This is a genomic window from Pseudomonas sp. C5pp, assembly GCF_000814065.1.
Classification (GTDB): Bacteria; Pseudomonadota; Gammaproteobacteria; order Pseudomonadales; family Pseudomonadaceae; genus Aquipseudomonas; species Aquipseudomonas asiatica.
In genome coordinates, this window is sequence record NZ_JWLN01000035.1 from 1 (window position 1) to 55,795 (window position 55,795).

54 protein-coding genes and 1 pseudogene (1 of these 55 cut by a window edge) are annotated in these 55,795 nt (G+C 63.2%); 24 read left to right on the top strand and 31 right to left on the bottom strand.

Annotated features, from left to right (window positions below; translation table 11 throughout):
- Positions 1-98: 98 nt before the first annotated feature.
- Positions 99-341, bottom strand: a complete 243-nt coding sequence (locus RR51_RS23285; RefSeq protein ID WP_039614809.1) for a hypothetical protein — start codon at positions 339-341, stop codon at positions 99-101.
- A gap of 541 nt (positions 342-882) precedes the next feature.
- Here RR51_RS23285 and RR51_RS23290 point away from each other — a divergent pair.
- From RR51_RS23290 to RR51_RS23300, 3 genes are all read left to right on the top strand, one after another.
- A complete protein-coding gene (locus RR51_RS23290) occupies positions 883-1,554 on the top strand; it encodes an HD domain-containing protein (protein WP_039614810.1) in 672 nt (223 codons plus the stop codon).
- 466 nt (positions 1,555-2,020) lie between these two features.
- On the top strand, positions 2,021-2,503 hold the full coding sequence (locus RR51_RS23295; RefSeq protein WP_039614811.1) for an Hcp family type VI secretion system effector: 483 nt from the start codon (positions 2,021-2,023) through the stop codon (positions 2,501-2,503).
- The gene (locus RR51_RS23300) at positions 2,500-3,213 is read left to right on the top strand and encodes a DUF4225 domain-containing protein (protein WP_052261093.1); all 714 of its coding nucleotides are present in this window, start codon (positions 2,500-2,502) and stop codon (positions 3,211-3,213) included. The genes RR51_RS23295 and RR51_RS23300 overlap by 4 nt, the downstream gene beginning before the upstream one ends.
- 393 nt (positions 3,214-3,606) lie before the next feature.
- Here RR51_RS23300 and RR51_RS23310 read toward each other — a convergent pair whose 3' ends face one another.
- A complete protein-coding gene (locus tag RR51_RS23310) occupies positions 3,607-4,644 on the bottom strand; it encodes a GGDEF domain-containing protein (protein WP_039614812.1) in 1,038 nt (345 codons plus the stop codon).
- 200 nt (positions 4,645-4,844) lie between these two features.
- On the opposite strand from RR51_RS23310, the gene glsB reads away from it, so the two are divergent.
- Entirely contained in the window at positions 4,845-5,753 is a 909-nt protein-coding gene (gene glsB, locus RR51_RS23315; RefSeq protein ID WP_013972011.1) for a glutaminase B, read from the top strand.
- 39 nt (positions 5,754-5,792) lie between these two features.
- On the opposite strand, the gene RR51_RS23320 is transcribed toward glsB, so the two are convergent.
- Together RR51_RS23320 and RR51_RS23325 are read right to left on the bottom strand one after the other, a co-directional pair.
- Positions 5,793-6,515, bottom strand: a complete 723-nt coding sequence (locus tag RR51_RS23320; RefSeq protein ID WP_024086746.1) for a FadR/GntR family transcriptional regulator — start codon at positions 6,513-6,515, stop codon at positions 5,793-5,795.
- Between the two features lie 604 nt (positions 6,516-7,119).
- Positions 7,120-8,853: an IlvD/Edd family dehydratase gene (locus RR51_RS23325; RefSeq protein ID WP_039614813.1), complete on the bottom strand. Its 1,734-nt coding sequence runs from the start codon at positions 8,851-8,853 to the stop codon at positions 7,120-7,122.
- 184 nt (positions 8,854-9,037) lie between these two features.
- Here RR51_RS23325 and RR51_RS23330 point away from each other — a divergent pair, with 184 nt between their 5' ends.
- The 3 genes from RR51_RS23330 to RR51_RS23340 all read left to right on the top strand — a co-directional run bounded on the left by RR51_RS23330 (position 9,038) and on the right by RR51_RS23340 (position 13,147).
- The gene (locus RR51_RS23330; RefSeq protein WP_024086748.1) at positions 9,038-10,345 is read left to right on the top strand and encodes an MFS transporter; all 1,308 of its coding nucleotides are present in this window, start codon (positions 9,038-9,040) and stop codon (positions 10,343-10,345) included.
- A gap of 28 nt (positions 10,346-10,373) precedes the next feature.
- On the top strand, positions 10,374-11,363 hold the full coding sequence (gene araD1, locus RR51_RS23335; RefSeq protein ID WP_039614814.1) for an AraD1 family protein: 990 nt from the start codon (positions 10,374-10,376) through the stop codon (positions 11,361-11,363).
- 209 nt (positions 11,364-11,572) lie between these two features.
- A complete protein-coding gene (locus RR51_RS23340) occupies positions 11,573-13,147 on the top strand; it encodes an aldehyde dehydrogenase (NADP(+)) (RefSeq protein WP_039614815.1) in 1,575 nt (524 codons plus the stop codon).
- A 58-nt stretch (positions 13,148-13,205) separates the two neighbouring features.
- Here the strand turns inward: RR51_RS23340 and RR51_RS23345 are convergent, their stop codons facing one another.
- The 5 genes from RR51_RS23345 to RR51_RS23365 form a co-directional block, all read right to left on the bottom strand.
- Positions 13,206-13,970 (bottom strand): DUF2182 domain-containing protein, encoded by a 765-nt coding sequence (locus tag RR51_RS23345; protein WP_039614816.1) that lies wholly within the window; start codon positions 13,968-13,970, stop codon positions 13,206-13,208.
- Complete coding sequence (locus tag RR51_RS23350) at positions 13,951-14,586, bottom strand: DUF1326 domain-containing protein (RefSeq protein ID WP_013972018.1); 636 nt, start codon at positions 14,584-14,586, stop codon at positions 13,951-13,953. The genes RR51_RS23345 and RR51_RS23350 overlap by 20 nt, the downstream gene beginning before the upstream one ends.
- A gap of 122 nt (positions 14,587-14,708) precedes the next feature.
- Positions 14,709-15,509, bottom strand: coding sequence for a DUF6708 domain-containing protein (locus tag RR51_RS31630; protein WP_236693298.1), 801 nt, complete (start codon positions 15,507-15,509; stop codon positions 14,709-14,711).
- A gap of 164 nt (positions 15,510-15,673) precedes the next feature.
- A complete protein-coding gene (locus RR51_RS31635) occupies positions 15,674-16,465 on the bottom strand; it encodes a DUF6708 domain-containing protein (protein ID WP_236693299.1) in 792 nt (263 codons plus the stop codon).
- Positions 16,462-19,680 (bottom strand): T6SS effector BTH_I2691 family protein, encoded by a 3,219-nt coding sequence (locus tag RR51_RS23365; protein WP_039614818.1) that lies wholly within the window; start codon positions 19,678-19,680, stop codon positions 16,462-16,464. Before RR51_RS23365 ends, RR51_RS31635 begins: the two co-directional genes overlap by 4 nt.
- A gap of 246 nt (positions 19,681-19,926) precedes the next feature.
- Here RR51_RS23365 and RR51_RS31330 point away from each other — a divergent pair, with 246 nt between their 5' ends.
- Positions 19,927-20,094, top strand: a complete 168-nt coding sequence (locus tag RR51_RS31330; RefSeq protein ID WP_023660823.1) for a hypothetical protein — start codon at positions 19,927-19,929, stop codon at positions 20,092-20,094.
- A gap of 96 nt (positions 20,095-20,190) precedes the next feature.
- The gene (locus RR51_RS23370; RefSeq protein ID WP_169775263.1) at positions 20,191-20,370 is read left to right on the top strand and encodes a hypothetical protein; all 180 of its coding nucleotides are present in this window, start codon (positions 20,191-20,193) and stop codon (positions 20,368-20,370) included.
- A 439-nt stretch (positions 20,371-20,809) separates the two neighbouring features.
- On the opposite strand, the gene RR51_RS23375 is transcribed toward RR51_RS23370, so the two are convergent.
- From RR51_RS23375 to RR51_RS23385, 3 genes and pseudogenes are all read right to left on the bottom strand, one after another.
- Positions 20,810-21,574: a hypothetical protein gene (locus RR51_RS23375; RefSeq protein ID WP_039614819.1), complete on the bottom strand. Its 765-nt coding sequence runs from the start codon at positions 21,572-21,574 to the stop codon at positions 20,810-20,812.
- 64 nt (positions 21,575-21,638) lie between these two features.
- Positions 21,639-22,745, bottom strand: a pseudogene (locus RR51_RS23380) (bifunctional O-acetylhomoserine aminocarboxypropyltransferase/cysteine synthase); the annotation flags it as partial.
- Positions 22,746-22,868: 123 nt separating this feature from the next.
- Entirely contained in the window at positions 22,869-24,626 is a 1,758-nt protein-coding gene (locus RR51_RS23385; protein WP_039614820.1) for an OPT family oligopeptide transporter, read from the bottom strand.
- Between the two features lie 242 nt (positions 24,627-24,868).
- On the opposite strand from RR51_RS23385, the gene RR51_RS23390 reads away from it, so the two are divergent.
- On the top strand, positions 24,869-26,062 hold the full coding sequence (locus RR51_RS23390) for an ATP-binding protein (RefSeq protein ID WP_039614821.1): 1,194 nt from the start codon (positions 24,869-24,871) through the stop codon (positions 26,060-26,062).
- 98 nt (positions 26,063-26,160) lie between these two features.
- On the opposite strand, the gene RR51_RS23395 is transcribed toward RR51_RS23390, so the two are convergent.
- A complete protein-coding gene (locus tag RR51_RS23395) occupies positions 26,161-27,132 on the bottom strand; it encodes a GlxA family transcriptional regulator (protein WP_039614822.1) in 972 nt (323 codons plus the stop codon).
- Between the two features lie 130 nt (positions 27,133-27,262).
- Between RR51_RS23395 and RR51_RS23400 the strand changes: the two genes are divergently transcribed.
- Positions 27,263-27,904, top strand: coding sequence for an HD domain-containing protein (locus tag RR51_RS23400; protein WP_039614823.1), 642 nt, complete (start codon positions 27,263-27,265; stop codon positions 27,902-27,904).
- Positions 27,905-28,020: 116 nt separating this feature from the next.
- Here RR51_RS23400 and RR51_RS23405 read toward each other — a convergent pair whose 3' ends face one another.
- The 3 genes from RR51_RS23405 to RR51_RS23415 all read right to left on the bottom strand — a co-directional run bounded on the left by RR51_RS23405 (position 28,021) and on the right by RR51_RS23415 (position 30,689).
- On the bottom strand, positions 28,021-29,007 hold the full coding sequence (locus tag RR51_RS23405; protein ID WP_013972027.1) for a 5'-nucleotidase: 987 nt from the start codon (positions 29,005-29,007) through the stop codon (positions 28,021-28,023).
- A gap of 62 nt (positions 29,008-29,069) precedes the next feature.
- The gene (locus RR51_RS23410; protein WP_039614824.1) at positions 29,070-29,561 is read right to left on the bottom strand and encodes a DUF1543 domain-containing protein; all 492 of its coding nucleotides are present in this window, start codon (positions 29,559-29,561) and stop codon (positions 29,070-29,072) included.
- 213 nt (positions 29,562-29,774) lie between these two features.
- Positions 29,775-30,689, bottom strand: a complete 915-nt coding sequence (locus RR51_RS23415) for a LysR substrate-binding domain-containing protein (protein WP_039614825.1) — start codon at positions 30,687-30,689, stop codon at positions 29,775-29,777.
- 94 nt (positions 30,690-30,783) lie between these two features.
- On the opposite strand from RR51_RS23415, the gene RR51_RS23420 reads away from it, so the two are divergent.
- Positions 30,784-31,959 (top strand): MFS transporter, encoded by a 1,176-nt coding sequence (locus RR51_RS23420; protein WP_039614826.1) that lies wholly within the window; start codon positions 30,784-30,786, stop codon positions 31,957-31,959.
- A gap of 130 nt (positions 31,960-32,089) precedes the next feature.
- Here RR51_RS23420 and RR51_RS23425 read toward each other — a convergent pair whose 3' ends face one another.
- A complete protein-coding gene (locus RR51_RS23425) occupies positions 32,090-32,713 on the bottom strand; it encodes a glutathione S-transferase family protein (protein ID WP_039614827.1) in 624 nt (207 codons plus the stop codon).
- Between the two features lie 197 nt (positions 32,714-32,910).
- Between RR51_RS23425 and RR51_RS23430 the strand changes: the two genes are divergently transcribed.
- Both RR51_RS23430 and RR51_RS23435 read left to right on the top strand, forming a co-directional pair.
- Positions 32,911-33,213, top strand: a complete 303-nt coding sequence (locus RR51_RS23430) for a DUF3077 domain-containing protein (RefSeq protein ID WP_015269932.1) — start codon at positions 32,911-32,913, stop codon at positions 33,211-33,213.
- Positions 33,214-33,291: 78 nt separating this feature from the next.
- The gene (locus tag RR51_RS23435) at positions 33,292-34,014 is read left to right on the top strand and encodes a hypothetical protein (protein WP_039614828.1); all 723 of its coding nucleotides are present in this window, start codon (positions 33,292-33,294) and stop codon (positions 34,012-34,014) included.
- 164 nt (positions 34,015-34,178) lie between these two features.
- Here RR51_RS23435 and RR51_RS23440 read toward each other — a convergent pair whose 3' ends face one another.
- Together RR51_RS23440 and RR51_RS23445 are read right to left on the bottom strand one after the other, a co-directional pair.
- The gene (locus tag RR51_RS23440; RefSeq protein ID WP_039614829.1) at positions 34,179-34,721 is read right to left on the bottom strand and encodes a WYL domain-containing protein; all 543 of its coding nucleotides are present in this window, start codon (positions 34,719-34,721) and stop codon (positions 34,179-34,181) included.
- 107 nt (positions 34,722-34,828) lie between these two features.
- Positions 34,829-35,815: a zinc-binding dehydrogenase gene (locus RR51_RS23445; protein ID WP_039614830.1), complete on the bottom strand. Its 987-nt coding sequence runs from the start codon at positions 35,813-35,815 to the stop codon at positions 34,829-34,831.
- Between the two features lie 399 nt (positions 35,816-36,214).
- Here RR51_RS23445 and RR51_RS23450 point away from each other — a divergent pair, with 399 nt between their 5' ends.
- The 4 genes from RR51_RS23450 to RR51_RS23465 all read left to right on the top strand — a co-directional run bounded on the left by RR51_RS23450 (position 36,215) and on the right by RR51_RS23465 (position 39,305).
- Positions 36,215-37,408, top strand: a complete 1,194-nt coding sequence (locus RR51_RS23450; RefSeq protein WP_039614831.1) for an MFS transporter — start codon at positions 36,215-36,217, stop codon at positions 37,406-37,408.
- Positions 37,409-37,438: 30 nt separating this feature from the next.
- Entirely contained in the window at positions 37,439-38,545 is a 1,107-nt protein-coding gene (locus tag RR51_RS23455) for an alkene reductase (protein ID WP_039614832.1), read from the top strand.
- Between the two features lie 243 nt (positions 38,546-38,788).
- Positions 38,789-39,034, top strand: a complete 246-nt coding sequence (locus RR51_RS23460) for a type II toxin-antitoxin system Phd/YefM family antitoxin (protein WP_013972043.1) — start codon at positions 38,789-38,791, stop codon at positions 39,032-39,034.
- A complete protein-coding gene (locus RR51_RS23465; RefSeq protein WP_039614833.1) occupies positions 39,024-39,305 on the top strand; it encodes a type II toxin-antitoxin system RelE family toxin in 282 nt (93 codons plus the stop codon). Before RR51_RS23460 ends, RR51_RS23465 begins: the two co-directional genes overlap by 11 nt.
- A 15-nt stretch (positions 39,306-39,320) precedes the next feature.
- Here the strand turns inward: RR51_RS23465 and RR51_RS23470 are convergent, their stop codons facing one another.
- The 5 genes from RR51_RS23470 to RR51_RS23490 form a co-directional block, all read right to left on the bottom strand.
- Entirely contained in the window at positions 39,321-39,953 is a 633-nt protein-coding gene (locus RR51_RS23470; protein WP_039614834.1) for a BRCT domain-containing protein, read from the bottom strand.
- A 16-nt stretch (positions 39,954-39,969) separates the two neighbouring features.
- Positions 39,970-40,365 (bottom strand): hypothetical protein, encoded by a 396-nt coding sequence (locus RR51_RS23475; protein WP_023662326.1) that lies wholly within the window; start codon positions 40,363-40,365, stop codon positions 39,970-39,972.
- 88 nt (positions 40,366-40,453) lie between these two features.
- The gene (locus RR51_RS23480) at positions 40,454-41,362 is read right to left on the bottom strand and encodes a LysR family transcriptional regulator (RefSeq protein WP_013972045.1); all 909 of its coding nucleotides are present in this window, start codon (positions 41,360-41,362) and stop codon (positions 40,454-40,456) included.
- A gap of 215 nt (positions 41,363-41,577) precedes the next feature.
- Complete coding sequence (locus RR51_RS23485) at positions 41,578-42,300, bottom strand: pirin family protein (protein ID WP_039614835.1); 723 nt, start codon at positions 42,298-42,300, stop codon at positions 41,578-41,580.
- A 54-nt stretch (positions 42,301-42,354) separates the two neighbouring features.
- Positions 42,355-43,374 (bottom strand): alpha/beta hydrolase, encoded by a 1,020-nt coding sequence (locus tag RR51_RS23490; protein ID WP_024087356.1) that lies wholly within the window; start codon positions 43,372-43,374, stop codon positions 42,355-42,357.
- Between the two features lie 145 nt (positions 43,375-43,519).
- Between RR51_RS23490 and RR51_RS23495 the strand changes: the two genes are divergently transcribed.
- Positions 43,520-44,404 carry a LysR family transcriptional regulator gene (locus tag RR51_RS23495; protein WP_039614836.1) on the top strand — a complete coding sequence of 295 codons (885 nt, stop codon included), beginning with the start codon at positions 43,520-43,522 and terminating at the stop codon, positions 44,402-44,404.
- A 236-nt stretch (positions 44,405-44,640) separates the two neighbouring features.
- On the opposite strand, the gene RR51_RS23500 is transcribed toward RR51_RS23495, so the two are convergent.
- Genes RR51_RS23500 through purU form a run of 6 tightly spaced genes read right to left on the bottom strand, consistent with a single transcriptional unit; the run spans position 44,641 to position 51,465 of the window.
- The gene (locus RR51_RS23500) at positions 44,641-45,246 is read right to left on the bottom strand and encodes a sarcosine oxidase subunit gamma (RefSeq protein WP_039614837.1); all 606 of its coding nucleotides are present in this window, start codon (positions 45,244-45,246) and stop codon (positions 44,641-44,643) included.
- 3 nt (positions 45,247-45,249) lie between these two features.
- On the bottom strand, positions 45,250-48,153 hold the full coding sequence (locus RR51_RS23505; RefSeq protein WP_039614838.1) for a 2Fe-2S iron-sulfur cluster-binding protein: 2,904 nt from the start codon (positions 48,151-48,153) through the stop codon (positions 45,250-45,252).
- Entirely contained in the window at positions 48,150-48,455 is a 306-nt protein-coding gene (locus RR51_RS23510; RefSeq protein ID WP_013973145.1) for a sarcosine oxidase subunit delta, read from the bottom strand. The genes RR51_RS23505 and RR51_RS23510 overlap by 4 nt, the downstream gene beginning before the upstream one ends.
- A gap of 12 nt (positions 48,456-48,467) precedes the next feature.
- The gene (locus tag RR51_RS23515) at positions 48,468-49,709 is read right to left on the bottom strand and encodes an FAD-dependent oxidoreductase (protein WP_039614839.1); all 1,242 of its coding nucleotides are present in this window, start codon (positions 49,707-49,709) and stop codon (positions 48,468-48,470) included.
- Positions 49,691-50,602: a bifunctional methylenetetrahydrofolate dehydrogenase/methenyltetrahydrofolate cyclohydrolase FolD gene (gene folD, locus RR51_RS23520; RefSeq protein WP_039614840.1), complete on the bottom strand. Its 912-nt coding sequence runs from the start codon at positions 50,600-50,602 to the stop codon at positions 49,691-49,693. Before folD ends, RR51_RS23515 begins: the two co-directional genes overlap by 19 nt.
- Positions 50,599-51,465 (bottom strand): formyltetrahydrofolate deformylase, encoded by an 867-nt coding sequence (gene purU / locus RR51_RS23525; protein ID WP_013973142.1) that lies wholly within the window; start codon positions 51,463-51,465, stop codon positions 50,599-50,601. The genes folD and purU overlap by 4 nt, the downstream gene beginning before the upstream one ends.
- 240 nt (positions 51,466-51,705) lie before the next feature.
- Here purU and RR51_RS23530 point away from each other — a divergent pair, with 240 nt between their 5' ends.
- The 5 genes from RR51_RS23530 to RR51_RS23550 all read left to right on the top strand — a co-directional run bounded on the left by RR51_RS23530 (position 51,706) and on the right by RR51_RS23550 (position 54,836).
- Positions 51,706-52,107 carry a hypothetical protein gene (locus RR51_RS23530; protein WP_015270832.1) on the top strand — a complete coding sequence of 134 codons (402 nt, stop codon included), beginning with the start codon at positions 51,706-51,708 and terminating at the stop codon, positions 52,105-52,107.
- Between the two features lie 103 nt (positions 52,108-52,210).
- Positions 52,211-52,432 (top strand): MbtH family protein, encoded by a 222-nt coding sequence (locus tag RR51_RS23535; RefSeq protein WP_003256222.1) that lies wholly within the window; start codon positions 52,211-52,213, stop codon positions 52,430-52,432.
- The gene (locus RR51_RS23540) at positions 52,429-53,148 is read left to right on the top strand and encodes a thioesterase II family protein (protein ID WP_039614841.1); all 720 of its coding nucleotides are present in this window, start codon (positions 52,429-52,431) and stop codon (positions 53,146-53,148) included. The genes RR51_RS23535 and RR51_RS23540 overlap by 4 nt, the downstream gene beginning before the upstream one ends.
- Before the next feature lie 57 nt (positions 53,149-53,205).
- Positions 53,206-53,757 carry a hydrolase gene (locus tag RR51_RS23545; protein ID WP_015270830.1) on the top strand — a complete coding sequence of 184 codons (552 nt, stop codon included), beginning with the start codon at positions 53,206-53,208 and terminating at the stop codon, positions 53,755-53,757.
- A 26-nt stretch (positions 53,758-53,783) separates the two neighbouring features.
- Positions 53,784-54,836: a DUF1615 domain-containing protein gene (locus tag RR51_RS23550; protein ID WP_039614842.1), complete on the top strand. Its 1,053-nt coding sequence runs from the start codon at positions 53,784-53,786 to the stop codon at positions 54,834-54,836.
- Positions 54,837-54,961: 125 nt separating this feature from the next.
- Here RR51_RS23550 and RR51_RS23555 read toward each other — a convergent pair whose 3' ends face one another.
- On the bottom strand, positions 54,962-55,795 hold the 3' portion of the coding sequence (locus tag RR51_RS23555; RefSeq protein WP_039614843.1) for a metal ABC transporter solute-binding protein, Zn/Mn family. 30 nt of this gene lie beyond the right edge of the window; only the last 834 of its 864 coding nucleotides appear in the window; its start codon lies off the right edge, out of view — the gene reads right to left on this strand; it ends in the stop codon at positions 54,962-54,964.

Below are 55,795 nucleotides of genomic sequence, written 5' to 3' on the forward strand. Positions count from 1 at the left end.
TACTGCATAGGCCTCGAGATTTGTGGGGCAGCTTAGATCCATGTGGGAGCCTTGCTTGCTGGCGATAGGGGCAGCCCAGGCGACACATAAATGAAGCCTTAGTGCAAAGTCCTAGGCTCAGTGGGCATCTGTACCTGGACCAATGCGGACTCAAGCAAAGCTCGCAGCGTCTCCAGTTCATGCATCGAGGTCATCATCAAAATCGACGCAGGCGATTTGGGCTGCAGCAGCATTGCCTGATGCACGACGGTCGCCGCGCATAGTGCGTAGTCCGTGGCTTGGATCAGGGTGTCTTCAAGGCAAAGAGTTTTGTGGGGCGGATCGGGAACAATCTTGAGCATGGTGTAACTCCAACGTCGGAAAGTGGAGCTACCGCAACCTTGCTGTCAAACAAGAAGGTGGCAGCTGTACGCGGGTTGACAGACCGAGACGTTGGCACTCGGCGCACCAGAGGGTGCCCGCACGTACAGCCGCCATGAAAGCGTGCACATGAGGACAACGTCAGCGGTCTGTCAAAACCGGTCGCTGAATTGGCAGCGACGAGCCGAGACTAAAATCCACGTTGGTCATGTGCAACGAAAAACAGGCGCAGGGAGTATCTTTGGGAAATGGCCTACAAGGAAGGGGTTAATTCTGACTTTTTTTGCCCACTCACCTTCACAGCATGCAAGAGCTGACTGCTCTGTTAACAATTTGTGGCTCTCAAAAAACTTTCCACTCACAAATCCCTGTATCCAGTTATGTCGCGATGCCAACAAACGACCCAGCATGGACTTTCGCCACTCAAGCCTTGAAACTGACCCGCTCGCATCTGGACCAAGGCAGGTACGGGCCAGCCCCCTGCAACGGACGCCAAGTAACAGCCCATGGAATGCACCGAAGATGACTATCGAAGCTTTTGCCCCTTTCCAGCGCTTTGCCGCTGACCTGCTGAAGTATCTACCGGCTGACCAGCCAGATGGCTCCCACGACCTGTCCCACATCCATCGCGTATGGGTCAACGCACAACGGATACAGCGTGTAGAAGGCGGCGACCTGGAAGTGCTGCTTGCAGCGACTGTGCTGCATGATTGTGTCGCAGTAGAAAAGAACTCGCCCTTGCGTGGGCAGGCGTCAACGCTGTCCGCACAAAGGGCGGCGTCAATCCTGGCTGATATGGACTGGCCCTTGCAGCGCTTCGAGCAGGTGGCGCATGCAGTCAAAACCCACAGCTACTCGGCTGGCTTCGAACCACTCACCCTTGAGGCCAGGATTCTTCAGGACAGTGATCGCCTGGACGCCATAGGTGCAGTGGGTATCGCCCGGTGTTTTTACGTTTCCGGGCGAATGGGGTCGGCGCTGTACGATTTCGAGAACCCCACTTCGTGGGGGAGGGAGTATCAGGACAAGGCGTATGCGGTCGAGCACTTTCATACCAAGCTGCTCAAGCTTGCGTCAGGTTTTAAAACTGCTGAAGGGGCTCGGCTGGCTGCTGAGCGCCATGCTCGGCTTGAAGTGTTTCTTGCGGATTTCATGGATGAGATCGGGGCTGGCGGGGCAGGGGCAAGTGGGTAGGGTCCGAGATCTTCGGCAGTTTGTATGCGCTAAATCGGTCTCATGGAATAGCATATAACTGATTGATGTAGCAGGGGCTCTGTGGGAGCGGGCGGGCCCGCGAACACCGGCGCAGCCGGTGCCAGCCACCGCGTTAAATTCTTCGCGGGCATGCCCGCTCCCACAGGCGCCGCGTCGCGCTTGCGAGTTGAGCTCTCTGCGCGATAGCGCAAACCTAAGGGCGGGGCAATCTCTTACAGATCGTGTACTTGTCCAGACTTCCTTCTAGTTTTTCTCCACTAGCATCCAGCAGCAGGCCTGAATGATTTGGTGGCGCGTTAGAGCAGGCACACTGCGGGCGGTTCAGAAACTGGCGTTAATGCAATATTCTCTAACAAAGTGAGGTCCGGGTTTCGGAACGGTCCTACATACTGGACGAGATTTTTTTTATAGCCTCCAAGCCTTTCCCCTACAAGGAGTTGGCGAAATGGCTTACCACGGTTATATGTCAATAAAAGGCCGTAGTCGCGGGCTGATTTCCGCAGGTTGTTCCACCATTGACTCGATTGGCAATCGTTGCCAGTCTGCTCATGTCGACGAAATTATGGTGCTCTCGTTTAGCCATAACCTGTCCAATATGGGTAATGTCGAGCGAGCTACGCATCGTCCAGTTTTGATAACCAAATATATTGATAAGGCGACTCCGTTACTGGCTGAGGCATTGACCAGTCGGGAAATTCTTGAGTGTCGAATAAACCTGTATCGCATCAACGCTGGTAAGCATGAATGCTTCCTCCGAATAGACTTGAAAGATGCCATTTTAGTAGATCAGCGTATGGAGGTGCCTCACTCGGTTTTGCTGAATGCGCAAGATCCTCAAGAATACCTCGCCATTCGCTATGGTTTTATCGGCTGGCATCATTTAATTGCTAATACCAGTGGTTACGCAAGCTGGAGTGACATTCCATGAGCCGAAGCGATGCAGGCGGCGGTATGGATGACGATTTCTGGGAGGTAAGTAGCCAAGCGGCTCGGCTGACTCAATATGCATGCGAGGTGGGGGCGCACTATATAGGGGATGACATCCTTAGGGCCCGGTTTGTCCAAGAGATTGCCTACGTAGGTAAAGCAATTGTTGATGATGTAAGTGCGGGTAGGGTCTCCGCCAAAGAAGGACAAGAGGCACTTGAGCAAGAATACCTTGAACTGCTCACCCAGGTATGGGAGTACTCAAAGTTAGTGGCGGGGGTGACCGCGGGGATTTTGCAAGTACACACAGGTGCCGCGGTGTGCGGCTTTTCTCTTGGTGTCGGTTGTTTGATTGGCGGGGTGCCAATGATGCTGCATGGCGCAAACAATATTTACGAAAATGGACTGAATATATTCTTGGGGCAGAGAGGTACTGTTGGGCCTATACGAAAGGCCTACCAGAGAGTGGCTGTGGCGGCAGGCGGTACAGTGTCCGACGGAAACGTGGCTTATGGAACTTTAGATCTCGGATTGTCTGCCTATAATCTGGGTCGGTTGGTTTTGAGGCCGGGGGCCTGGAGGCTGTTTCGCTACGTAAGGGCAGATAAAACCCAGGCGTTGAAGACAATGAGCACGCATTCTATTGTTTTCGAGGTTGGTATAGACATGTTGACAGGTGAGCAGGTAAGAGTCGAATTGAGGGATAGGTGATGGCATGGTTATTCATTTTGTGTACCGTCTTCAGTGTGTGTGGTGCATTCATTTTGCGTGCCAAGTGCTCGGGGCCTCATCTCGGTTATGGGCTATTCTGTCTGTGCTTGTTATACAATATCTTCTTTGTTGTTACATACATGAGGATATTGGAGTTTCAGCAGTTTTTGTTTTTGGGATATCAGCCTGAATTCCTCAAGAAAAATATAATGGTGGGTTGGGTGGCTCTGGTGGGTGTGTTCTTACACTGTGGGGCAATGCCTACTAGGGGCGCTACGTAGAGCAACTGGGTTGCGCATGACCAGTTGACTCAGTCCAGGTTGAACGCTTCGCGGGCACACCTGCTCTCACAGGGTGCCGTGTAATGGGTTTGAAGCCCGGACCATGCCCGTCTCAGAATGGCGGCGCTACATACACAACCCGGTTTCGTCCATTCTGTTTGGCGTCATAAAGTCCCTTGTCAGCGCGTTCCAGTGCGCCATCCAGCGTTTCTCCCTTGGCAAACAGGGTGCACCCGATGCTCAGGGTTACGTTCAATTGGCCACAGGGCAACTGCATCGGGCTGGCACCCACCTGTTCGCGAATCCGCTCAGCAATGCGGGTCAGCTCTTCGCTGTCCTTCACCTGCAAAATTGCAACAAACTCCTCACCCCCATGCCGCACCACCAGGTCATCGGGGCGCAGTGCCGCGCGCAGGCGACGGGCAGTTTCGCACAGCACCTTGTCACCGCCGCCATGGCCGTACTTGTCGTTGATGGACTTGAAGTGGTCCAGGTCGGCATAAACCGCACCCAACTTTAAGCCGTTCACCTCGGCCAATCGCCGTTCATGCGCTTCAAACGCCGAGAGCGCGCCGCGGTTCCACAGTTGTGTCAAAGGGTCGAGCAGGGCTTTGCGCTGCTCGCGATCCATTTCAAGCCGCAGATCGCGGTTCACCTGGGCCAAGGTACGCAGCTGCAGATACCCCTCGGCGAGCGTGGCCAGGTCCCTGAAGTTCGCTTGCTGAGCCTCGCTGAGCACGCGCGGGCGCGGGTCGAACATGCACAGCGTACCGATGGCTTTACCGTTGCCGGCGCGCAAGGGGTGGCCGGCGTAAAAGCGGATGTAGGGCGCGTTCAGCACGAGCGGGTTGTCGACGAATCGTTCGTCGCAGAGGGCGTCGGGCACCGTCAGGGTGTCCTCGCCGAGAATGGCGTAGCCGCAGAACGAAACACTGCGCGTCGTCTCGCTTGCCTCAAGGCCTATGCGGGCCTTGAACCACTGCCGGTCCTGGTCGATCAGGCTGATCAGCACAGTGTCCACATGGGCCAGGTCCTGGGTGAGCCGCACCAGGGTATCCAGGTAATGCTCGGCTGGCGTGTCGACCAGGTTCATGTCGTCGAGCGTGCGCTGGCGCAGCGCTTCGTCAGCGGGCAAGGGGCAAGCTGGCATTGTGGGTCCTCCGTTCCTTGGTTGGCTTGGGTACCTGGCGGGTGCGCGGGCTGTATACCGTCGAAACAAGCACAGCATAGGCCATGGCGTGATGCACGGTCGGCCGACAATTTCTTGCCGGGAGTGTGATTTCTTTCGCTCGATCTTCGTCAAGGATGCTACCCCTTAGCCGTCGTCTGGGGACTGATACAGGGCCTTCCATGCAAACGCTGTTGAACGAGATTCTCGAAGAAGTACGTCCCTTGATCGGCAAGGGCAAAGTGGCTGACTACATTCCCGCGCTGGCCGATGTGCCGGCGAACCAGCTGGGCATCGCGGTCTATGGCAACGATGGCAGCTATTACTGTGCAGGCGACGCGCTGGTGCCGTTCTCGGTGCAGAGTATTTCCAAGGTGTTCAGCCTGGTGCAGGCGATCGGGCACTCCGGGGAAGCCATTTGGCAGCGGCTTGGCCATGAGCCTTCCGGCCAGCCGTTCAACTCGCTGGTGCAGCTGGAGTTTGAACGCGGTCGGCCGCGCAACCCCTTTATCAATGCGGGTGCGTTGGTGATCTGCGATATCAACCAGTCGCGCTTCGCTGCACCCACGTTGTCTATGCGCGATTTCGTGCGGCGGCTATCGGGCAATCCGCACATCTCGATCGATGCTCGCGTTGCCGATTCGGAGTATCAGTTCCGTGCGCGTAACGCGGCCATGGCCTACCTGATGCAGTCGTTCGGCAACTTCCATAACGAGGTGGAAACGGTACTGCGCAGCTATTTCAGCTATTGCGCGCTGCAGATGAATTGCCTGGACCTGGCCCGGGCGTTCTGTTTCCTGGCCAATGATGGGTTCTGCAAGCACAGCGGTGAGCAGATTCTGACCCGGCGCCAGACCCAGCAGGTGAACTCGATCATGGCCACTAGCGGGTTGTATGACGAAGCAGGGAATTTCGCCTATCGGGTGGGGTTGCCGGGCAAGAGTGGCGTGGGGGGCGGGATTGTGGCGATCGTGCCGGGGCAATTCACCGTGTGCGTGTGGTCGCCGGAGTTGAATGCGGCGGGTAACTCCCTGGCCGGGATGGCGGCGCTCGAACTGCTCAGTTCGCGGATCGGCTGGTCGGTGTTCTGATCGGCGGGCCCGGTGGCTGAGGTAGGCCCGGTCGATACCTCAGCTTGTCGGGTCTTGCCCCAGTACCTTGGCCAGGGCCACGCGGGCATCTTCAAGCTGTACCAGTGAAGCATGCCGCGCGCCCAGCGCGTCGCCGTTCTGGATGGCAGTCAGAATCGCCTTGTGCCGGGGCAGGGCGAGTTCGTCGAAATTCGCCCGCTGGTTGGAGTAGCGCACCGACTCGCGCAGCGCCATCGACAGCATGTTGCACAGGTAGGCCAGCAGGTCGTTGTGGGTGGCGTCGGCGATGCGGGCGTGGAAGTCCAGGTCCGGTTGCAGGCGTTCTTCGTGGTTGCGTGCGGCTTCCATGCGTTGGTAGGCCTCGGCGATCGAATCGACGTCGTCGGCGCTGGCGTTGGTGGCGGCCAGTGCGGCGGCGGCGGGTTCGATGACCCAGCGTACGCTGCTCAGCATGTTGAAGAATTCCTGTTGCGGTGTGGCCTGCATCAGCCAGTGCAGCACGTCCGGGTCGAGCATGTGCCAGTCATGGCGCGGCCGAACCAGGGTACCCACCCGCGGGCGGGCCTCGATCAGGCCCTTGGCGGTAAGGGCGCGCATCGCCTCGCGGAACACCGGCCGGCTGATCGCGTAGGCTTCGCACAGGCTGGCCTCGGAAGGCAGCTTCTGCCCGGGTGCGAGTTGGCCGGATACGATCTGTACGCCAAGGTCCTGGACCAGGGTGGCGTGCATGCTCTTGCGCGTGGTGGGTTGGCGGTAGTTCATGTGGGGCGGGGCGGATCCTTCGGGCGGGGGCAGCATCATAGCATTAGCGCGTCGACGCGGTGCATGGCACCGGCTGCGCCGGTGTTCGCGGCTGAAGCCGCTCCTACAGGTACCGCGTGAGCCTGAAGCCTGCGCCGTCCCTGTGGGAGCGGGTTCACCCGCGAAGCAGGTGACGCGGTGGATGGCACCGGCTTTGCCGGTGTTCGCGGCCACGGCCGCTCCCACAGGTACCGCGTGAGCCTGAAGCCTGCGCCGTCCCTGTGGGAGCGGGTTCACCCGCGAAGCAGGCGACGCGGTGGATGGCACCGGCTACGCCGGTGTTCGCGGCTAAAGCCGCTCCTACAGGTACCGCGTGAGCCTGAAGCCTGCGCCGTCCCTGTGGGAGCGGGTTCACCCGCGAAGCAGGCGACGCGGTGGATGGCACCGGCTGCGCCGGTGTTCGCGGCTGAAGCCGCTCCTACAGGTACAGCGTGAGCCTGAAGCCTGCGCCGTCCCTGTGGGAGCGGGCGCGCCCGCGAAGCAGGCGACGCGGAGGATGGCACCGGCTGCGTCGGCGATGGGCTGCGCAGCAGCCCCAATGACGCTAAACGACAGGCTTCAGGCCTTAGTGCGAGTGCTTGGGCACCGCCGCCCCGCGGCATCCGACCAGGAAGTCGAAGTCACAACCCTCATCGGCCTGCATGACGTGGTCCAGGTACAGCTTGGCGTAACCACCGCTGATCAACTGCGGCGGGGCTTGCAGGTCGGTCAGGCGGCCGGCCAGTTCCTCGTCGGAAATGTCCAGGTGCAGCCGGCCTTCCTTGCAATCCAGCTCGATCCAGTCACCTTCGCGCACGGCAGCCAACGGCCCGCCAGCTGCCGCTTCCGGCGCCACGTGCAGCACCACGGTGCCGTAGGCGGTGCCGCTCATGCGGGCATCGGAAATACGCACCATGTCGGTCACGCCCTGGGCCAGCAGCTTGGCCGGCAGGCCCATGTTGCCGACCTCGGCCATGCCCGGGTAGCCCTTGGGCCCGCAGTGCTTCATCACCAGCACGGAACTGGCATCCACATCCAGCTCGGGGTCGTTGATGCGTGCCTTGTAGTCGTCGAAGTTCTCGAACACCACGGCGCGGCCACGATGCTGCATCAGCGCCGGGGTGGCGGCCGAGGGCTTGAGCACGGCGCCCTTGGGCGCCAGGTTGCCGCGCAGGATACAGATGCCGCCATCGGCCACCAGCGGCTTGTGGATCGGGCGGATCACCTCTTCGTCGTACAGCGGCGCGGCCTGGCAGTTGTCCCACAGGCTCTTGCCGTTGGCCGTCAGCGCGGCAGGGTTGGGCAGCAGGCCGTTTTCGCCCAGGCGGCGGATGACCGCAGGCAGGCCGCCGGCGTAGTAGAACTCTTCCATCAGGAAACGGCCCGAAGGCTGCAGGTCGACCAGGGTTGGCGTACCGCGGCCGATGCGGGTCCAGTCTTCCAGCTGCAGGTCCACGCCGATGCGCCCGGCAATGGCCTTCAGGTGAATCACCGCGTTGGTCGAGCCACCGATGGCGGCGTTGACGCGGATGGCGTTCTCGAAGGCTTCGCGGGTGAGGATTTTCGACAGGCGCAGGTCTTCGCGCACCATGTCGACAATGCGCATGCCCGACAGGTGGGCCAGCACGTAACGGCGTGCATCCACCGCCGGGATGGCGGCGTTGTGCGGCAGCGAGGTGCCCAGCGCTTCGGCCATGCAGGCCATGGTCGAGGCGGTGCCCATGGTGTTGCAGGTACCTGCCGAGCGCGACATGCCGGCCTCGGCCGAGAGGAACTCGTTGAGGTCGATCTGGCCGGCCTTGTAGGCCTCGTGCATCTGCCAGACGATGGTGCCGGCGCCAATGTCCTTGCCTTTGTGCTTGCCGTTCAGCATCGGCCCGCCGGTAACCACGATCGCCGGCACGTCACAGCTCGCCGCGCCCATCAGCAGCGCCGGGGTGGTCTTGTCGCAGCCGGTCAGCAGCACCACGGCGTCCACCGGGTTGCCACGGATCGCTTCCTCCACATCCATGCTCGCCAGGTTGCGGGTAAGCATGGCGGTGGGGCGCAGGTTGGACTCGCCGCTGGAGAACACCGGGAACTCCACCGGGAAGCCGCCAGCCTCCAGCACGCCCTTCTTGACGTGTTCGGCAATCTTGCGGAAATGCGCGTTGCACGGGGTCAGCTCCGACCAGGTGTTGCAGATGCCGATGATCGGCTTGCCCTGGAATTCGTGGTCCGGAATACCCTGGTTCTTCATCCAGCTGCGGTACATGAAACCGTTCTTGTCGGCGGTGCCGAACCATTGGGCGGAGCGCAGTGGGCGTTTGCTATCAGACATGGGAACACCTAATTAGTATTACTATTTGTCGTTGTGCGATCGACTGTACTGATAAAAATGGTCTCTGTGAAGGCTTGTTGGCTCAATTAGTAATACTATAAGTTCATTCACCCAGGTCAGAGGTCTGCCAAAAAGTCCCCGGCCAGGTGCTGTACCCATTACAAGAACAATTGGAGACATCGCCATGATTCAGGAGCAGCGGCTCGTCCGCCTGATCACACTGAAACTCATCCCTTTTCTGGTACTGCTTTACCTGGTGGCCTATGTCGACCGTTCCGCGGTGGGCTTCGCCAAGCTGCACATGGGCGCCGACATCGGCCTGGGTGACGCGGCCTACGGCCTTGGCGCCGGGCTCTTCTTCATTGGTTACTTCCTGTTCGAGGTGCCGAGCAATCTGTTGCTCGACCGCTTTGGCGCGCGCCGCTGGTTCGCCCGCATCCTGGTCACCTGGGGCGCGATCACTGTCGGCATGGCCTTCGTTACCGGGCCCAACGGTTTCTACGTGATGCGCTTTCTGCTGGGGGCGGCCGAGGCGGGCTTCTTCCCGGGCGTGCTGTACTACATCACCCAGTGGTACCCGGTGCGCCATCGCGGCAAGATCCTCGGCTTCTTCATCCTCTCCCAGCCGCTGGCAATGCTGATCACCGGGCCGCTCTCGGGCGCGCTGCTGGGGCTCGATGGCATCTACGGCCTGCATGGCTGGCAATGGCTGTTCATCTGCATCGGTACCCCCGCGGTGCTGCTGGCCTGGCCGACCCTGCGCCTGCTGCCAGACAGCCCGGCCAAGGTGCGCTGGCTCAGCGACGAACAGCGCAGCTGGCTGCAGGAACAACTGGCCAACGACCTGCGCGAGTTCGGCCAGACCCGCCATGGCAATCCGTTGCATGCCCTGAAGGACAGCCGGGTGCTGTTGCTGGCGCTGTTCTACCTGCCGGTGACCCTGAGCATTTACGGCCTGGGCCTTTGGCTGCCCACGCTGATCCACCAGTTTGGCGGCAGTGACCTGGTCACCGGTTTCGTTTCGGCCGTGCCTTACCTGTTCGGCATCATCGGCCTGCTGATCGTGCCGCGCAGCTCCGACCGCCTGAACGACCGCTATGGCCACCTGGGCCTGCTGTATGCCCTGGGTGCGATCGGCCTGTTCTTCAGTGCCTGGCTTAGCGTGCCGGTCATGCAGCTGGCAGCGCTGTGCCTGGTGGCATTCGCGTTGTTCTCCTGCACCGCCATCTTCTGGACCTTGCCGGGCCGGTTCTTCTCCGGGGCCAGCGCCGCAGCCGGCATCGCCTTGATCAACTCGATCGGCAACCTCGGCGGCTACCTGGGCCCGTTCGGTATTGGCGCGCTCAAGGAGCACACCGGGCAACTTTCGTCGGGGCTGTATTTCCTGGCCGTGGTGATGCTGTTCGGGCTGTTGCTCACCGGGGTTGTCTACAACCGCCTGGAGCGCCGCCAGCGCCTGGCTTCCACGCGGGCAGCCGAAGCCTCCCGCTAATTTTCGCAACCGAGAAGCGAGCACAAACATGCGATTGATCCAATTTGAAACCGCCACCGGCGAGCGCTGCGTGGGCGTGGTGGAAGGCGATTACGCCCTGCAGGTGCAGGGCGCTGGCAGCACCCGCGAGCTGGCCCTGCAAGCCATTGCCGCCGGCCGTGACCTGGCCGCTGAAGTGCAGGCTGCCGGCCTGGGCGAGCGCCACGACTACCTGGCCCTGCTGGCCGAAGGCCGCGTGTTGCCACCACTGGACCACCCGGACCCGGCGCACTGCCTGGTCACCGGCACCGGGCTGACCCACCTGGGCAGCGCCGCAACGCGCGACAAGATGCATCAGCAGCAGGCCGAAGGCGCGGTGACCGACAGCATGCGCATGTTCCAGTGGGGCCTCGATGGCGGTCGGCCGCCGGCAGGCGAGGAGGGTGCGCAGCCGGAGTGGTTCTACAAGGGCGACGGTGGCATCGTCGTGCGCCCTGGCGCCGACCTGCCGCTGCCGGCGTTCGCCGAGGATGCCGGCGAGGAGCCAGAGCTGGTCGGGCTGTACCTGATCGGTGCCGACGGCACGCCTTACCGCCTTGGCTATGCGTTGGGCAACGAGTTTTCCGACCATGTGATGGAGCGGCGCAACTACCTGTACCTGGCCCATTCCAAGCTGCGCGCCTGCAGCTTCGGCCCAGAGCTGCGCCTGGGTGCGCTGCCGGCCCACCTGGAAGGCACCAGCCGCATCCTGCGCGGCGGCCAGGAGCTGTGGCGCAAGCCGTTCCTGTCGGGCGAGCAGAACATGTGCCACAGCTTCGAGAACCTGGAATTCCACCACTTCAAGTACACCCAGTTCCTGCGCCCCGGCGATATCCACGTGCATTACTTCGGCACCGCCACGCTGTCGTTCGCCGACGGCATCCAGGCGCGCCCGGGCGACACCTTCGAAGTCAGCCTCGACGCGTTCGGCCAGCCGCTGCGCAATGGCATTGCCGCCGCGCCTGGGCAGGTTCGCCCCGGGGTGGTGAAAAGCCTTTGAGCAGTCAGGCGAGCAGTGTGTCGGGTTCGCCCGCGTACCTGTGGGAGCGGCTTTAGCCGCGAAGGGCCCGGCGCGGTGCATGGCACCGGCTACGCCGGTGTTCGCGGCTGAAGCCGCTCCCACAGGGGCCCTGCTGACATGGCGGGGCATGTGCACTCCATGGCTGACATGAACCTTTGAATCTTCTTTCCTCATTACAGGAGCCAACCATGACCGGAAGCAACTTCATTGGCGGCCAGCGCAGCGCTGCCGGCAGCGTGCGCCTGCAAAGCCTCGACGCGCGTACCGGCGAAGCCCTCCCGCAGGCCTTTGCCCAAGCCACCCCGGAAGAAGTGGACGCCGCCGCGCAGGCTGCCGAAGCGGCCTTCGCCGAATACAACGCCCTGGCGCCGCAGCGCCGTGCGCAGTTCCTCGATGCCATTGCCGACCAGCTGGATGCGCTGGACGACAGTTTTGTCGCCACCGTGTGCCGCGAAACCGCACTGCCGGCCGGGCGCATCCAGGGCGAACGCGCGCGCACCAGCAACCAGATGCGCCTGTTCGCCTCGGTGCTTCGTCGTGGCGACTACCTGGGGGCTCGCATCGACCGTGCCCAACCCCTGCGTCAACCGCTGCCGCGCCCCGACCTGCGCCAGTACCGTACCGGCGTCGGCCCGGTAGCCGTGTTCGGCGCCAGCAACTTCCCGCTGGCCTTCTCCACCGCTGGGGGTGATACCGCCGCGGCGCTGGCCGCCGGTTGCCCGGTGGTGGTGAAGGCGCACAGCGGCCACATGGCCACTGCCGAACGGGTGGCCGAGGCCATCGAGCGGGCAGTGGTGGCCACCGGCATGCCCGCGGGCGTGTTCAACATGATCTACGGTGCCGGTGTCGGCGAAGCGCTGGTGCGCCACCCGGCTATCCAGGCCGTGGGCTTCACCGGTTCGCTCAAGGGCGGCCGTGCGCTGTGCGAGCTGGCGGCGGCGCGGCCGCAGCCGATTCCGGTGTTCGCCGAAATGAGCAGCATCAACCCGGTGCTGGTCTTGCCTGCGGCCTTGCAGGCCAGGGGCGAGCAGGTAGCCAGGGAGCTGGCCGGTTCGGTGGTGCTGGGCTGCGGGCAGTTCTGCACCAACCCCGGGCTGGTCATCGGTATTGCCGGCGAAGCGTTCAGCAACTTCCTGGCGGCCCTTGGTGCGCAGCTGGCCGACCAGCCCGGGCAGACCATGCTCAATGCCGGTACATTGCGCAGCTATGCCCAGGGCGTGCAACGCCTGCACCAGCACCCGGGCGTGCGTCATCTGGCCGGCGCCGACCAGGCTGGCGACCAGGCGCAGGCACAGCTGTTCCAGGCGGATGTGAGCCTGCTGCTTGACGGTGATGCGTTGCTTCAGGAGGAGGTGTTCGGGCCGGCCACGGTGGCCGTGGCGGTGGCCGACGAAGCCGAACTGCGCCGCGCGCTGCAAGCCTTGCACGGGCAGCTGACGGCAACGCTGATTGCCGAGCCACAAGACCTGCAGCGCTTCGCCGCGCTGGTGCCGCTGCTGCAGCGCAAGGCCGGGCGCCTGCTGGTCAATGGTTACCCGACCGGTGTCGAAGTGTGCGATGCCATGGTGCATGGCGGGCCATACCCGGCCACGTCCGATGCCCGTGGGACCTCGGTCGGCACCTTGGCCATCGACCGCTTCCTGCGGCCGGTGTGCTACCAGGACTACCCGGATGCGCTGCTGCCCGACGCCCTGAAAAATGCCAACCCGCTGGGCCTGCAACGCCTGGTCGACGGCCAGCACAGCCGCGAGGCGCTGGCCTGACGCCTTGAGCGCCGACGTTGTACCGCTGCACCCCGCCCGGGCAGGCCCGGGCGGGTTGTCAGATATGCGGCCAGAGCGCCAGCAGCAGTCCACCAGCGATAAGCAGGGCGCCACTGTAGCGGCGCCAGGCCGCGCCCAACCGCAACACTTTCTCCGCCAGAACCAGCATCGCCAGCGCGGCCATGCCCCACAGGCTCATGGCGCCAACCACCAGCAGCACCAGCATCAGCGCCCAGCAGCAACCGATGCAGTACAGGCCATGCTGCAATCCCAGTCTCCAGGCGCCGCCAAGGCCCGGGCGTACATGATGCTGAAGAAAGAACAGCGGGCTCTGGCAATGCTCCAGGCAAGCGGCCTTGCCCTGGCTCATCTGGTAGCCACCGGCCAGCAGAAGCAGTAGCGCACCCATGAGCGGTGGCAGGCGCAGGGTCATGGGATCGAGCCAGCCAAGCCATTCGCCAAGGGCCTGCAGCAGGGTCATCAGCAGGGCGAAGCCACACCAGAGCAGCGCATAGGCCGCGCAGAACAGTAGCAGCTTGAATGGGCCGGCGCTGTCGCGCAGCAGGCAGCGTCGGTAAAGCAGGAACACCGGCAGGGCAGCCGGCAGCATCATCGCCTGCATCATCGCCAACCACATCAGCAGGGTCAGCGCGCCCTGGCGCGACCACCAGGCGGTGGGTGGCATCTGCATCTCGCCCATTGCCGCCATGGTCGTTGCCTGCTCGACGTGCCACCACCAACCCAGCGCGCTGATCATCAGCACCAGCGCGCCGGTCAGCAGCGCACCCGGGGCTGGCCAGCGACTAGCCGCGGATGATGCCATTTGGCCCCATATCCAGGTCGTAGAGCATGGCGTTGCGCCCGGCATAGTCCAGCTTCACCGCCCCGGAGCAGTTGAAGGTGGCGCTGGCGCAGTCCGTCTCGCCGAACTCGAAGCCCTCTGGCAGCACCAGCCTGGCCCGGTGCACCGATCCGTCCACGGGGTTGCGGATCGGCTCGGCCCGGCCATCCAGCACCCCGGGCACGTGGATGCTGGCGGTCAGTGCGGCGCGGTCGGTGTGCACCTCAACCGGCACGAACTGCGGTGCGTGCATGGTCTGCACCGTGCTGGCGAAAATGGCGAAGAAGGCCGTGGGTTCCTGCTCCTGGCCGCTGAGAATGGTCAGCAATGCCTGGCGCTGGGCATCACTGGCGCGTTCATCGATAAAGGCCTGGCATTGCCCACCGCCCTCGTGGATGGGCCCAGGCCAGGCGAAGGTGCAGGCCACATTCAAGCCGGCCAGCGACACCTCGTCGAAGTACCCCTCCTCGATGTGATAGCCCACTGCCGCTTCGCAAGTGCCATGGGTGGGCAAGGCATTGAACTGGCAGGGGCAGCCATAATCGCAGTTGCAAAGGTCGACCCCTGCGCCGCGCAATCGCCAATCGACATAGGCCATGATCCTATCCTCGCAAACAAGTGCCACTTGTTAGTTTAGTTCCGGATCATGCCGCCATATTTAGATAGATTCGGCATCTGACACGGGCCGTATAAAACCACTGCTTCAAAGCATCGGCCTTCTCAGTCAGATGGGGCAGTGCGGGATTCGCGGTCAATATCCTCCGGCCAATGAACCTTGGGTGCCAGCCAATGCATGTGGCTCAGGCCATCGTCATCGTTCCAGTCACGGGGTGGGTGTACGAACTTCGGCAGGGCTTCGGGGCCTTGCTGCATGAATAGTCGGGCGATGGCCCAGTAGGCTTCGCCTTGGTACAGGTCATAGGTGAAGAACACACGGTCGATGACTTCGTTGGTTTCCGGGTTGCGGATCGACAGCATGACGTTTTCGATCAGGCCACCGTGGCCGGGGGCGTAGACTCGGTAGACTTCGGCGGTTACATCGTCCCAGTTGTAGGCGACCGGTTTGACGCCCCAGCGTTTGTGGCTGAAGATGAAGATACGGTCATATCGAAACTCATAAATATATATTTTTTGGCGTAGTCGATTGAAGCGAATTGGCTCGTCTCTAGGGGCAACCAGATCAAGCCTGACGTAGGCAGTCAAAGCCCATAATGCTACCGGAAGAAGAGCTATTGATATGTTTGTAATCCAGTCGCGCGGCCAACTGCCATGCAAAAGGATCCAGTATAAGTAAAGCGTAATTCCTAAAGCAAATAGCAAGCCCGGAACCCCAATCAAAAATATAACACCTCGAAGGATGGTGCTGCTCCGTGGTAACTCGAGATATACATGATCGAAATAATTGGGTGCCGGCTTGACACTCGCCCATACGCTCCGCCATTTTGGCACTTCATCCACCTTGGGAAGGTCATGGCTCCAGCCTAAAGCACGCTCCCACAAAACTTTACCATCACGCTTCACTCGTTAATCTCCCTGACACAAATCTCAAAGTACCCACTTGGCATCTAGGCAGAGCGTGTAGCAGCTTGCCGTAGGGCCTGGCTGTGCAGGGGCCTTGCGGGAACAGTGAGGCTGCCGCAACCTACGGCAGCCTATAACTTCTAGGCCCGGGGGCATCGGCCCTCTCATTCAGATGGGGCAGTACGGGACTCACGGTCAATGTCCTCCGGCCAATGAACCTTGGGTGCCAGGCAATGCATGTGGCTCAGGCCATCGTCGTCGTTCCAGTCACGCGGTGGGTGCACGAACTTCGGCAGGGCTTCGGGGCCTTGCTGCATGAATAGCCGGGCGATGGCCCAGTAGGCTTCGCCGTGGTAGAGGTCGTGAGTGAAGAACACGCGGTCGATGACTTCGTTGGTTTCTGGGTTGCGTACCGACAGCATGACGTTCTCGATCAGGCCGCCGTGGCCGGGGACGTAGACTCGGTAGACTTCGGCGGTAACGTCGTCCCAGTTGTAGGCGACCGGTTTGACGCCCCAGCGTTTGCGACTGAAGATGAATATGCGGTCATATCGAAACTCATAAATATATATCTTTTGGCGAAGTCGATTGAAGCGGATAGGTTCGTCTCTAGGAGCAACCAGATCAAGTTTAATGTAAGGAATCAAAGACCATGATAGTGCTGGGGTGATAATTGCCACTGACAAGCTCATCAGCCAATCGTCACGCAAAAAACTCCAGTACATGTAAAGAGTTATTCCAAGAAGAAGGAGCAAACCTGCAGCACCGATTAGGAATGTCAAGCCTCGAAGGATGCTACTGCTCCGTGGCAACTCTAGAAACACATCATCGAAATAGTTAGGGGCCGGTTTTACGCTCGCCCACCCAATTCGCCATTTTGGCACTTCGCCCACCTTCGGCAGGTCATAACTCCAGCCCAAAGCACGCTCCCACAAAACTTTACCATCACGCTTCACTCGTTAACCTCCCTGACACAAATCTCAATGTACCCACTTGGCAAGCTCCGATCCGGCCAGTACATCACCAACAGCGTAGCTGCCAGGATCGTGTGCTTTCCTATAGTCGCCATGAGCGATATCGAGCCAGAAATCTCTAACTGACAGAGTCCGGTAGGGTAAGGTTTTCGCTTCTCGCTGATTGAATAATTGCGGTCGTGGTCGGGTATTCGCGGTGATGTAAAGCTCGAAAATGAAGAGGACGGTGATAGAGGCTCTTCAGTGTTCGCAAAAAAATTGCCCGAAGCAATAGTTTCCCCGCCAACGTAATCAGGGTGATTGCCGTCACCGTGACGATGTACAATCAATTTCCAGCGATATCCCGAGGATCGCTCATCGTACATAGGCAGTGTGATCAAGAATCTTAGCTTTCTAATTATTTCGGCGCTAATCAAGCCGCCGATTTTCGGAAGACCTGGATCAGTTGCCAAGAGCGATTCAAAATTCAACTTTGCCTTAGTGCCTAGTGTGGCGGCATTGAGTTCGGCAAACGCGATATCCGCATGTTCTGGTACATTCCAATGGATGATCGGTATTTCGTCTGCTTTTCCAAAGCAGCACCGCCTTACCCAGCGTTCCAAATCAGTTGATTCATTTTCCTGAGCCAGTTTGCTTAGTTGATAAGCAGCAAGCGTGAAGGCAATCGCCAGCCCCAGCGGACCGACAACCAAGGGTTGGAGTACCGCAAGACTAAACGCTACAGCGCCAGAGCCATACAAGAGGGATGACAAAAGATGTTGGTTCCTCGCTGTTTCATCACCCGCAGAGGCGGTTCGTCTGGTCGCATTAATTGCCTGGGCCGCATCAAAGACCCCTGCAACCGCACTCACCAAAGCACCAAGCCTTATCAAGGCCTCCCCTGTGGCTGCTACACCCTTTGCTCGTGGCAAATTCAGTGGACTAGCACTTGATCTCAAAATGAGCCCAACCAGTTCGACTTGCCCTCCCAATAGGCCCAACTGGGATCCTTGCAACGCCAACCTGGCCTCAAACGCCTTGGGCCCAATCTCCGTTTCCGCCTTTTCCTGATTCCTGCCCAGGCTGTCCTGCTGCAGATACAACCCGCCTATCGCCAGCAGGACCTCCCAGCTGCCAGCAATCCCGCGTAACCCGGAAAAACCGGTTCTAACCAATCGGGCCGTCTGCTGCGATGTGATCTTCATCCCCTGCAACAGCTTCCGCGCATCGGCTTCCAACGTCCCCGCCGCCACCGAGATATCCACCAAGGCAAGCTGCGCCGCGCTGCTCGCCTGGGTTACCTCCATGCTGGCCTCCTTGAACAACCGCCCATGCACTTCCTCGGCCTTGCCCTCGACCCACACCGTCACGCTGATCATCGTATTGGTGAACCGCGGGTCGAGCATTGCAAGGCTCATCAAGCCATGCTGGATGATCGGCCGCACCTTGCGCATGGCCTTCATCGAGCCAAACTCGAAGTCATCGATATTGCGGCGCATCCGGTCCCGCGCCTCAGCGATCGACGCGTTGGCCTTGTGCTGCAACTCCCGGAGGTGGGCGCTCTGCAAGGCGTAGTACTCGCCCAGCTTCATCTTCACTTCCAGCTCGATCAGGTGGACGCCGTTGTAGAGAAACTGCGTGGCACTGTTCAAATGCCGCACAGCCTTCTGAATACCTGGCGACAGACATGGCGCCAGCCGCTGACTGGCCGCATTGACCGCACCCTGCGTTTCAGCAATGGCCTGTTTGAGGGTATTGCGCGTGCGCAAGCCGGCGTCATCGCTGGCGATGATCTTGCTCAGCATGCCGTAAAGCTTGTCGCTGTCGTTCCAGTTGATCGCTTCTGTGGCGGAGAAACTGGGCAACAGCCCGGCCAGCAGTGCCTGGTCGCGCATCAGCAAGGCGCGGTAGGGCGGGCTGTCAGGGTCCTGCAGCCATTTCAGCCAGAGCAGTTCGCTGGTGCCGGAAGCGGGAACATGCGGTTCAAGGCGGGGGACGACAGCTTCCGTAACGCCGCCGCCCAGGCACAGGGCCATGGTCTTGGCGTAGGCCACCCCGGACTCACGATCATTACCGTCATAGTCGTATGCCTCGGCCACCTTGAACATGGGCGTATCGAACAAGGCAACGTACGCCTGGGCGTCCTTGTCGATGTAACGCTGAAACTCACGTTCCTGCTGCTCATATTCATCCTGGAACGCGGCCCGCTGCGGTTCGTGGTAGCGCTCTTCAAGCCGCTCGTCACTCTCCTGCTGTGCACGCTCGACCAACAGCTGCCGCTCGACTGCCGGGTCGGTGAACACCGGCGGCCCATCACCCGTCATCGGTTCCAGCGACGGCACCTTCTGCGCCGCCCATTCCCTGTGCGTGGCGCGAATGATCTGCAGGATCTGCGAGGTCTGCAGCTGATAGGCGCGCATCGGTTCTTCACGCCAGGCCTGACGCTTCAGTACCCAGTTCAGGCGCTGATGGTTGTACTCCTGAATCAGCCCGACAGTGTCGTCGAGCACCACTGCCAGCACGCCGTTTTCCAGCTGGTGCCGGTTGATCGCATTGACCAGATAGCCGCGCAGGGCGAACCGGCGCAACCAGCGGCTGTGGAAGCCATGCGCACTGTCGAAGGGGGCACAGCCATGCTGGGCATATTCGAACACCTGCTGGTCGACCCCAAGCTTATCGGGCGTCATGGCGATGCCCAGCAGTTCGGGATTGTTGCGGGCCTGAATCAGGTCCAGGTCCTCGAAGCGATGCGCAGGCGACGCGCCGCTCTTGTAGGCGTTCAGCACGCTCACCGGCCAGGCGTCACTGGAAAAGGCCAGCCAGGCGCTGGTGTACCTGCCGGTATCGAGGTTGAGAAAGGCCGAAGGAATGTCGTGATCTGCGTTCACGCATTTTTCGGGCAGCGGCGAAGGCGGGCCGTCTGGCGGCTCGTAGGGGTTGAAGCGGCGCAGATGTCCCTGCTCGCTGACGGCATAGGCATGCCAGACCTGCTGGTCGAGCAGCACATACAGGAAGCCCCTGCGCAAGGTGCGCAAGCCGATCTTTGTCGAGATATGCCGGTTATCCGCCACGGTGGAGACACACTCGGGGCGGGTATCGGGCACCAGGGCGCGGCGCAGCGGCAGGATCGGCAGGCCCTGGCGCTCGCAGAACATGCACTGGTCATGCGGCAGCCCGGCTTCGGCGATCGCGAGGGCAATACGTTGGCTGATGGTCATGAGCGATCCTCGTGTTGGACAGGTCCTTGTCGACCCCTGAACACTAACGGGGAATCGCTTTCCAGAGAGGCTTTGGGCTTCCCAAAACCTTGTAGGAAACGTCTCTGAATAATGGTTTAGCTCTATATGGGGGGCATGATCGGTACCCCGGCCTTTTGCGCCACCTGTCGAACCCAAGGCACTGCTGGTGGCCGTTTTCCGTCCGATCTGTGTGCGCGATCAACGCGCAAACCCAGGAGAACGTCCATGGCAAACGATCAGAATGACCCCGGCCTCGAGCAAACCGAATCCCAGCCCGGCAGCGGTGACGGAGAGGTCCCGCTACCTTCGGATGACGAAGGCCCGATCGAGGAGGAGATGGAGGACGTGCAGGCCAACAATTCGGTTTCTGCCGAGCACCCGCAGCCTCGCTGACGGGATTTGGCCGGAACGAATGCGGTTCACATCTTTCTTGCGAGGTATGCAGCGATGAGCCCCAACCCGAATGCACAAGGCGGCACGAACCCGGAAATGCCCACTTCACCCGACCCGGCCGTTGACCCCGACCGCCCGACCATACCCGACCCTGATGACGACCCGCTCATGAACGAAGAGGAGGGTGGTGATTGGCAGGAGGAAGACAACTTGGCTGATGACGGCCGGCAGAGCGTGGAGCAGCCTGCGGTAGACCTGGATCAGCGCAGGGAATGACCATTGATAGGGCAGGGCCCTGTGGGAGCGGGTTTACCCGCGAAGAATCCGACACGGTGTATGGCACCGGCTGCGCCGGTGTTCGCGGGCATGCCCGCTCCCACAGGTACTGTGGCTGCCTTGAAGGTTATGGTGATCCTGTTGGAGCGGGCATGCCCGCGAAGAATCCAACTCGGTGTATGGCACCGGCTGCGCCGGTGTTCGCGGGTGAACCCGCTCCCACAGGTACTGTGGCTGCCTTGAAGGTTGTGGTGATCCTGTTGGAGCGGGCATGCCCGCGAAGAATCCAGCGCGGTGGCTGGCACCGGCTGCGCCGGTGTTCGCGGGTGAACCCGCTCCCACAGGTACTGCATCTGCCTTGAAGGTTGTAGTAATCCTGTAGGAGCTGGCTTGCCTGCGATGGGCTGCGCAGCAGCCCCCTGGCATGCTCGCCGGCGTATCACCCCCGTCGCAACGCAGCCGCCAGCCCCACTGTCAGGACCACGGCACAAAGCATGGCCAGGCTTATGGCAATTGCGACACCCCAGGCATCGAGCAGCCCCGCCAATACCAGATAAAACGCAATCACCCCCACCGCCCCGATCGCATTGCCCCGCACCATCGCCGCCATTCCGGCACGGCCAGTCTGCACATGGGCGAACACCACCAGCGGCCAGGCAATCACCGGGATCGGCGCCAGCATTCCGCTGGTCGCCGGGCCCAGCCAGTTGGCCAGGCTTGTGGTGACCATCAGCAACGAAGTGGCAGACACCATGCGCAGAGGGATTTCCCAAAATCGATGCCGGGGCCGGACCAGGGTGTCCGGCCTGGGCTCGCGGCCGCTGGCGCGTATCAGCACGCCGATCAGCACCAGCGCCACGGCAATCGACAGGTACAGGTTGCCCCCGTGGGTAAACGCGTAGGCCGCGACGCCATAGAACAGCATCGCCAGCAATACAGCCCAGCCGATGCCGAGCCTGCGTGTGGCGAAAAGGTAGAAGGTGTACGTGGCCTGCACCGCCGCCAGGCCGCCCAGCGCGCCGGGCACCGCACCCAGGGCAAAGGCCGTGCCCTGCTCCAGGCACAGGAAGGTCATTACCAAGGCCGAAGTGATCGGCAGGCCGGACAGCAACCCACCGAGCAGGCCGCCCCAGCGACGCGAGGCGAGGGAGATGGCCCACATCAGGAGCGGGGTGGCGATCAGCTTGAGGTAGAACAGGGTCATCGCAGGGCTATCCATATGTGCGAAAGGTGCGCCCGCCGTAGGCATTGGATAGGGCGCAGATGAATCAACCGCGGCTGGCCTCCAGCGCCTGGGTCAGGTCGGCGATGATATCGTCGCTGTGCTCGATGCCGATCGACAGGCGCACCATGTCCCGTGGCACGCCGGCCTTTTCCAGCTCCTCGTCATTGAGCTGGCGGTGGGTGGTAGAGGCAGGGTGGCAGGCCAGCGACTTGGCGTCGCCGATGTTCACCAGGCGCACCACCAGCTGCAACGCATCGATGAAGCGCGCACCGGCCGCCTGGCCGCCCTTGATGCCGAACGACAGGATCGACGCTGGTTTGCCGCTGGTGTAGCGCTGGGCCAGTTCATGCTCGGGGTGGTCAGGCAGCCCTGCATATTTCACCCACGCTACCTGCTCGTGGGCTTGCAGGTAACGGGCGACCTTCAGCGCGTTCTCGGTGTGGCGCTCCATGCGCAAGGCCAAGGTTTCCAGGCCTTGCAGGATCAGGAAGGCGTTGAACGGCGACAGCGCCGCGCCAGTATTGCGCAATGGCACCACGCGGCAGCGGCCGATGAAGGCGGCGGGGCCGAAGGCTTCGGTGTAGGTGACACCATGGTAGGACGGGTCGGGGGTGTTGAGCAGGGCGAAGCGCTCCTTGTTGTCCGCCCAGGGGAACTTGCCGGAGTCGATGACGATGCCGCCGATGCTGGTGCCGTGGCCGCCGATGTACTTGGTCAGCGAGTGCACGACGATATCGGCACCGTGCTCGAACGGCCGGCACAGCACCGGGGTGGCCACGGTGTTGTCGACGATCAGCGGCACACCATGGCGGTGGGCGGCCTCGGCCAGCGCGGCGATGTCGACGATATTGCCGGCAGGGTTGCCGATGGACTCGCAGAACACCGCCTTGGTGCGCGAATCGATCAATGCCTCGAGGGCATCGATGTCGTCGTGGGCGGCGAAGCGGGTGTGGATGCCCATGCGTGGCAGGGTGTGGGCCAGCAGGTTGTAGGTGCCGCCGTACAGCTTGGCTACCGAGACAATATTGTCGCCGGCCTCGGCGACGGTCTGGATGGCGTAGATGATGGCCGCCATGCCCGAGGCCACCGCCAGCGCGCCAACCCCGCCCTCCAGGGCGGCCATGCGCTGCTCTAGCACGTCGTTGGTGGGGGGAGGGTGTGGGTCAAGGGTGAACGCGCGATGGGCTGCTCGACAACAGCCCATCGCGTTCAAGGGCGCGTTAGAACATTGTAAATGGCGCGCCGGTGCAGCATGGCCCCGCCATGCCAACCGCTACAGCATTCGCACCATCTCCCAGAACGATGCCGCCACCCCGGTAATGCTTTCCCCGGCAATCAGCCCCGCTGCGGCCGTGATCGCAAACCGCTCTGTAACGCTCGGCCAACGGCAACCGACCAGCCAGGTAACCACCGCGCCGAGCCCCATCATCATGCTGATCGATGCCGGCAGTATGAACGCCAGCCCCAGTGCGCCGGTACTCGGCAGCCAACGCGCCACCCATTGCGGCAGCAGGCTGTCCAGCGTGCCCAGTATTACGCCTGCCGCGCTGCCGGCCACGATCGCCCAGCGCAGCTCCGGCGACAGCGCCCCCAGCCCCTGCATCAGGGTCTGGGCCACGGCCTTCCAGGTCGCCACGGCCGGTGCGGGCCATTGCTCGGTGAGCAGCAGGGTCTGCGGATCGGGAATCAGCACCAGGTACACCAGCACGCCCGCCACGCTGCCGATGAGGATGCCCAGGCACTGTGCAATCAGTTGTTTGTGTGGCGTGGCGCCGATCGCCTGGCCAACCTTGAAGTCGTTCATCAGGTCGGTGGCTTGCCCGGCTGCGCCGCCGGCAGTGTTGGCGCTCATCAGGTTGATGGCCACCTGGCCCGGGGCGACCAGGCCAAAGCTCAGCTGCGACAGCTTGCCGATGGCGCCGATCGGCGCAATACCGGTGGCGCCGACCACGCGCGCGGCGACCACCGCAAGGCATATCGCCAAGGGAATGCTCAACAGCGCCATCCACCAGTCGATGCCGAACAGCAACGCCTGTAACGCCACCACAAGCGCAATGGACAATAGCAGCCCGCACGCAGGTGCCAGGGGAAACCGCCCACGGGCGTGCGCTGCCCGACTTGCCAGCGGGGCGGTGGGCCTTTGCCGGGGCATTTGCAACAGGCGGACCGACAATGACGTCAGGGTTGCGCATACCATCAGGCTGACGCCCGGCCACAACAGCCATTCCACCAGGGCGGCGAACTGTGGGCCGCTGGCGTTCGGGGCCAATACCACCAGGGCATGGTCGATCAGCCACGGTGCCAGCCCGCCCCAGGCCAGCGCGGCGCCGAACAGCAGCGTCAGGCCCACGCGGATGCCGATGATGCCGCCGAAGCCGACCAGCATCAGCGAAGGGTCGAGCGTGAAGGTCAGGCGCTCGAGCACAGGCGAGGGTGCCCAGCGCGGTATCGCCCAGACGAACCCGTCAATCCACTTCACCAGCCCCGACAGCAACGCGGCGCTGCACAGCACCTTTATCCGCATCATGGCTTCGTGGCCGTGGCGGTAGATCTGCTGCAATGTCTCCAGGGTCGCCATGCCCTCAGGGAACTTCAGGCCATGGTCATCGAGCAGGGCGGGGCGCAGATACCAGGCGATCCAGATGCCCAGGAAGCTCACGGAGAACACCCAGGCCATCATCGGCAGCGGGTCCAGCTGGTGACCGGTGAGCAGGGTATAGGCGGGGATCGGCGCTACCAGCCCGCCAGAAACGATGGAAGCGGCGGCCGAGGCCACTGTCTGGTTGATGTTGCTTTCGTGCAACGTCCATGCGGGCCGGCCCTTGCTGCGCCCCGCCAGGCCCTGCCACAGGGTGAAGCCGACCAGCAAGGCGATGATCGACATGTTGAACGACCAGCCGATCCGAAGGCCCGCGTATACATTCGAGGGTGTCAGCAGAATGCCCAGCACTACGCCGGTGAGCACCGCCCGCGGGCTCAGTTCACGTTCGATGCGAACCTGGGGAGGGGCGGTAGACGGGGCAGGTCTCATGGCAATCCCTTGTCGGAGTGGTAAGCGGGCTTTGCACAACTGAACCACTGATGCCACAAAGGTTCACTGTCGCTTCTGGTTGAGAAAGGTGTCCAGCAACAGCCCGGAAGTGCTAGCGGCAACACCGTCGGGTCTCAAGAAAAGTGCTGTGCACAGGGGCTTGCTTTTGCTGACATTGCCGAATCAAGAGAGATTAGTTAAGTTATCTAAATTCGATAACTTTCCTAAACTCGGTATAAGTCATGGACCCGATCGCTAATCCCTATTCTCCGGGAGCAGGTGCGCCGCCGCCGGCATTGGCTGGTCGCGACGCATTGCTCAAGCAGGTAAGCATCGCAATCGCCCGCATTCGCCGGGGCCGAGCGGCGAAGAGCGTGCTGATGGTCGGCTTGCGCGGCGTGGGTAAGACTGTACTGCTGGAAAAAATGCGCATTGAAGCCGAAGCCGAGGGCGTTCATGCCATACGCATGGAGGCGCCGGAAAACCGTTCGCTACCCGCGTTGTTGGCGCCTCAACTGCGCTTGGCGCTGCTTCGCCTGAGCCGGGTGGAAGCGGCTCGGGACCTGGCTCAACGGGGGTTGCGAGCCCTTGCCGGTTTTGCAAAGTCGTTGAAGGTTGCCTATGCGGACATAGAAGTAGGCCTGGACCTGGAGCCGGAACCTGGCTTGGCTGATAACGGTGACCTGGAAGGCGACCTGGCGACCTTGCTCGAGGAGGCCGGCAAGGCCGCACAGCGCGCCGACACGGCGCTGGTGATGTTCATCGACGAGTTGCAGTACGTTGCCGAAGATCAGTTGGCCGCGTTGATTACAGCCTTGCATCGCTGTGCCCAGGGCCAGTTACCTGTCACGCTGGTTGGGGCTGGCCTGCCTCAATTGCGCGGCCGTTGTGGCAACGCGAAATCCTATGCGGAGCGACTGTTCGATTTCCCTGAGATCGGCCCGCTTGCTCCTGAGGCCGCAAGGTTTGCGGTAGTGCGGCCTGCAGAAGATGAAGGCGTGGAATTCGAAGAGGCGGCGCTGGAAAGTGTGCTGGCACATTCACAGGGCTATCCGTACTTCCTGCAGGAGTGGGGCAAGCATTCATGGGATGTAGCCTCGCAGAGCCCCATCACCAGCGCTGATGTCGAAACCGCTTCAGAGCAGGCGATTGCCACACTGGATGAGAGCTTCTTCCGGGTGCGCTTTGACCGCCTTACGCTTGCGGAAAAGAAGTACCTGCGTGGCATGGCGGATCTGGGGGCCGGCCCTCATCGTTCTGGTGATATCGCGGCCAGCCTGGCGCGGAAGGTTTCCACGCTCGCACCACTGCGCAGTGCATTGATCGAGAAAGGGATGATCTACAGCCCGAACCACGGTGATACGGCGTTCACTGTGCCGCTTTTCGATGAGTTCATGCGGCGTATCATGCCGGGCGATGATTGGCGGATGGGCTAGCCTGCTTTACAGGCATGCAAGCCGCAATCACAGGCAACGGTCCTCGGCCGGGACGCAAAAGCGTACACGGCGCGAGCGCACGCACACCACGGTTCATTTCACCCCGACCGCCCAAACCGCTTGCGATACTCCGCCGGCGTCACCCCCACATGCTTCACGAACGCCCGCCGCAACGTATCTGCATTGGCAAACCCGCACAGCGCCGCCACCTGCTTCGGTGCCTCTCGCCCAGCCTCCAGCCGCGCCCGCGCAGCATTCACCCGCGCCAGCTCCACCCATGCGGCCGGGGTCATGCCCACATCACTCTGAAACACCCGTGCAAAATGCCTCGGGCTCAGCCCAACCCGCGCAGCCAGGCTGGCAACCCCGTGGTCCAGTGCAGGGTTGGCGGCCACGTAACGCTGCAACCCCTGCAATGCCGAACGCCCGACCGGTGAGGTGCCACCTTGCCGGCTGAACTGCAGCTGCCCGCCAGGCCGCTTGAAGTACATCACCAGGTGCCCGGCCACCTGCCTGGCAATGTCGCGCCCCAGATCCTCTTCGACCAACGTCAGTGCCAGGTCCAACCCGGCCGTTACCCCCGCAGCGGTACGCAGGTTGCCGTCATGTACCTGAATGGCATCGGCATCCACCTGTACCCGCGGATAACGCTCGGCCAACGGCTGCGCCACGGCCCAATGGGTGGTCACACGCCGGTCATCCAGCAACCCGGCAGCCGCCAGGGCAAACGCCCCCGTGCACACCGAGCCGTAACGCCGGCAAGCGCCCGCGCGTTGCCGCAGCCAGTCGAGAATGCCGGGGCGCAGGTATTGCTCGGCAGCCTGCGGCGTGCCGGCGACCAGCAAGGTGTCGATGGCTTCCAGGTCTTCGCCGATCCAGCCGTCGGCGACCAGGCGCGTACCGGAAGAGCTCACCAGTGGCCCCGGTTCGCAAGCCAGCAAAAGCAGGCGATAGGCGTCATGGCCGGCCTGGCGGTTGGCTTCGGCGAATACATCGAGCGGGCCGCAGGCATCCAGCAGTTGTACGCCAGGCATGGCCAGGATGGCGACCGTGATGGGGGAAAAGGGCATGGTGGCTCCGGGCGTTGCGCCGCAAGTCCGTAATCCGCCGACAATGGCAGTATTTGGCTGTATAAGTCAATTGAGGACACTGGCCCACGACCGCAGACTGGGCTCGTCATCAACCCACCCAGGAGCGACCATGTCCTCATCCATCGCCGGTATCCAGGTGCCCGACAGCGCCATGGCTCGGGAAATCACCGAGCTCGTCCGTGACACGGCTTCCCCTTTACTGTTCCACCACTCCAGCCGGGTCTTCTACTTCGCGGCCCTTGCCGGGCAGCGGCTGGGGCTGCGTTACGACAGTGAACTGTTGTACGCAGGCTGCATGTTCCATGACATGGGCCTGACCCATCAGCACAGCAGCGATTGCTGCCGCTTCGAGGTGGACGGTGCCAATGCGGCGCGCGATTTTCTCCAGCGCCACGGCGTGGACGAGCGCGATGTCGAGCGTGTGTGGACGGCGATCGCGCTGCATACCACGCCGGGTATTCCAGAGCACATGCACCCGCTGATCGCCCTGGTCACGGCGGGGGTAGAGACCGATGTGCTGGGGCTGCACCACGATGCGCTGGGGATTGCCGCGCGGGATGCCGTGGTCCAGGCGCACCCGCGTGGGGAGCGGTTCAAGGAGGCGATCATCCAGGCGTTTTACGACGGCATCCGGCACAAGCCGCAGACCACGTTTGGCAACGTGAAGGCGGATGTGATCGCGGACAAGGACCCTGCATTCCGGCCTGGGAATTTCTGCAGCGTCATTCGGCAGTCCTGCTGGGCGAGCTGAGTAAAGCGGGCTGGTGCTGCCGGTGTTGGCAGGCCCTGGTGCCTGTCAGCTAAACAGATTGGGGCCGCTTTGCGGCCCTTCGCGGGCGTGCCCGCTCCCACAGGTTGCGCATCAGATCAAACCGGTGCTCTCGAAGTGGGAGCTGGCACGTCGAGCGCAGAGTCCGCCGCCGAGCGCTCGCGATTCGCCACCCCGAACGGCACATGCACCATCGGCAAGTCCCCCGCCGGTGACTGCAGGTGGCTGCGCTGGTCATCAAAGAACACATGTGGCTTCAGTATCGACAGCACCCTGGGTTTTTCCATCCCGCCCAGAAAGAAGCACTCGTCCGGCGATACGCCCCAGTCCTTCAGCGTCGTCACCACCCGCTCATGCGAAGGGGCATTGCGCGCCGTCACGATGGCAATCCGCAAGATGCGCTTGTACGCCGGGTCTTCGGCCAACTTGCGGTCCTCGAGCATGCGAATCAGCGAAAGCTTGCGGTACAGGTCCGCCAAGGGCCCCGGCGAATGCGGGATCCCCTTGCGCACACGTTCATGCTCCTGAAACTCGTCCAGGTTGTCGTCGCGCTTGTACACGCGCTCGGCCTCGTCATCGGCAATCACCCCGTCAAAGTCGAAGGCCACCCGCAATTCGGTGTCGATCTCGTCATCGTAGATGCGTGTCGGCAGCACCCGCCCGGCGGGGTAGTTGGCGTCGATGGCTTTCTGTACATCTTCCTCGTTGGCACTTAGGAACAGCGAGGCATTGAACGCCGGGATGTACTCGTAGGGCGAGCGGCCCGACATGAATGCCGCGCGGGTGATGTCCAGCTGGTAGTGGTTGATCGAGCGAAACACCCGCAGGCCGGTCTCCGGCGAATTGCGCGACAGCAGCACCACCTCCACCGGCAACTGCTCGGGGAAGGCCTGGTTGATGCTCAGGAAGCGGCGAATGAACGGGAACGCCACGCCCTTGGGGAAGGGTTCGTCCAGGTTCTGCTGCTGGTGCTGACGGTAAGCCTCGACGCCCTCGGTCTGGTAGATGTCGTCCGAGACGGTGAGGTCGAACAGCGCACTCGAAGCAACGCCGATGACCAGTTTCTGTTCGATGGGGTAGGGCATGAAACGACTCCTGAGCGTGAGCTGAAGGCAAGTGTACCGCGCGCTTCGCGGCGCTGTTGGCGTCAGATCAGGATGTAGTCGTTACGCACCACCACCGGCTCATGCGCCCCTTCGGCCAGATGCACGAACTGCCCTGCCACCTGGTCGATCGCCAGGCAGTCGTCGACATCCAGCAAGGCATCGGTATGCGGCTTCAGCCAGTCCGCCTGCATGCGTTGCTTGCCCAGGGCCTTGGCCTCGGTCTTGCTGTGGGCGGTGACCAGCAGGTAGCGGTGGGCCTCGCCGAATACTTCGCGTTCATAACCACCGAGGTTGATGAAGTACAGGCGCAGCGCACCGGGGGCTGGGGCGTGCGGGCGCAGTTCGATGCGCTGGCCGTCGACACCATGCACTTCCAGCCATGAATCGATGTGCAAACCTTTCGGGCTGCCGAACCAGGCCTGGCGCAACTGCGGGTAGGCCTGTTCGAAGGTGTCGGCCAGGGCGAACACCACATCGTGAACTTCGATCTTGGCGCCGGGGTGGCGGCCTCCGAGCATGACGACGTAAAGCATGGGCGGTCCTTTGCGGGGCTAACGTAAGAATGCGGCATTGTACTGCCTGATTCGCGGATGCCGCTTTCATGGAACTGCACAGGACTCACTGAATTAGCATGGCCCCTGTGGGAGCGGCTTTAGCCGCGAACACCGGCGCAGCCGGTGCCAGGCACTGTGTTGGATTCTTCGCGGCTAAAGCCGCTCCCACAGGTACGCGTACCGTTTGCGCATTCAGTTCTCTGCGCGACAGCTCCGGCCTGACAGTTGCTCCACCAGAAAATCCACGAACACCCGCACCCGCGCCGGCATCGCCGGGCCGCCGACGAACACCGCATGGATCGGCTCGCGATCACCGGGGTTGTACGCCTCCAGCAACGGCACCAGCTGCCCGTTGGCCAGGTCATCGGCCACGGTAAAGGTACCGATGCGCGCCACGCCGGCGCCGAGCCTTGCCAACTGCGCCAGGGCCTCGCCGCTGCTGCATTCGATATTGCCCGTCACCTTCAATGAAAACGCCTGCCCGTCGCGACGGAACGGCCAGTCGGGTGCGGCGCGGCGGAAGTTGAAACGCAGGCAGTTGTGCCGGGCCAGGTCCTCTGGCACAAGCGGCGTACCGCAGCGCGCCAGGTACTCGGGCGAGGCGACGATCACCTGCCCGGTTTCGCCAATGGCACGGGCGCTCAACGAGCTGTCCGGCAGGTGGCCGAAGCGCAGCGCCACATCGGCCTGGCCGCCGAGAACGTCGGCCACTTCGTCGCTGAGGGTAAGGTCGACCAGCACCTGCGGGTAGCGCGCGCTGAACGCCGCCAGCAGCGGCACCACGGTCAGCCGGCCATGGCCCAGCGCTGCGCTGACCCGCAAGCGCCCGCGGGGCACACCCTGGTCGGTGATGGCCTCTTCCACTTCGAGCATGTCGGCCAGCACCCGCCGTGCACCACGCAGATACGCTTCGCCCTCGGGCGTGAGGGTGATCGCCCGGGTGGTACGCAGCAGCAGGCGGGTGCCCAGGCGCTGTTCGGTCCGCGCGAGGATGCGGCTCACCGCCGACGGCGTCAGGCCCAGCGCGCGGGCGGCGGCGGACAGGCTGCCCTCCTGGGCCACCTTGGCAAAGATTTCCATCTCTCCGGATCTTCCACTGAAGTCCATTTGTGCCTCTTGAGCAAAGGTGGTTCGCAAAAATGCAGTCTAGTGCGGCTCAGCTTCGGATCGTAGCATTTGCAGCACAGATAAGGAGCTTGCCATGCGTATCAATCCACCTCTTGTCGCGCTCGCCATCGGTGCCTTCGGCATCGGTGTCACCGAGTTCGCCCCCATGGGCATGTTACCCAGCATCGCCACCGATCTTGGCGTCTCCATCCCCGCAGCCGGGCTGTTGGTCAGTGCCTATGCGATCGGTGTGCTGATCGGTGCACCGCTGATGACCCTGGCCACGGTGAAGATCCCGCGGCGTCACCTGCTGATCGGGTTGATGGCCATCTTCACCCTCGGCAACCTGATGTCGGCCCTGGCCAGCGACTATGCCAGCCTGCTGGTCGCCCGTGTGGTCACCTCGCTGAACCACGGTGCGTTCTTCGGCATCGGTTCGATCGTCGCGGCCAGCGTGGTACCGCCCGAGAAGCGCGCCGGGGCCGTGGCCGCCATGTTCATGGGGTTGACCCTGGCCATCATCGGCGGTGTGCCGCTGGCGACCTGGTTCGGTGAAATGCTGGGCTGGCGCACGGCCTTCTGGGGCATCGCCGGGCTCGGCCTGGTGGCAATGACCACCCTCTGGTACGCACTACCCGATGTGCCGTCGCCCAAGGGTGGCGGGGCCATGGCCGAAATCCGCGTGCTCGGCCGCGGGCCGGTGCTGGCGGCATTGCTGCTGACCGTGGTGGGCTCCAGTGCGATGTTCACGGTATTTACCTACATCGCGCCGATCCTGCAGAGCGAGGCGGCAGCGTCCACCACCTTCGTCACGGCCATGCTGGTGTTGTTCGGTGTCGGCCTGACCTTGGGCAACGTGTGGGGTGGCAAGGCGGCGGACCGCTCGATCGACCGTACCCTGATGCTGTCGCTGGCCGTGCTGATTGCGGTGTTGCTGGTGTTCCCGCTGGTGATGGACTGGCCGCTGCCGACTGCGCTGGCGATCCTGGTGTGGGGCGCTGCCAGCTTTGCCCTGGTGCCGCCGCTGCAGATGCGGGTGATGGAGGCGGCCAAGGATGCGCCCAACTTGGCGTCGGCGGTGAATATCGGGGCGTTCAATCTGGGTAACGCGATTGGCGCGGCGCTGGGTGGGGCGGTGATCAATGCCGGGCTGGGGTATTCGGCGGTTTCCCTGGCGGGGGCGGCGATGGCGGTTTTGGGCCTGGTGATGGTGCTGCTGTTCGCTTGGCGGGGGCGGGCGGGGGCTGCGGCAAGTCAAGTTGCTGTGTAACAGGTGGAGATCTTCGGGGGCGCTTTGCGCCCCATCGCGACACAAGGCCGCTCCTACAGGAAACCGCGATTCCTTGTAGGAGCGGCCTTGTGTCGCGATGGGCTGCAAGGCAGCCCCACAGTCTTGCCCATCACGGCGTACCGTTACGGCCATGCAGGTGATAGGCCGGGCGCTCGCTCAGCCGTTCGTAATAATCGCGCACTGCCGGCAGGTGCGGGTGCTCGAAGGGCGTTTCGAACCAGCGGTTGACCGACAGGCCAATGGGGATGTCGGCCAAGGTGAACTGGTTGCCGGCCACATAGGCACCGGTACTTGCCAGCTGGCGGTCGAGAATATGCATGTAGCGCGCCCAGTCCGCGCAGCCGGCGGCCAGGGCCTGTGGGTCCTGGTGGGCCGGCGAGTGCCTGACCAGCGACATGAACGCGTAGCTCCAGGAACGGTTGAGGTCCGAGGCCTGCCAGTCGATCCACTGGTCGATCCTGGCCCGCGCCTGCGCCTCGCCCGGGTAGAACGCGGTGGCACCATAGCGCGTGGCCAGGTAGCGGATGATGCTGTTGGATTCCCACAGGGTGAAGTCGCCATCCTGGATCACCGGGATCATGGCGTTCGGGTTCAACGCAAGGAATTCGGCGCTGTCCGTGGGCTTGAAGCCCGCCCCCCAGTCTTCGCGCTCGAACGCGACCTCGAACTCGGCGCATGCCCACAGGACTTTTCGTACATTGATGGAGGAGGCTCTGCCCAATATCCGTAGCATGGTGTTCATCCTTGTGAGGGGAGATTGATCGTCCGTCACTGCCGCTTGCCGGTCAAGAGCCAGCGTGGTGGCGGAGCGTCCTCTTTGTAGGGTTCTTGTAGTCCATTTCCGAAAGTAAGCCTTTCCACCCCCAAGGTTATTGTGGCGGGGCAGGCAGCGCCCTAGTCTCGGCACCCTCGTAACCCGAGGAAATGGACATGGACAAAGACACTCCGAAAGAAAGCGGCAATCTCAATGTCGTGCGTGCAGCGGGCCGTTTTGGCAACGGCGGTGCCGAACTGGTGCAGATGAACGCGCAGTTGCCGATGCGCACGGCATTGATGGAGGCCTCGAGCATCATGGGCTGCATTACCGAACTCACCCGCAAGGCCATCGACCGGCCCGGTGACCGCAAGGCGATGATGCAGGCCACGTACTACCTGGCAGGCATGGCCAAGGCGCTGATCGACGGCCAGTTGCAGCAGTTGCGCCAGGCTCGGGGAGGCGAGCAGGAGCCTTAGTCAGGCTTGCCTGGGGACCATGAACTTGGCACCCTTGGTCAGTTTGAATCTCTGTATCACGACAGAAGGAAGTTCGCATTGAGCTGGGACAAGGTGGGGAAACTCCTCGTAGCCGTGCTGCTTGGCCTGATGGTCCTGCTGGCCGCCTATGGGTTGCTCTGGGGCAACCCGCGCCTGGAGGCATCGCTGACCTATGCCTATCTCACCTATCCCAGCCAGTTCAGCGAACGCATCACCAAAGCCAGCGAACAGCTCAAGTACGAGCAGTTGCAGGGGCGTATCAATGCCATAAGCGAGGGCGGGCTGAGCCACGATCAGGTCGAGCGGCTGATCGAAATGGCCCAGGCGCCGTATGCCCAGCTGTTCGCCAAGCCCTTCGAGGCCGGGCTGGTCGACCACCGTACCGGTCTGCTCATCGAGCTGCGCAACCGTGGTGATGCGCAGGTGCGCCAGGTGAAAATCCGCCTGCCGGCCAAAGGCCTGGTGCAGGTGCGCGATGCAGCTGGCAATGACACCATCGTGGAAACCTCCACCATGCAAGCGGATATCCCCACCATCGAGCCGGGTGGCGTATGCAAGGTATGGGTGTATTTCGATGCAGACTATTCGCAGATCCGCCAGGGCGGGGTCAGCATCAGTCACGCCGATGGCAAGGCTGACATACAGGTTTACCGCGAGGTCATCGGGTTCCCGGCCTGGGTAGCCCGTTACAGCCGCGAGCTGATGGTGCTGCTGGGCGTATTGGCGGCCAGCGTGCTGGGCCTGGGGTATGCCTGCCTGTCGCGCCGTAACCCGCACTGAACGCCTAACCTGCAGGAGCAGCCTTGTGCTGCGAAGAGGCCGGTACGAGCGATACACATTTTTGGTCAGTACCGGCCTCTTCGCAGCACAAGGCTGCTCCTACAGGTCAGTGCCCCATGGCACTGATAGTCAGTGAATCGCCACGGGGTTGGTGTTCTTGCCGGTCAACAACCACCCTCGTGCAGCGCCAGGCTCTGGCGCAACTGCACGAGCATGGCCTGTCGCAATGCCTGCGGCGCCTGCACGCGGATCGAGCCGGCCTGGGACAGCAGCCAGCCCATCAGCGAGCGGTTGTCGTCGACGGTAGCTACCAGGGTGGCACCACCTTCCGCCTGCAGCGTCAGTTGCATATCTGGCGACAGTGGCGACGCCTCAAGGCGCCGGGCAAGGGCATCATCGACCCAGGCGTGCAACTCGACCTGTTCCGCAGGTGTGAGCGCATCGGGCTGCAGCTGTTGCGCTTCGCCAGGGCTCAGGCCCGCTTGCCAGTACCAGCCGTAGGGCATGCCTTTGCTGTTGCACTGCAGCGGGAACAGTGCCGCGAGTTCGACCAGGTCGCGTTCGACCGTGCGTTTGCTGGTGATATAGCCAACGGTGGTCAGGGCGGCCTGCAACTGGGTGGAACTCATCCCCGGGTGACGGCCTGGCAGCAGCTTTAGCAGCTGCCACTGGCGGGCGATGGTGTGGCGGGTAGGGTGGCTGGGCAAAGGGCTCGTCCTTGAAGGCAGGCACGAAGCCTGCCTAAGTAGTGGCGTTTAGCTATTGCTCAGCATACCTTGTAGCAGAATGGGATCCAAGTTTTCGCATTTGGCGTTCAGTCCAGGCGCGTCACCCATTTGCCTGTGCCTTGGCCCTCTTTCAGCTGCCGCAGAGCCTGTGGCAAAGCCGAGAAGGTGAACTCGCGGCGCTGTGGCGCGATCAGGCGACCATCGGCAATGGCCTGCAGCAATTTTTCACCGGCCACGCGCAGGGCTTGGCGGTCTGCCAATTGGCCGTAGGCATGAATGCTGTTGAGCGCCACTTCATGCAGCGAGATCGCCGTGCTGAAAGCGGGCGTTGGTGCGGTTTCCTGGCGGTCCTGGATGCACACGAGGTGTCCGTTGTAGCCGAGCAGGTGGGCCAGGCTGCCGGCATGGGCGCCGCTGACGGTGTCGAACAGGGCATGCAGCGGGCGCTCGCCCAAAGCGGCCTGCAGTTGGCTCTGCCAGTCGGCGTCGTGGTAGTCGAACACCCCGCTCACACCGAGGGCCTTGAGCGAGGCGTGGTGGTGTTGGCCGGCACTGGCCCACACGCGCAGGCCACGCTGCGTGGCCAGCTGCGCGAGGTAGAATCCCACCGCGCCACCGGCGCCGATCACCAGCACGTCGCGGCTGGCACCTTCGGGTACCTTGGCCAAGGCCTGCCAGGCGGTCAGGGCGGGGCAGGGCACGGTGGCCGCGGCTGTGTCGCTGAGCGCGCTGGGGATATGCATGACCAGGCTTGCATCGAGCAGGCAGTGCTCGGCAAAACTGCCGTCACGCGCCAGCGATTGGTGGTAGGCGACGCGGCTGCCCAACGGCATGTCGACGCCTGCGCCAACCGCGACTACCACACCGGCGCCATCCACGCCCGGGACCGTGCCCTGTTGCCAGGCCGGGTGGCCCCACTCGCAGATTTTCCAGTCCACCGGGTTGAGGGCAATGGCGCGGTTGGCCACCAGCACCTCACCGGGGCCGGGTTGTGGCACGGGTTTACGCAGCAGTTGCAGGCCGTCGAGGCCGGCGTTCGGGGTCCAGGCCCAGGCTTGATGATCGGTTGGCATGGTGCGGGTCCTTTCGAGACGGGTGTGGGCGGCAGGCTAGCGGGGATCGGGCGTGGGAAAAAGGTGCGGTGAGGGCAAGGTGTTTTGACTGGAGGACAAAAAAGCGGGGCCGCTGGGCGGCCCATCGCAGGCAAGCCAGCTCCCACAGGTACAGCACCAGCCTGGAGCCTGTGCAATTCCGGTGGGAGCAACTGTCTTTAGAAATTTATTTTCAAGCGTGCCATTCGGGCAGGGCTTCGCCCTCCATTCGCGGGCAAAACAAAAGATTGACCCTTTCGCAACAGCCCAATCGCAACCTTTGCTTTCAGATCAAAACTCATTGTCCCGCGCCCATCTTTTTCCCGTCCCCACGTTCCCCCGAGAATCCACCCATCCCAACCTTCCACAGGTGATTCTCAAATGCCTCTCGCCTTGTTAGCCCTGACCCTGGCGGCTTTCGCCATCGGCACCACGGAGTTCGTGATCGTCGGCCTCATCCCGACCATCGCCAATGACCTGGCAGTGACACTGCCTTCGGCCGGCCTGCTGGTAAGCCTTTACGCCCTCAGCGTCGCCATCGGCGCGCCCCTGCTCACCGCCATGACCGGCCGCGTCCCGCGCAAGCTGCTGCTGGTCGGCCTGATGGCGCTGTTCACCGCCGGTAACCTGGTGGCCTGGCAGGCGCCCAGCTACGAATCGCTGATCATGGCGCGCATCCTCACCGGCCTGGCCCACGGGGTGTTCTTCTCGGTGGGCTCGATCATCGCCACCAGCCTGGTGCCGAAAGAAAAAGCCGCCAGCGCCATCGCCACCATGTTCAGTGGCATGACCGTGGCCTTCGTCACCGGTATCCCGCTGGGTACCTTCATCGGCCAGCACTTCGGCTGGCGCGTGACTTTCCTGGTGGTGGCTGCCTTCGGCCTGGTAGCGCTGCTCGGCGCACTGCTGTTCGTGCCCAAGCGCATCCAGCACAGCCAGCCGGCACCGCTGCTGCGCCAACTGGGGGTGATGCTGCAACCGCGCCTGCTGCTGGTGTATGCCATGACTGCCGTGGGTTACGGCGGCTCGCTGATCGCCTTTACCTTCCTTGCCCCGATCCTGCAGGACATCGCCGGCTTCGGCGCCAACAGCGTCGCCCTGGTGCTGCTCGCCTACGGCGTTTCGGTTGCCCTGGGCAACATCTGGGGCGGCCGCCTGGCCGACCGCAAAGGCCCGGTCAAGGCACTGTCGATCATCTTCCTGCTGCTGGCCGTGGTGCTGCTGGCGCTGACCTTCACCGCGCCGCATCCGGTACTGGTGGTAATCACCGTACTGGCCTGGGGCGCGGTGGCCTTCGGCAATGTGCCGGGCCTGCAGGTGTACGTGGTGCAGCAGGCGGAAAAGGTCGCCCCCGACGCAGTCGACGTGGCGGCCGGTTTCAACATCGCCGCATTCAACCTGGGTGTGGCCGGTGGCTCCTGGGGCGGTGCCCAGGTGGTGCAACAGCTCGGCCTTGGCCACACCCCATGGATTGCCGCGCTGGTCACCCTCGGTGCCCTGGCCCTGACCCTGTACAGCGGCCGCCTCGACCGCCGCGTACCTGCCCAGCCACAACCTGTCGTCAGCCGCGCCTGACCCCTGATTCGCCTTACGGAGATGCTCGCAATGCCTCAAGATCCACTGTTCCAACCCCTGCAATTCGGCGCCCTTAACCTGCCCAACCGCGTGCTGATGCCGCCGATGACCCGCTCCCGCGCTGCCCAGCCTGGCGATGTACCGACCGCGCTGATGGCCGAGTACTACGCACAACGCGCCAGTGCCGGGCTGATCGTCAGTGAAGGCACCTGGATCTCGCCACTGGGCAAGGGTTACGCCCGCACCCCGGGTATCCACACCCAGGCGCAGATCGACGGCTGGCGCCTGGTCACCGAGGCTGTGCATGCCGCGGGCGGGCGCATGTTCGCCCAGCTCTGGCACGTCGGCCGCCTCAGCCACAGCAGCCTGCTTGGTGGCCAGGCACCGGTGTCGTCCTCGGCGATGCAGGCCGAAGGCGTGAATGTGTTCATCGACAATGCCGATGGCACGCCAGGCTTTGTCCAGGCTTCCAAGCCGCGCGCGTTGAGCGAAGCGGAAATTGCCGAGATCATCGAGCAATACCGCCAGGCTGCGCGCAACGCCATGGCCGCCGGTTTTGATGGTGTCGAGTTGCACGCGGCCAACGGTTACCTGGTCAACCAGTTCCTCGATTCCGGCGCCAACGACCGCACCGACCGTTTCGGCGGTTCGCTGGAAAACCGCCTGCGTTTCCTCGACCTGGTCACCCGTGCGCTGGTCGAAGGCACCGGCGACGCCCAGCGCGTAGGCGTACGCCTGGCGCCGCTGACCACGCTCAATGGCTGTGTCGACGCCGACCCGGTCACCACCTATACCGCAGCGGCCAAGCGCCTGGGCGACATCGGCATCGGCTACCTGCACATTGCCGAAGCAGACTGGGATGACGCGCCGGACATGCCGGTGGACTTCAAGCAACAGCTGCGGGCGGTGTTCCCCGGGGTGATGGTGTATGCCGGCAAATACACCGGCGAACGTGCACGGCGCGCGCTGGAGGAGGGCTGGGCTGACCTGATCGGCTTCGGCCGGCCATTCGTGGCCAACCCGGACCTGCCGGCGCGGCTGAAGCTGAATGCGCCCCTGGCCGAGCACGAACGGGCCACGCTGTTCGGTGGTGATGCCCATGGCCTGACCGACTACCCGGCATTGGCAACAGCCTGACCCCGATCGCTCCTCATGGAACTGCAAGTGACTCATTGAGTTAGCAGGGACCCTGTGGGAGCGGCTTTAGCCGCGAACACCGGCGCAGCCGGTGCCATGCGCCGCGGTGGATTCAAAGGGCTGGGCGATCTCCCCCAAACACGGCATTTCGCCTGACGTGTCTCACCTCTGTGCTTGAGCAGTGACGACTTGTTTGTGTCCTATATATAGACCAAAATATGGCTCTCTATTGAGGGTGCAAACATGCAAAACATATTCGCTGACGTGGCCGTAAGCGTGTCGGAACTGAAAAAGAACCCATCCGCGGTGATGACCGGCGCTGCGGGTATGCCCGTCGCTGTGCTCAATCACAACCGCGTGATGGGTTACATGGTGCCGGCCGAACTGTACGAGGCCATGATGGAACGCTTGGAAGATCTCGAATTGAGCGAACTGGCCAAGTCGAGGTTGGGTGAAAAAGGCGTACCGGTATCCCTGGATGACCTATAACCTCGAATTCCTGCCTTCGGCACTGAAAGAGTGGGGCAAGCTAGGCCGCACCGTGCGCGAACAGATCAAGAAAAAACTCGCCGAGCGCCTGCAGTCACCCAAGGTACAGGCCGACGCGCTGCGTGACCTGCCGAACCACTACAAAATCAAGCTCAAGGCCTCTGGATATCGCCTCGTCTATCGAGTCGAGGACGAGCGGATCGTTGTAGTGGTGGTATCGGTTGGCAAACGCGAGCGTAGCGAGGTGTATCGATCCGCTCAGAAGCGGTAAACGCCATCATGGCCATCAACCAAACGCCGCACGCTGCCAATGCGCCTCGCTTATGATCGCAATGTTCGCACCCGCTTCCCTGATTTCCACGGCTTTCTTGATCTTCGTGCCATAACTGCTGTGCAGCCACTGCTCGTTGCCAATACTGCCAATGACCAGGTAGTGGGTCTTCTTGTTCACCCCCGCGGCGATTGAACCCCCACGTTCGACTACCAGCGCTTCGCATGCTTTGCGAGGCCCGTAAGCCATTGTGCCGGTAAACAGGAACATGCGGCCTGTCCACTCCAGTGTGGGTTCGGGGTTATCGAGTGGCAGTGAGGTGGGTGAAGAGAATGGGTTGTCGCTGCAGCGCGGCTTGCCGGTGAACTGCTGCAATAGCTCAAGCAGTTCAGCCGACTCGGAAGCATCCAGCATATTGTCTTTGAGCATGTCGCTCAGGCGCCGGTACAGCAAATTGATGACCGGATCCTCAAGATGAACGAGTTGCTGCTCCATCCATCCTTTGAGGAACTCGGCTTCTTGTTGATTGACCTGATTGTCAGCAGTCAGGCCCGCAGCGATTCCAATCAACCCATCAACCGAGCGCTGCGCGATCCGCGCTTCGTGAAAAAAGCGGCTGTTCTGAAATTCCTGATGAAGATCGACCATTCCCTGTTCCTCGTTGCTATTCCATCAGCATCACAGCGTTGGCGTATTTTTCCTGGTCCGGTGTGAACGTTGTCAGCATGCCGGTGTGATTACAGGTCAGGGTGAGCTCTGTTCGCGTATCGATGAACAGATCCTCGCCGCGAAGGCCCTGCCATTGCGCCAGGTACTTGAACGAACCGTACTTCATCGGTTTCTTCAATGCGCGATCATGGCCACCTTTCCAACCTAGCACCGGGAGTGCGCCATCGGCGCAGTGCCGGGCAAGTTCTGGCTGGGCCAGAGCCCGCTCACGGCCAATCTCCCAGCAGCGGATCAAGCCCTCGTCGGGCCCCTTCCATGCTTCTTCCCAAGTGATCAAGGGGCGGATGGGGTGATGAATAGGACGTCGAATGACCCCGGTAGCTCGATCCATGACTGAGATTGTCCGTAATGTTCAGTTGGTCTGGATGCTACTAATTGGCCACTATCGTGTCCAGTGCTCGTCGACCCCAGCTCTGCGTTCAGTCAAGGCTGTGCTGCAACGCCTCGATAAACACCTCTTCCGCGCGGCTGAAGCGCTGCTCCCTGTTCCACAACAGGTGGATATCCACATCGGCAATCCCTTCCTGCGGCGGCAGCTTCCACAGCAACCCGGCGTCTACATCCGGCGCTACCACATGCTCGGGCAGGCAACCTATGCCAAACCCGGCAATCACCAGCCGGCGTACCTCCTCAAGGCTTGGTGACGAGGCCACGATCCGCCCGGCAAACCCCTGCTGATCGCGGAAAATGGTCAGTGGCGACAGCATGCCGCCAATCTGGTCACTGGTGAAACTGACGAAGTTCTCGCGCTGCAGATCGCCCTCGTCCTGGCCAAATAATGCGTGGTGCTTGCCACAGAAGAACGCATAGCGCTGGCGCAGGAACAACCGTTGCTCCAGCCGTGGCTGCGCACGCCGGTTAAGGCTGAGGCCCGCCGTGGCGGTTTTTTCCTGCAGGGCGGCAACGATGTCGGAGCTGCGCATCACGTCGATCTCCAGCTCCACCCGCGGGTGCTGGCGGTGGAAGTCGGCGAGGAAGTCGTCGAAGTGTTCGTTGACGATACGGCTGATCATCAGCAGGCGTACCTTGCCCACCAGTTCGTCCGCCGGCTGCTCCAGCAAGCCGCCGATCTGCGACATCTGCCCATAGACCTCGCCAGCCAGCTGGAACAGCTGCTCGCCCATTTCCGTCAGCACGAAGCGCGGCCCGCGGCGGGCGATCAGTTGGCGGCCAAGCTGTTCTTCAAGGCGCTTGAGCGCCTGGCTCACTGCCGGTTGGGTGAGGTGCAGGCGGGCGGCCGCGCGGCTGATGGACAGCTCCTGGCCGATGACCCGGAAGGTGCGCAGCAGGTTCCAGTCGAGGCGGTCGTTGAGCAGACGGTCGGGCATGGCAGGGCTCGATAATAAGCAAGGCTAATATTTCGAATAATAAATAGAAAATTGACTAATCATAGCCCCGGGCCGATAAATCGCAGATATCGAGGCCTGCCGAATCGGTGTTGGCTTCTTCGCGGGTAAACCCGCTCCCACAGGTACGCCACTGATTTCGAAGTCTGTGGCGTACCTGTGGGAGCGGGTTTACCCGCGAAAGGGCCGGACCTGCCTCAAGGCATGCCAGGCAACTCATGCGGCCGCAGGTCGAATACCAGCACCTCGGCATCCACCCCGTTGCCCAGCTCCAGCACCTGTTCCTGCCTCACTCGCACCCCATCCCCTTCATTCAGCAATTGCCCATTGAGCTCGATGCTGCCCCGGGCCACATGCACATAGGCATGGCGGTTTTCCGGCAAGGTCAGGATGGCACGCTCGTCACCGTCGAACAGGCCGGCATACACCCGCGCATTCTGCCGTACCTGCAATGACCCCTCGGCGCCATCCGGCGAGATGATCAGGCGCAGCTTGCCGCGCTTTTCTTCGGCACTGAAATGCTGTTGCTGGTAACGCGGCGTTGCCCCCTGCACGTTCGGTACGATCCAGATCTGCAGGAAGTGCACCGGCTGCACCTGGCTGTGGTTGAACTCGCTGTGGGCCACGCCGTGGCCAGCGCTCATCAGCTGCACATCGCCCGGGCGGATCACCGAGCCGGTGCCCAGCGTGTCCTTGTGCTCCAGCGCGCCTTCCAGCACGTAGGAGAAAATCTCCATGTCGCGGTGCGGGTGTTGACCAAAGCCCTTGCCGGGGATGACGCGGTCGTCGTTGATCACCAGCAGGTCCGAGAACCCTTGCTCGTCCGGGTTGCGGTAGTGGCCGAAGGAGAAGGTGTGGAACGATTTCAGCCAGCCATGAAAGGCCAGGCCGCGGTCTTTGGCGTTGCGTACGGTGAGCATGACGGGTCTCCTGAACCGGCAGGGCGCCAGGCCCTGCCGCATGCGTGGATGAGGTTACTGCAGGTGCACTTTCAGCTCGCCGGCGGCCTGGCGCATGGCCGCTTGCACGGCCGGCACCTGATGCAGCGGGTTGAGCAGCCCGTAGTCATGGATCATGCCGTTGTAGCGCACCGAGGTAACGGTCACCCCGGCAGCATTCAGTTTACGAGCATAAGCCTCACCTTCATCGCGCAGCACGTCGAACTCGGCCGTTTGCACCAGGGCCGGCGGCAGGCCCTTGAGCTGTTCACTGCTGGCCCGCAGCGGCGAGGCGTAGATCTGTTCCCGTGCCTTGGCATCGGTGGTGTAGTTGTCCCAGAACCACTTCATCATCCCGGTGGTCAGGAAGTGCCCCTCGGCAAACTGCTTGTACGACGCAGTTTCGAAGCTGGCATCGGTCACCGGCCACAGCAGCAGCTGGAAACGCAGGGCCGGGGTGCCGGCCTCTTTGGCTTTCAAGGCCACTACTGCCGCCATGTTGCCGCCGACGCTGTTACCGGCCACGGCCAGGCGCTTGCCGTCCACGCCAATTTCCTTGCCATGCTCGGCCACCCAGCGGGTGGCGGCGTAGGCCTGGTTGATCGCGGTCGGGTAGTGCGCTTCCGGCGATGGGGTGTAGTCGACGTAGACCGCCACTGCGCCAGAGCCAACCACCAGGTCGCGGATCAGCCGCTGGTGGGTCGGGAAATCGCCGAGCACCCAGCCGCCACCGTGGAAGAACATGAACACCGGCAGGTCACCCTTCACGTTGGCCGGGCGCACCACTTGCAGTTTGATCGACTCGCCGTTGGCCTGGATGGTGCGTTCCTTCACCTCGATACCCGAGAGATCGACTTTGACCGAGGCCTGGGCACCGGTCAGCACCGCGCGGGCGTCTTTCGGGCTGAGCTGCTCCAGTGGCTTGCCGCCGCCTTGTTCCAGGGCTTCGAGGAAGGCCTGGGTGTGCTGTTCGATACCCGGGCTGCCAGCAGCGAAGGCGCTGGAAACGGACAGGGCCAGAAGGGAAGCGGTAAGGGTTTTGTGGACAATGTTCATGAGCGAATCCTTTTCTGTTGAATGTTGGTAGTGGGCGTCTTGCCTGGCCTTCAGGGCCATCGCTGCGACTTGTGCGTAGATTAGGGAGATGCGCTGATGGGAAAAAGCCGCTATAACGCGTTTGACTGTCACCAAGAGCGAGACAATGAACCCTTACGAAGACATGCGGATCTTTGCCCAGGTCATGGAAGCTGGCAGTTTCACTGCGGCTGCCGACCGCCTGGGGATGTCCAAGCAATCGGTCAGCCGGCGCCTGATGCAGCTTGAGGAGCGCCTGGGCGTGCGCCTGCTCAACCGCTCCACCCGGCGCCTGGATGCCACGCCGCTGGGCCAGCACTACTACCAGTCGGCGTTGCGCCTGCTCGGCGAAGTGCAGCAGGTGGAGCACGACATCAGCGGCCAGGCCCAGGCTTTGCGTGGCACCCTGCGTCTGAGTGCGCCGCTGTCGTTCGCCATGGCGCACCTGGGGTGCCTGCTGACCGAGTTCCTGCAGTTGCACCCGCAGGTGGATGTGGAGGTGGATTTGAGCGACCGCGCAGTGGACCTGATCGGCGAGGGCTATGACCTGGCGCTACGGATTGGTGCGCTGGAGGATTCCAGCCTGATTGCGCGGCGCATTGCCAGTGTCGAGCGGGTGTATTGCGCTAGCCCGGCGTACCTGAAGGCTCGGGGCGTGCCGGCCAGGCCGGAGCAACTGGCTGGGCATGATTGCCTGCCGTATGGTCATTCGCGGCAGGTGCAGTGGCAGTTCCGCCAGTGCGGCAAGGTACAGGCGATCCAGGTAGTCGGGCGGATGCGGGCTAACAATGGCGAGCTGCTCAGGGATGCGGCGATTGCCGGGATGGGGGTGACTTATCTGCCAACCTTCATCGTGGGACAGGCGTTGGCGGATGGGCGACTGGTGAAAGTGCTGGATGAGTGGCGGCCGCCAGCACTGCAGTTGTCGGCGGTGTACCCCCAGCACCGGCAGGTGGCGCGGCCGGTTCAGGGGTTTGTGAACTTCCTGCGTGAGCGCTTGGTGCAGCTCTGACCTTCGGTACCGAGTGAGCTTCTTCGCGGGCACGCCCGCTCCCACAGGTACTCCAGAGCCCCCAAGCCGAGTGGTGACCCTGTGGGAGCGGGCGTGCCCGCGAACACCGGCGCAGCCGGTGCCAGCCACCGCGTTGGCTTCTTCGCGGGCCTGCCCGCTCCCACAGGTACTCCACAGCCCCAAGCCCAGTGATGAACCTGTGGGAGCGGGTTTACCCGCGAAGAGGCCGGTGCAGGTCAACGCATCAGTTCATCTAGCCCGACCCACCCACCATCGAACTCATCCATGGCATCCAGCACCGCTTCACGGAAATACGCCAGCGATGCCCGATCAAACAGCAACTGCAGCGCCGGCCTCTCATCGCTCCCCACATTCAGCACGATCACGTTGATCCGCGCCGCCGAGGTCTGCGCCACCGCCCCAACGGGAAACGCCCGGGCGCGCAAGTCCACCCCGCACAACTTGGCCATCACCGCGCTGCAATGCACCCCCGAGAGCTGCAGCCAGGCATGACTATCCTGGCGCGGCAGCAGGTAGTTGCGCCGGGTATCCTGCACCCACCCGGCCTCTTCGGCAGCCACCCGTGCACCGCCGTCGGCCAGGCTGCCTAGCAACAGGTACTCGGTCTGTGACAAGCGCGCTATCCAGCCACCGTCTTCCTGGCGCACGGCCTGGTTGGGTAGCGACGGCAAGCGGTAGCCACGCGCCTGCAGGCAAGCGGCACTGTCGCCCCCGCGAAACCCGACCCGTGCCAGATCGGTCAGGTCAGTCAACGCGCAGGTATGCAGCAGTTCGGCCTGCGGGCCGGGTGAAATAAAAGCTTTGGCTTGCAAACTGGTCATCGCTCAGAGCTCCTGGCGCAGGTTGTCGGGATCGTGGAACGGCAGTGGCACCACTTTGGCATTGACCATCACACCGCCCTCAACGCGGATCGGGATGTGCATGCCAGGCGTGGCCTGATGGGCACCGGCGTAAGCCAGGCCAATGATCTGCCCCAGGGTTTGCGAGTATTCGCAGGATGTGACGTTGCCGCTGATGTCCGCCCCATCCAGCACCAGATGCCCCTCCAGCGGCTGCGGGCTGCCCTTGGGCAGGGTGAAGCCGACCAGTTTGCGCTTGAGCGGCTGCGCTTCGAGGATCTCGATCGAGCGTTTGCCGACGAAGAATGGCTTCTTGCGGCCGATGGCCCACTGCATGTCGATCTCCGCCGGGTGGGTCATGCCGTCGGTGTCCTGGCTGATGATCACGTGGCCCTTTTCCAGGCGCAGCAGGCGTTGGGTCTCGACGCCGAACGGGCGAATGCCCAGCCCCGCGCCAGCCTGCATCAAGGTATCCCACAGGCGCTCGGCGTGGCGCGCCGGCACGTGCACTTCGTAGCCCAGTTCACCCACAAAGCCCACCCGCAGGATGCGCGCGGCAATGCCGGCCACTGTGCCCTGGCGTACGCCGAGGTAAGGGAAGGCCTCGGCCGACAGGTCCACATCGTCACACACCTTGGCCAGCACCTGGCGTGACAGCGGCCCGGCCAGGTTGACCGCGGCCAGCGCGGCGGTGACGTTGGTAATGTCCACATCCAGGCGCCATTGCGCATTCCACTTCAGCATCTGCTGGTAGATGCGGTCGACGCCGCTGGTGGTGGCGGTGACGTAGAAGTGCTGCTCGCCCAGCCGGGCGCACACGCCGTCATCGATCACCACGCCATGCTCGTTGGTCATCAGCGCGTAGCGGGTGCGGCCGATGGCCAGCTTGGCGAAGCCGAAGGTGTAAAGGCGCTCCAGCAGTTCGGCGGCGTCGGGGCCGCGCACATCCAGGCCACCGAGGGTGGAAACGTCGATCAGGCCGACCTTCTCGCGCACATGGCGGGCTTCCTCCTGCATGCAGCGTTCGCGGTCCTCGGGCTTGCCATAATAGGCCGGGCGCTGCCAGATGCCGGCCGGCATCATCTTCGCCCCGGCTTCCAAGTGGCGGCGGTGCATGGGCGTTTGCCGGTACGGGTCGAAGGCGCGGCCGGCGACGTGGGCCAGTTTTTCCGCCTGGAACGGTGGCCGGGCGGTGGTCACCCCGGTTTCGCTGATGCTGCGCCCGGTGGCGTGGGCCACCAGGCGGGCGGTCGGCAGCGCCGAGTGGCGGCCCTGGGACGGGCCCATGCCGACCGTGGAGAAGCGCTTGACCAGTTGCACATCGCGGTAGCCGCTGCGCGTGGCGTTGACGATGTCGCGCACTTGCAGGTCTTCGTCGAAGTCGACGAAATCCTTGCCCTTGGGGTGGGAGAAGATCGGCCAGGGGAAGTTGACCTTGGCTTCGGCACTGAACACTGGCTGCACCGGCGCTTCCAGGCCCAGCGCTGCCAGCGCATCGGCAGCCCCGCGAGTGGCGTCGGCCAGTACATTACCCAGAGCGTGACGGCCGTTCACCGAGCCGGCGATGTCCAGCCCGGCCGGCAGGTTGCTGATGGCGAACTCGTCGCGGTTGACGTCGTAGGCCAGCTTGCCGCCAGCCTGGCACGGCAACTGGTACACCGGCATGTAGCCTGCCGACATGCACAGCAGGTCGCAGGCCAGGCGCAGGCCATGCGGGCCGACCTTGCCCTGGCCGGTGATCGGGCGAATATCCACGCCACTCACGTGGCGCATGCCCGCTTCGTGCAGGGCTTCGTACACGGTGCTGCCCAGGTGCACGGGTATATCGCGGCGCTTCAGTTCTGCGGCCAGTGCGGCATCGGCTGGCGCAGCGCGCATGTCGACCACCGCGGCCACGGCCACGCCTTGCTCCTGCAGGTCGAGGGCGGCGAGGTAGCCGTCATCGTGGCCGGTGAGGACTACCGCGCGCTGGCCCGGCTTGACCGCGTACAGCTTCATCAGCCGCTGCACGGCGCTGGTCAGCATGACCCCCGGCAGGTCGTTGTTGCGGAACACCACCGGCTGGTCGAACGAGCCGGCCGCCACCAGGCAGCGGATGGCGCGCACCTTGTACAGGCGTTTGTGCTGGATCACCGGCAGGTAGTTGTCGGTGAACCAGCCGTTGCAGGTGGCGTCCAGCAGCACCTGGATGTTCGGGTGGCCCTCGACGGCAGCCAGCAGTTCCTGGCGCAGGCTGGTGGCGCGGGTGCCGGCAATGTCGAAGCGGGCGTAGGTGAGCGAGCCGCCAAGTACCGGCTGTTGCTCGATCAGCAACACCTTGGCCCCGGCATTGGCCGCGTCCAGTGCCGCACGCAGGCCAGCCGGGCCAGCGCCGATCACGGCCAGATCGACGAACAGATAGGCCTTGTCGTAGTACTGCGGCCTGAAGCCTAGGTCGAGCACGCCCAGGCCGGTCTTCTTGCGGATCAGCGGCTCCCACACCTTCCACATGCCCTTGGGCTTGTAGAACGAGCGGTAATAGAAGCCCACCGGCATGAAGCGCGAAAACTTGCCCAGGTAGGCGTCGCGATCGTGCGCCAGGCTACCGTTGAAGTTCTGCCCTTCGACTACCTGGCCATCGCGGGCGGCTTCCAGGTCGGCCAGCACATTGGGCTCGTCCGGCAGCTGCACCAGGGTGTTGGCATCCTGCCCGGCCATGCTCAGCGGGCCGCGCGGGCGGTGGTACTTGAACGAGCGCGACAGCAGCCAGCGGCCACTGCCGAGCAGGGCGCTGGCGATGCTGTCACCGGCAAAGCCCTGGCAGGCCTGGCCGTCGAACTGGAAGTGCAGGGGCCGCTCGCGGTCGATCAGCAGGCCCATGGGCGCGGGGAGGCGAGTGTGGCTGTTCATCCGGCAATCTCCGGGGTGGCGGCGGGGGTGAAGTCGACGCGGCGGTCGAACAGTTCTTTCGGGTCAAAGGTGCGCAGCACCTGGTCGCTCACGGTGTGGCGTTCGGCCAGGAACCAGTAGCTGGAGGCATTGTGCAGCCACCACTCGGTCACCACCCCGGCCAGGTTGTCGCTGTTGAACACATAGTCGGCCCATTGCGCATCGCTGCAGCTGGCCGGGTCGGGCATGTGCCTGAATTCGCCGCCGTAGGTGAACTCGCTGATATTGCGCGGGCCGTTCAAGGGGCAGGTCAGGATCTTCATCGTCGTCGCTCCTTAGTGGCTGGCCGCTGTGGCGCCCATTTCGTTGACTTGCTGGAAGCGGCTGAAGCGCTCCAGGGCAAAGGGTGCGATCAGTTCCGGCACCTTGCCGCCACTGGCGACCAGCTCGGCCATGGTCTTGCCGCAGATCGGCGTGGCCTTGAAACCCCAGGTGCCCCAGCCGGCATCCAGGTAATAGTTGCGCACCGGCGACAGGCCCATGATCGGGCTGTAGTCCGGGGTCATGTCGGTGATCCCGGCCCACTGGCGCATCAGCTTGGCGTTGGCCATGAACGGGAACATCTCGATGGCGTGTGCCAGCAGGCTCTCCTTGAGGTCGAGGGTGGAGCGGGTGTTGTACAGCGGGTAGGGGTCGGAGCCGCCGCCAAAGACGATCTCGCCGCGGCTGGTCTGCTGCACGTAGCAGTGCAGCGCCGAGGAGCTGACCAGCGGATCGAGAAACGGCTTGAACGGCTGGGTGACCATGGCCTGCAGCGGGTAGGTGTGGATCGGCGCACGAATGCCGGCCTTGGCCATCAGCAGCGAACTGGCCCCGGCCACGGCCTGTACCACGCAACCGCACTGCACGGTGCCACGGTTGGTCTTCACCGCCTCGATGCGGCCATTTCGGATCAGCAGGTCCTGCACTTCGGTCAGCTGGTGGATCTCGACGCCGCGCTTGGCAGCCTGCTTGGCGTAGCCCCAGGCCACCGCGTCGTGGCGGGCGGTGGCACCATCGATGTGCCAAAGGCCGGCGAGTACCGGCAGGTGACCGGGGTCGAGGTTCAGGCTCGGCACCAGCTCGCGGATCTGCTGGCGGTCGATCATTTCAGTGCGCCCGCCAAAGTGCTTGTTGACCTCGGCGCGCTGGCGAAAGGCGCGCACGGTGGCGTCGGTGTGCGCGAGGGTGAGCTGACCGCGCTCGGAATACATGATGTTGAAGTCGAACTCGTTCGACAGGTTCTGGAACATGCGCACCGATTCTGCGTAGAAGCGCACACCCTCACTGGTGAGGTAGTTGGAGCGGATCACCGCTGTGTTGCGCGCAGTATTGCCGCCGCCCAGGTAGGCCTTCTCCAGCACGGCGACATTGGTGATGCCATGGTACTTGGCCAGGTAGTAGGCGATGGCCACGCCGTGGCCGCCGCCGCCGATGATCACCACGTCATAGCGTGGCTTGAGTTCGCACGGTGGTGGCAGGTCGACCTCCACCGGGTAGTCGGCGCTCAGGCCGTATTTCAGCAGGGCGAAAGGCATGCGGTGCGCTCCTGGTGGGCGGCCTGTTGTTGCAGGTCGAGGGCGAGCAGGGTGTTTTTCATCAGGTAGGCGATGGTCATCGGGCCGACGCCGCCGGGTACCGGGGTGATGCCGGCCACCTGGGGCAGGGCGGCGGCGAAGTCGACATCGCCGACCAGGCGGCTGTGGCCGCCTTCGTCGATGCGGTTGATACCGACATCGATCACCACCGCGCCAGGCTTGAGCCAGTCGGCACCGATCAGCCGTGGCTTGCCCACTGCGGCCACCAGGATGTCTGCCTGGCGACACAAGGCCGGCAGGTCGCGGCTGCGCGAATGCACCACGGTCACCGTGCAGTCGGCCTGCAGCAGCAGGGCGGCCATGGGCTTGCCGACGATGTTCGAGCGGCCGACCACCACCGCATGCTTGCCACGCAGTTCGCCACAGGCATCGCGCAGCAGGCGCATGCAGCCGCTGGGCGTGCACGGGGTGAGCACATCGCGGCCCTGGGCCAGGCCGCCGACGTTCTCGCTGTGGAAGCCGTCCACATCCTTCAGTGGGCTGATCGCCTGGAGCATGCGGTGTTCGTCGATATGGGCCGGCAACGGCAGTTGCACGAGGATGCCGTTGACCTCGGTGTCGCGGTTGAGGCGGTCGATCAGGGTCAGCAGCTCGGCCTGGCTGGTGTCTGCGGGCAGGCGATGCTCCAGCGAGCGGATGCCCACCTCTTCGGCACGCAGCACCTTGTTGCGCACGTACACCTGGCTGGCAGCGTCGGCGCCGACCAGCACCACCGCCAGGCTCGGTTGCACGCCGCCCTGGCGCAGCTCCTGCACCTGCTCGCGTACCTCGGCCAGCACCCGCGTCGCGGTGGCCTTGCCGTCGATCAGCTTGATACCGGGAGTGGCGTTCATTTGAAGATCACCGTGCGGTCGTGGTTCAGGAACACCCGATGCTCCAGGTGGTATTTCACGGCGCGGGACAGGGCGATGGTCTCGGTGTCGCGGCCGATGGCCACCAGGTCATCCGGTGCGTAGGCATGGTCCACGCGCTGCACTTCCTGCTCGATGATCGGGCCTTCGTCGAGGTCGCTGGTGACGTAGTGGGCGGTGGCACCGATCAGCTTCACCCCGCGCTGGTAGGCCTGGTGATAAGGCTTGGCGCCTTTGAAACCGGGCAGGAACGAATGGTGGATGTTGATCGCCCGGCCCGACAGCTGGCGGCACAGGTCGTCGGAGAGGATCTGCATGTAGCGCGCCAGCACCACCAGTTCGGTACCGGTGTCCTCGACGATGCGCAGCAGCGCGGCTTCCTGTTCGGCCTTGGTGTCCTTGCTGACCGGCAGGTAGACGAAACGGATGCCCTGGCGCTCGGCCATCGGGCGCAGGTCCAGGTGGTTGGAGACCACGGCGGTGATCTGCATGTCCAGCTCGCCCTTGGCATGGCGGTACAGCAGGTCGGACAGGCAGTGGTCGAACTTGCTCACCATCAGCAGCACGCGCATCGGCCGGGCACTGCTGTGCAGGCTCCACTGCATGTCGAAGCGCTGGGCGACATCGGCAAAGCCGGCTTCCAGCTGCGGTGTGTCACCCGTGACACCGGTGTTGTAGCGGAACACCGCGCGCATGAAGAAGCGCCCGTTGTCCTCGTCGTCGAACTGCGCCATCTCGCTGATGTAGCAACCGTGCTCGGCCAGGTAGGTGGTCACCGCGGCTACGATGCCGGACACGGCCGGGCAACTGACGCGCAGGATGAAGTGATCGGGAGCGGGATGCATGTCGGATAGGCCTCGTGATGGAGTGGGGCAGGTCGGGCACAAGGGCAAAAGAGGCTTCGCGTGGAGGCGAAGAAATATTTCTTGGTAGGAATATAAATTTCCTTTGGGCGATTTATAGGCGAAGAGGCGGGTGACGGTCTAGAGGTTTGTGAATTTTTTTTGCCTGACAGGAAAGTTTTAGCCGGGACCTGTAGGAGCGGGTTCACCCGCGAATAGGCCGGTACAGGCTATGATTGCTCCATGAGCACTACACCGCCTCTGCGCCAACCTTGCCCCCCTGGCGCCTGCGACTGCGGCCGCGAACACTTGGTCGATCACCCGCAGGCCGCTCAGCGCATCCTCCTGCTGACCCGCCAGGAGGAGAAACGCCTGCTCGACCGCCTGGAAAACCTCAAGGACCTGGAAGACCTGCAACGCCTGCAGCAGCGGATGTATGAAAACCTCGGCATTCGCGTGCACATTGCCCCCGGTTTCAACGAAGTGCGAACCATGCGCGGCATCGTCATCGAACTGGACGACCAGCCCGGGCTATGCCGCAAGACCCGGCAGTCGATCCCGGCGGCGATCCGCCGTGGGCTGGAGCGCAACCCGCAGGTGGCCTTCCGCTTGCTCGATACCCACGACCTGTTGCGGGATACCTGAAGACCGCGTCAGCCCCACTAATTTTTTCGCCGCACGCCACGTCTACTTGAAGGCCCCCCTGCGCCAGGCGCGCAGCAGCACCCATCACTCAAGGAGACAGGCAATGACTTCCGTTTTCGACCGCGACGATATCCAGTTCCAGGTAGTCGTCAACCACGAAGAGCAATACTCGATCTGGCCCGACTACAAAGCCATCCCCAACGGCTGGCGTGCCGTAGGCAAGAGCGGCCTGAAGAAGGACTGCCTGGCCTACATCGATGAAGTCTGGACCGACATGCGCCCGCTGAGCCTGCGCCAGAAAATGGCCGAAGCCGCCGCCCAGTGACTGCATTGAACCTGCTGTGCCTGCCGTATTCCGGGGCCAGCGCCATGGTCTACAGCCGCTGGCGGCGCAAGCTGCCGACGTGGTTGCAGGTGCGCCCGGTGGAACTGCCCGGGCGTGGCGCGCGCATTGCCGAGCCACTGCACACCGACATGCAGGCCCTGGCCTGGCAACTGGCCGCCGAACAGCGCCTGGCGGCCAGCACCCCCTACGCGCTGCTCGGCCATAGCCTGGGCGCCTTGCTGGCCTTCGAGTTGGCCCATGAGCTGCAAGCGCTGGGCTGCCCGGCGCCACTGGCCCTGTTTGCCTGCGGCACCGCAGCACCGACCCGGCGCGAGGACTACGACGGCAAGAACTGGCGCGAGCCCAAGAGCGACGCCGAGTTGATCGGCGAGTTGCGCGAGCTTCAGGGCACGCCCGAGGAAGTGCTGGCCAACGCCGAGCTGATGAGCCTGACCTTGCCCACCCTGCGCGCCGACTTCCTGCTGTGTGGTACCTACGCCTACCGCCAGCGGCCGGCCTTGCAGTGCCCGCTGCACGTGTTGGGCGGCATGCAGGACCGCGCCAGTGACGAGCAGCTGCAGGCCTGGCGCAAGGAAACCCTCGGGGCGTTCTCGCTGCAGATGTTCCCAGGCGGCCACTTCTTCATCCATGAGCATGAGGACCGGGTGCTCGCTGCACTCACCGCGTCGCTGCAACCGCTTCGGCTGTCCGCCTGATTGACGTCACCGCTTGCCTGGGGGAGGCTAGGCCTTTTCCCAGGCAAGAGGCAGACAATGCTGATCGATCCCCACAAGGCCACGCTGCTGGTCGTCGACATCCAGGAAAAACTCATCGGCGCCATGAGCGACCCTGAAGGCACCCGCGCGCGGGCCCGATGGCTGCTGGCAGCGACGAACGAGCTGGAACTGCCGACGGTGATTTCCGAGCAGTACCCCAAAGGCCTGGGCCATACCTTGGCCGAACTGCTGGCCGCAGCGCCGGCCGCCGAGGTGGTGGAGAAAAGCCATTTTTCCTGCGTGGCCGCCGAGTGCCTGCCAGCAAGTTTGATGGCGCGTGAGCAAGTGATTGTCTGTGGCATGGAAACCCACGTGTGTGTGCTGCAGACCGTGCTCGGCCTGCTGGCGCTGGGCAAGCAGGTGTTCGTGGTCGAGGATGCCTGCGACAGCCGTACCCCGGCGAGCAAAGCCGCAGGGCTGGCGCGCATGCGGGCCGCGGGGGCGCAGGTGGTGACCCGCGAAATGGTTCTGTTCGAGCTCATGGGCAGTGCCAGCCACCCGCTGTTCCGGCACATCAGCAAGACCTACCTGGTCGGTGAACAGCCCTGAACGGCCGGTTACTGGTTGCCGGGTTGATGGCCCTGGCGCTGCTGCAAGGTTGCGCCGGGCGTCGTGAGGAAGCGCCCGAGACGGACCCGGCCAAGGTCCGCGCCCAACTGCTGCGGCTGTTACCCGCGCAGGCCAAGGACCGCGAGGGCTGGGCCCGGGACATTCAGGTGGCGTTCGAGGCCCAGCGAATTGCCCCCAGCAAGAGCAACCTGTGCGCGGTGCTGGCGGTGACCGAGCAGGAATCGACCTTCAATGCCGACCCGCAAGTGCCCAACCTGGGGCGTATCGCCCGAGAGGAAATCGACCGCCGCGCTGCGCGCCTGCACATCCCCAAGCTGCTGGTCGACGGTGCACTGAAGGCGCCGTCGGGTAATGGCAAGAGCTACCAGCAACGTTTGCAGGCCGTACGCAGCGAGAAGCAGTTGAGCGAACTGTACGACGAAGTCATCGCTCGCGTACCGCTGGGCAAGACCTTGCTGGGCGGGCTGAACCCGGTGCATACCGGTGGGCCGATGCAGGTCAGCATCGACTTTGCCGAAAAGCATGCGCGGGATTACCCCTACAGCCATGATGGCAGCATTCGCCAGGAAGTGTTCACCCGGCGCGGCGGCATGTATTTCGGTATCGCCCACTTGCTAGGCTATTCGGCCAACTACGATCGCCAGCTGTACCGCTTTGCCGATTTCAACGCGGGCTGGTACGCAAGCCGCAATGCGGCATTCCAGGCGGCACTGAGCAAGGTGACGGGGGTAACGCTGGCGCTGGATGGCGACCTGGTGGCGCCGGGCTCGATCATGCCCGGGACCACTGAAAAGGCGGCACGCAAACTGGGAGGAAAGCTGGGCCTGCGCAACCCGCAGATTCGCAGCCAGCTGGAGCAGGGCGATAGTCTGGCCTTCGAGGACAGCAAGCTGTACAGCGGGGTGTTCGCCCTTGCTGATGCAGCGGCCGGCAAGCCGGTGCCACGGGCGGTGCTGCCGGGGATCCAGCTGAAAAGCCCGAAGATCACCCGCAAGCTGACCACGGCGTGGTTTGCCGGGCGGGTGGATGAGCGTTATCAGCGGTGCATGAAGCGCTAGCTGTCCATCGCTTGCACCGGCCTCTTCGCGGGCTTGCCCGCTCCCACAGGTACCTCACTGTTCTCTGGCCCTGTGCTATCCCTGTGGGAGCGGGCAAGCCCGCGAAGAGGCCGGTGCAGCCAACATCAGCTTTCGCCCAGGGCGGCAACTACCTGATCCACACTGGCCTTCAATCCGGCAAGTGCATCCTCAGGGTCACTCTCCACCACCACCAGCTTCGCCCCGGACGCCTTGATCACCTCGGCCACAGCCGCTTCCGGCTGCCGATGGTCCAGCACCAGCGCCACATCCTGCGCCTTCAGGTTGTCCCCCAGCGCCTTCAGCGCAGTCGCATCCCACTCGGCTGGCAGCGGCTGCTCGACCACGTCCAGGTTCAACCCGCTGGCCAGATAACCCAGCCGCTCCGACAGGCTCACCACCGTCAGGTTGTCGACCTTGGCCAAGCGTGTCTGGCTGCTGGCCGAAAGCTCCAGCAACTGGCGTTTGAGCCCGGCCAGGTTGCCCTGGATCTGCGCCTTGTCGCCCGGCGCCAACCGCTCCAGGTCATTGGCTACCACATCGGCCATGCGCCCGAAGTTGGTCGGGTTGAGCCAGGGGTATGCGCCATAGGCCTCGTCGCCGCTCACCGCTATGCCCGGCAGCGCGCCATCCACTGGCCGTGCGGCGTCGATTTCGACGATCCGGATATTGCTACGCCGGGCCATCGGGTACAGCGGGTCGTCACGCCAGATCGAGCGCACGCCGATCACCGCGTCGGCCTGCTGCGCGGCCTTGTGCAGACTGGCGCCACCGCGACCGCTGAAATAGGAAGGCTGGCGGCTGGCAGGCAGGTTGGCGGGTGCTGCACGCTTGAGCTGCACCTTGGTGCCCTCGAGCAAGGCGCTGGCCAGGCTGTGGGTGACGGGCAGGGTGGTCAGCACTTGCGTGGCGAAAGACAGCGACGGCAGGCCGGCCAGGGC

Coding starts and splice junctions, on each gene's coding strand:
- RR51_RS23285 (WP_039614809.1), bottom strand. CDS start 341: ATGCTCAAGATTGTTCCCGATCCGCCCCACAAAACTCTTTGCCTTGAA.
- RR51_RS23290 (WP_039614810.1), top strand. CDS start 883: ATGACTATCGAAGCTTTTGCCCCTTTCCAGCGCTTTGCCGCTGACCTG.
- RR51_RS23295 (WP_039614811.1), top strand. CDS start 2,021: ATGGCTTACCACGGTTATATGTCAATAAAAGGCCGTAGTCGCGGGCTG.
- RR51_RS23300 (WP_052261093.1), top strand. CDS start 2,500: ATGAGCCGAAGCGATGCAGGCGGCGGTATGGATGACGATTTCTGGGAG.
- RR51_RS23310 (WP_039614812.1), bottom strand. CDS start 4,644: ATGCCAGCTTGCCCCTTGCCCGCTGACGAAGCGCTGCGCCAGCGCACG.
- glsB (WP_013972011.1), top strand. CDS start 4,845: ATGCAAACGCTGTTGAACGAGATTCTCGAAGAAGTACGTCCCTTGATC.
- RR51_RS23320 (WP_024086746.1), bottom strand. CDS start 6,515: ATGAACTACCGCCAACCCACCACGCGCAAGAGCATGCACGCCACCCTG.
- RR51_RS23325 (WP_039614813.1), bottom strand. CDS start 8,853: ATGTCTGATAGCAAACGCCCACTGCGCTCCGCCCAATGGTTCGGCACC.
- RR51_RS23330 (WP_024086748.1), top strand. CDS start 9,038: ATGATTCAGGAGCAGCGGCTCGTCCGCCTGATCACACTGAAACTCATC.
- araD1 (WP_039614814.1), top strand. CDS start 10,374: ATGCGATTGATCCAATTTGAAACCGCCACCGGCGAGCGCTGCGTGGGC.
- RR51_RS23340 (WP_039614815.1), top strand. CDS start 11,573: ATGACCGGAAGCAACTTCATTGGCGGCCAGCGCAGCGCTGCCGGCAGC.
- RR51_RS23345 (WP_039614816.1), bottom strand. CDS start 13,970: ATGGCATCATCCGCGGCTAGTCGCTGGCCAGCCCCGGGTGCGCTGCTG.
- RR51_RS23350 (WP_013972018.1), bottom strand. CDS start 14,586: ATGGCCTATGTCGATTGGCGATTGCGCGGCGCAGGGGTCGACCTTTGC.
- RR51_RS23365 (WP_039614818.1), bottom strand. CDS start 19,680: ATGACCATCAGCCAACGTATTGCCCTCGCGATCGCCGAAGCCGGGCTG.
- RR51_RS31330 (WP_023660823.1), top strand. CDS start 19,927: ATGGCAAACGATCAGAATGACCCCGGCCTCGAGCAAACCGAATCCCAG.
- RR51_RS23370 (WP_169775263.1), top strand. CDS start 20,191: ATGCCCACTTCACCCGACCCGGCCGTTGACCCCGACCGCCCGACCATA.
- RR51_RS23375 (WP_039614819.1), bottom strand. CDS start 21,574: ATGACCCTGTTCTACCTCAAGCTGATCGCCACCCCGCTCCTGATGTGG.
- RR51_RS23385 (WP_039614820.1), bottom strand. CDS start 24,626: ATGAGACCTGCCCCGTCTACCGCCCCTCCCCAGGTTCGCATCGAACGT.
- RR51_RS23390 (WP_039614821.1), top strand. CDS start 24,869: ATGGACCCGATCGCTAATCCCTATTCTCCGGGAGCAGGTGCGCCGCCG.
- RR51_RS23395 (WP_039614822.1), bottom strand. CDS start 27,132: ATGCCCTTTTCCCCCATCACGGTCGCCATCCTGGCCATGCCTGGCGTA.
- RR51_RS23400 (WP_039614823.1), top strand. CDS start 27,263: ATGTCCTCATCCATCGCCGGTATCCAGGTGCCCGACAGCGCCATGGCT.
- RR51_RS23405 (WP_013972027.1), bottom strand. CDS start 29,007: ATGCCCTACCCCATCGAACAGAAACTGGTCATCGGCGTTGCTTCGAGT.
- RR51_RS23410 (WP_039614824.1), bottom strand. CDS start 29,561: ATGCTTTACGTCGTCATGCTCGGAGGCCGCCACCCCGGCGCCAAGATC.
- RR51_RS23415 (WP_039614825.1), bottom strand. CDS start 30,689: ATGGACTTCAGTGGAAGATCCGGAGAGATGGAAATCTTTGCCAAGGTG.
- RR51_RS23420 (WP_039614826.1), top strand. CDS start 30,784: ATGCGTATCAATCCACCTCTTGTCGCGCTCGCCATCGGTGCCTTCGGC.
- RR51_RS23425 (WP_039614827.1), bottom strand. CDS start 32,713: ATGCTACGGATATTGGGCAGAGCCTCCTCCATCAATGTACGAAAAGTC.
- RR51_RS23430 (WP_015269932.1), top strand. CDS start 32,911: ATGGACAAAGACACTCCGAAAGAAAGCGGCAATCTCAATGTCGTGCGT.
- RR51_RS23445 (WP_039614830.1), bottom strand. CDS start 35,815: ATGCCAACCGATCATCAAGCCTGGGCCTGGACCCCGAACGCCGGCCTC.
- RR51_RS23450 (WP_039614831.1), top strand. CDS start 36,215: ATGCCTCTCGCCTTGTTAGCCCTGACCCTGGCGGCTTTCGCCATCGGC.
- RR51_RS23455 (WP_039614832.1), top strand. CDS start 37,439: ATGCCTCAAGATCCACTGTTCCAACCCCTGCAATTCGGCGCCCTTAAC.
- RR51_RS23460 (WP_013972043.1), top strand. CDS start 38,789: ATGCAAAACATATTCGCTGACGTGGCCGTAAGCGTGTCGGAACTGAAA.
- RR51_RS23465 (WP_039614833.1), top strand. CDS start 39,024: ATGACCTATAACCTCGAATTCCTGCCTTCGGCACTGAAAGAGTGGGGC.
- RR51_RS23470 (WP_039614834.1), bottom strand. CDS start 39,953: ATGGTCGATCTTCATCAGGAATTTCAGAACAGCCGCTTTTTTCACGAA.
- RR51_RS23475 (WP_023662326.1), bottom strand. CDS start 40,365: ATGGATCGAGCTACCGGGGTCATTCGACGTCCTATTCATCACCCCATC.
- RR51_RS23480 (WP_013972045.1), bottom strand. CDS start 41,362: ATGCCCGACCGTCTGCTCAACGACCGCCTCGACTGGAACCTGCTGCGC.
- RR51_RS23485 (WP_039614835.1), bottom strand. CDS start 42,300: ATGCTCACCGTACGCAACGCCAAAGACCGCGGCCTGGCCTTTCATGGC.
- RR51_RS23490 (WP_024087356.1), bottom strand. CDS start 43,374: ATGAACATTGTCCACAAAACCCTTACCGCTTCCCTTCTGGCCCTGTCC.
- RR51_RS23495 (WP_039614836.1), top strand. CDS start 43,520: ATGAACCCTTACGAAGACATGCGGATCTTTGCCCAGGTCATGGAAGCT.
- RR51_RS23500 (WP_039614837.1), bottom strand. CDS start 45,246: ATGACCAGTTTGCAAGCCAAAGCTTTTATTTCACCCGGCCCGCAGGCC.
- RR51_RS23505 (WP_039614838.1), bottom strand. CDS start 48,153: ATGAACAGCCACACTCGCCTCCCCGCGCCCATGGGCCTGCTGATCGAC.
- RR51_RS23510 (WP_013973145.1), bottom strand. CDS start 48,455: ATGAAGATCCTGACCTGCCCCTTGAACGGCCCGCGCAATATCAGCGAG.
- RR51_RS23515 (WP_039614839.1), bottom strand. CDS start 49,709: ATGCCTTTCGCCCTGCTGAAATACGGCCTGAGCGCCGACTACCCGGTG.
- folD (WP_039614840.1), bottom strand. CDS start 50,602: ATGAACGCCACTCCCGGTATCAAGCTGATCGACGGCAAGGCCACCGCG.
- purU (WP_013973142.1), bottom strand. CDS start 51,465: ATGCATCCCGCTCCCGATCACTTCATCCTGCGCGTCAGTTGCCCGGCC.
- RR51_RS23530 (WP_015270832.1), top strand. CDS start 51,706: ATGAGCACTACACCGCCTCTGCGCCAACCTTGCCCCCCTGGCGCCTGC.
- RR51_RS23535 (WP_003256222.1), top strand. CDS start 52,211: ATGACTTCCGTTTTCGACCGCGACGATATCCAGTTCCAGGTAGTCGTC.
- RR51_RS23545 (WP_015270830.1), top strand. CDS start 53,206: ATGCTGATCGATCCCCACAAGGCCACGCTGCTGGTCGTCGACATCCAG.
- RR51_RS23550 (WP_039614842.1), top strand. CDS start 53,784: ATGGCCCTGGCGCTGCTGCAAGGTTGCGCCGGGCGTCGTGAGGAAGCG.